This window comes from Vibrio ostreicida (assembly GCF_013074385.2).
GTDB classification, from domain to species: Bacteria; Pseudomonadota; Gammaproteobacteria; order Enterobacterales; family Vibrionaceae; genus Vibrio; species Vibrio ostreicida.
Genome location: NZ_JABEYA020000022.1, coordinates 1 through 46513 on the forward strand (window position 1 = coordinate 1; position 46513 = coordinate 46513).

The 46513-nt window shown below is 44.7% G+C and carries 47 protein-coding genes and 1 riboswitch; of the genes, 16 read left to right on the forward strand and 31 right to left on the reverse strand.

The window, feature by feature from the left end; all coding sequences use genetic code 11:
• The first annotated feature begins 636 nt into the window (after positions 1–636).
• Positions 637–1080, forward strand: a complete 444-nt coding sequence (locus HLM86_RS18770) for an RNA recognition motif domain-containing protein (protein WP_170883719.1) — start codon at positions 637–639, stop codon at positions 1078–1080.
• On the opposite strand, the gene murI is transcribed toward HLM86_RS18770, so the two are convergent.
• Positions 1046–1840: a glutamate racemase gene (gene murI, locus HLM86_RS18775; protein ID WP_170883720.1), complete on the reverse strand. Its 795-nt coding sequence runs from the start codon at positions 1838–1840 to the stop codon at positions 1046–1048. The genes HLM86_RS18770 and murI overlap by 35 nt on opposite strands.
• Positions 1841–2044: 204 nt before the next feature.
• Positions 2045–3886, reverse strand: coding sequence for a TonB-dependent receptor domain-containing protein (locus HLM86_RS18780; RefSeq protein WP_170883721.1), 1842 nt, complete (start codon positions 3884–3886; stop codon positions 2045–2047).
• Between the two features lie 52 nt (positions 3887–3938).
• A riboswitch (cobalamin riboswitch) is annotated at positions 3939–4138 on the reverse strand.
• A 176-nt stretch (positions 4139–4314) separates the two neighbouring features.
• Here HLM86_RS18780 and trmA point away from each other — a divergent pair.
• Positions 4315–5427 carry a tRNA (uridine(54)-C5)-methyltransferase TrmA gene (trmA, locus tag HLM86_RS18785; protein WP_170883722.1) on the forward strand — a complete coding sequence of 371 codons (1113 nt, stop codon included), beginning with the start codon at positions 4315–4317 and terminating at the stop codon, positions 5425–5427.
• 47 nt (positions 5428–5474) lie between these two features.
• Here trmA and HLM86_RS18790 read toward each other — a convergent pair whose 3' ends face one another.
• Both HLM86_RS18790 and fabR read right to left on the reverse strand, forming a co-directional pair.
• Positions 5475–5855, reverse strand: coding sequence for a YijD family membrane protein (locus HLM86_RS18790; RefSeq protein WP_170883723.1), 381 nt, complete (start codon positions 5853–5855; stop codon positions 5475–5477).
• Positions 5855–6496: an HTH-type transcriptional repressor FabR gene (gene fabR / locus HLM86_RS18795; RefSeq protein ID WP_170883744.1), complete on the reverse strand. Its 642-nt coding sequence runs from the start codon at positions 6494–6496 to the stop codon at positions 5855–5857. The genes HLM86_RS18790 and fabR overlap by 1 nt, the downstream gene beginning before the upstream one ends.
• A gap of 260 nt (positions 6497–6756) precedes the next feature.
• Here fabR and sthA point away from each other — a divergent pair, with 260 nt between their 5' ends.
• The gene (gene sthA, locus HLM86_RS18800) at positions 6757–8157 is read left to right on the forward strand and encodes a Si-specific NAD(P)(+) transhydrogenase (protein ID WP_076590642.1); all 1401 of its coding nucleotides are present in this window, start codon (positions 6757–6759) and stop codon (positions 8155–8157) included.
• Positions 8158–8215: 58 nt separating this feature from the next.
• On the opposite strand, the gene HLM86_RS18805 is transcribed toward sthA, so the two are convergent.
• The gene (locus tag HLM86_RS18805; protein ID WP_076590643.1) at positions 8216–9028 is read right to left on the reverse strand and encodes a class I SAM-dependent methyltransferase; all 813 of its coding nucleotides are present in this window, start codon (positions 9026–9028) and stop codon (positions 8216–8218) included.
• 186 nt (positions 9029–9214) lie between these two features.
• Positions 9215–9835 (reverse strand): transcriptional repressor LexA, encoded by a 621-nt coding sequence (gene lexA, locus HLM86_RS18810; RefSeq protein WP_076590644.1) that lies wholly within the window; start codon positions 9833–9835, stop codon positions 9215–9217.
• A 351-nt stretch (positions 9836–10186) separates the two neighbouring features.
• Between lexA and plsB the strand changes: the two genes are divergently transcribed.
• A complete protein-coding gene (gene plsB / locus HLM86_RS18815; protein WP_170883724.1) occupies positions 10187–12622 on the forward strand; it encodes a glycerol-3-phosphate 1-O-acyltransferase PlsB in 2436 nt (811 codons plus the stop codon).
• A 45-nt stretch (positions 12623–12667) separates the two neighbouring features.
• Here plsB and ubiA read toward each other — a convergent pair whose 3' ends face one another.
• Positions 12668–13522, reverse strand: a complete 855-nt coding sequence (gene ubiA / locus HLM86_RS18820) for a 4-hydroxybenzoate octaprenyltransferase (protein WP_076590646.1) — start codon at positions 13520–13522, stop codon at positions 12668–12670.
• Entirely contained in the window at positions 13523–14062 is a 540-nt protein-coding gene (locus HLM86_RS18825) for a chorismate lyase (RefSeq protein ID WP_076590647.1), read from the reverse strand.
• 168 nt (positions 14063–14230) lie between these two features.
• On the opposite strand from HLM86_RS18825, the gene HLM86_RS18830 reads away from it, so the two are divergent.
• On the forward strand, positions 14231–14638 hold the full coding sequence (locus HLM86_RS18830; protein ID WP_076590648.1) for a flagellar basal body-associated protein FliL: 408 nt from the start codon (positions 14231–14233) through the stop codon (positions 14636–14638).
• Between the two features lie 35 nt (positions 14639–14673).
• Here HLM86_RS18830 and HLM86_RS18835 read toward each other — a convergent pair whose 3' ends face one another.
• The 6 genes from HLM86_RS18835 to ftsY all read right to left on the reverse strand — a co-directional run bounded on the left by HLM86_RS18835 (position 14674) and on the right by ftsY (position 19562).
• Positions 14674–14865 carry a rhomboid family intramembrane serine protease gene (locus tag HLM86_RS18835; RefSeq protein WP_390226246.1) on the reverse strand — a complete coding sequence of 64 codons (192 nt, stop codon included), beginning with the start codon at positions 14863–14865 and terminating at the stop codon, positions 14674–14676.
• Positions 14866–14922: 57 nt separating this feature from the next.
• Positions 14923–15249: a thiosulfate sulfurtransferase GlpE gene (glpE, locus tag HLM86_RS18840; RefSeq protein ID WP_076590649.1), complete on the reverse strand. Its 327-nt coding sequence runs from the start codon at positions 15247–15249 to the stop codon at positions 14923–14925.
• 401 nt (positions 15250–15650) lie between these two features.
• The gene (gene rpoH, locus HLM86_RS18845; RefSeq protein WP_170883725.1) at positions 15651–16508 is read right to left on the reverse strand and encodes an RNA polymerase sigma factor RpoH; all 858 of its coding nucleotides are present in this window, start codon (positions 16506–16508) and stop codon (positions 15651–15653) included.
• 168 nt (positions 16509–16676) lie between these two features.
• Positions 16677–17642, reverse strand: a complete 966-nt coding sequence (gene ftsX / locus HLM86_RS18850) for a permease-like cell division protein FtsX (RefSeq protein ID WP_076590651.1) — start codon at positions 17640–17642, stop codon at positions 16677–16679.
• A complete protein-coding gene (gene ftsE, locus HLM86_RS18855) occupies positions 17632–18306 on the reverse strand; it encodes a cell division ATP-binding protein FtsE (protein ID WP_076590652.1) in 675 nt (224 codons plus the stop codon). Before ftsE ends, ftsX begins: the two co-directional genes overlap by 11 nt.
• Before the next feature lie 29 nt (positions 18307–18335).
• A complete protein-coding gene (gene ftsY, locus HLM86_RS18860; protein WP_171831460.1) occupies positions 18336–19562 on the reverse strand; it encodes a signal recognition particle-docking protein FtsY in 1227 nt (408 codons plus the stop codon).
• 210 nt (positions 19563–19772) lie between these two features.
• Here ftsY and rsmD point away from each other — a divergent pair, with 210 nt between their 5' ends.
• Together rsmD and HLM86_RS18870 are read left to right on the forward strand one after the other, a co-directional pair.
• Positions 19773–20387, forward strand: a complete 615-nt coding sequence (rsmD, locus tag HLM86_RS18865) for a 16S rRNA (guanine(966)-N(2))-methyltransferase RsmD (RefSeq protein ID WP_170883727.1) — start codon at positions 19773–19775, stop codon at positions 20385–20387.
• Complete coding sequence (locus HLM86_RS18870; RefSeq protein ID WP_076590655.1) at positions 20384–20650, forward strand: DUF1145 domain-containing protein; 267 nt, start codon at positions 20384–20386, stop codon at positions 20648–20650. The genes rsmD and HLM86_RS18870 overlap by 4 nt, the downstream gene beginning before the upstream one ends.
• A 41-nt stretch (positions 20651–20691) precedes the next feature.
• On the opposite strand, the gene HLM86_RS18875 is transcribed toward HLM86_RS18870, so the two are convergent.
• From HLM86_RS18875 to HLM86_RS18915, 9 genes are all read right to left on the reverse strand, one after another.
• Positions 20692–21276, reverse strand: coding sequence for a YhgN family NAAT transporter (locus tag HLM86_RS18875; protein ID WP_076590656.1), 585 nt, complete (start codon positions 21274–21276; stop codon positions 20692–20694).
• 134 nt (positions 21277–21410) lie between these two features.
• Positions 21411–22034, reverse strand: coding sequence for a lysoplasmalogenase (locus HLM86_RS18880; RefSeq protein WP_076590657.1), 624 nt, complete (start codon positions 22032–22034; stop codon positions 21411–21413).
• A gap of 920 nt (positions 22035–22954) precedes the next feature.
• Entirely contained in the window at positions 22955–23320 is a 366-nt protein-coding gene (locus HLM86_RS18885; protein ID WP_076590658.1) for a DUF4145 domain-containing protein, read from the reverse strand.
• A gap of 261 nt (positions 23321–23581) precedes the next feature.
• Entirely contained in the window at positions 23582–24559 is a 978-nt protein-coding gene (locus tag HLM86_RS18890) for an amidohydrolase family protein (RefSeq protein WP_170883728.1), read from the reverse strand.
• A gap of 117 nt (positions 24560–24676) precedes the next feature.
• Entirely contained in the window at positions 24677–25897 is a 1221-nt protein-coding gene (arsJ, locus tag HLM86_RS18895; protein ID WP_170883729.1) for an organoarsenical effux MFS transporter ArsJ, read from the reverse strand.
• Positions 25898–25934: 37 nt separating this feature from the next.
• A complete protein-coding gene (locus HLM86_RS18900; RefSeq protein ID WP_170883730.1) occupies positions 25935–26435 on the reverse strand; it encodes a phosphatase domain-containing putative toxin in 501 nt (166 codons plus the stop codon).
• A 13-nt stretch (positions 26436–26448) separates the two neighbouring features.
• Positions 26449–27450 carry an ArsJ-associated glyceraldehyde-3-phosphate dehydrogenase gene (locus tag HLM86_RS18905; RefSeq protein WP_170883731.1) on the reverse strand — a complete coding sequence of 334 codons (1002 nt, stop codon included), beginning with the start codon at positions 27448–27450 and terminating at the stop codon, positions 26449–26451.
• Between the two features lie 22 nt (positions 27451–27472).
• A complete protein-coding gene (locus HLM86_RS18910; RefSeq protein ID WP_170883732.1) occupies positions 27473–27814 on the reverse strand; it encodes a metalloregulator ArsR/SmtB family transcription factor in 342 nt (113 codons plus the stop codon).
• A 108-nt stretch (positions 27815–27922) separates the two neighbouring features.
• Positions 27923–29149 (reverse strand): EAL and HDOD domain-containing protein, encoded by a 1227-nt coding sequence (locus HLM86_RS18915; protein WP_170883733.1) that lies wholly within the window; start codon positions 29147–29149, stop codon positions 27923–27925.
• A gap of 316 nt (positions 29150–29465) precedes the next feature.
• Between HLM86_RS18915 and HLM86_RS18920 the strand changes: the two genes are divergently transcribed.
• A complete protein-coding gene (locus HLM86_RS18920) occupies positions 29466–30455 on the forward strand; it encodes an alpha/beta fold hydrolase (protein ID WP_076590665.1) in 990 nt (329 codons plus the stop codon).
• Positions 30456–30567: 112 nt separating this feature from the next.
• Entirely contained in the window at positions 30568–31395 is an 828-nt protein-coding gene (locus HLM86_RS18925) for a Cof-type HAD-IIB family hydrolase (protein ID WP_170883734.1), read from the forward strand.
• Between the two features lie 35 nt (positions 31396–31430).
• Here the strand turns inward: HLM86_RS18925 and HLM86_RS18930 are convergent, their stop codons facing one another.
• Positions 31431–31892 carry an EVE domain-containing protein gene (locus HLM86_RS18930; protein WP_076590667.1) on the reverse strand — a complete coding sequence of 154 codons (462 nt, stop codon included), beginning with the start codon at positions 31890–31892 and terminating at the stop codon, positions 31431–31433.
• 38 nt (positions 31893–31930) lie between these two features.
• Between HLM86_RS18930 and HLM86_RS18935 the strand changes: the two genes are divergently transcribed.
• Together HLM86_RS18935 and HLM86_RS18940 are read left to right on the forward strand one after the other, a co-directional pair.
• Positions 31931–33448 (forward strand): COG3650 family protein, encoded by a 1518-nt coding sequence (locus HLM86_RS18935; protein ID WP_170883735.1) that lies wholly within the window; start codon positions 31931–31933, stop codon positions 33446–33448.
• A 2-nt stretch (positions 33449–33450) separates the two neighbouring features.
• Positions 33451–34053, forward strand: coding sequence for a tRNA-uridine aminocarboxypropyltransferase (locus HLM86_RS18940; RefSeq protein WP_170883736.1), 603 nt, complete (start codon positions 33451–33453; stop codon positions 34051–34053).
• A 26-nt stretch (positions 34054–34079) separates the two neighbouring features.
• Here HLM86_RS18940 and yigB read toward each other — a convergent pair whose 3' ends face one another.
• The 6 genes from yigB to lptM are packed head-to-tail and all read right to left on the reverse strand — an operon-like array spanning position 34080 to position 38672.
• Positions 34080–34802, reverse strand: a complete 723-nt coding sequence (gene yigB, locus HLM86_RS18945; protein ID WP_170883737.1) for a 5-amino-6-(5-phospho-D-ribitylamino)uracil phosphatase YigB — start codon at positions 34800–34802, stop codon at positions 34080–34082.
• Entirely contained in the window at positions 34799–35731 is a 933-nt protein-coding gene (gene xerC, locus HLM86_RS18950; protein WP_076590671.1) for a tyrosine recombinase XerC, read from the reverse strand. The genes yigB and xerC overlap by 4 nt, the downstream gene beginning before the upstream one ends.
• The gene (locus HLM86_RS18955) at positions 35703–36407 is read right to left on the reverse strand and encodes a DUF484 family protein (protein ID WP_076590672.1); all 705 of its coding nucleotides are present in this window, start codon (positions 36405–36407) and stop codon (positions 35703–35705) included. Before HLM86_RS18955 ends, xerC begins: the two co-directional genes overlap by 29 nt.
• A 25-nt stretch (positions 36408–36432) precedes the next feature.
• Positions 36433–37263 (reverse strand): diaminopimelate epimerase, encoded by an 831-nt coding sequence (gene dapF, locus HLM86_RS18960; RefSeq protein WP_170883738.1) that lies wholly within the window; start codon positions 37261–37263, stop codon positions 36433–36435.
• A gap of 10 nt (positions 37264–37273) precedes the next feature.
• Complete coding sequence (lysA, locus tag HLM86_RS18965; protein ID WP_076590674.1) at positions 37274–38527, reverse strand: diaminopimelate decarboxylase; 1254 nt, start codon at positions 38525–38527, stop codon at positions 37274–37276.
• A 19-nt stretch (positions 38528–38546) separates the two neighbouring features.
• Complete coding sequence (gene lptM, locus HLM86_RS20515; protein ID WP_420521822.1) at positions 38547–38672, reverse strand: LPS translocon maturation chaperone LptM; 126 nt, start codon at positions 38670–38672, stop codon at positions 38547–38549.
• A 75-nt stretch (positions 38673–38747) separates the two neighbouring features.
• Here lptM and cyaY point away from each other — a divergent pair, with 75 nt between their 5' ends.
• Positions 38748–39062, forward strand: a complete 315-nt coding sequence (cyaY, locus tag HLM86_RS18975; protein WP_076590675.1) for an iron donor protein CyaY — start codon at positions 38748–38750, stop codon at positions 39060–39062.
• Between the two features lie 46 nt (positions 39063–39108).
• On the opposite strand, the gene HLM86_RS18980 is transcribed toward cyaY, so the two are convergent.
• Positions 39109–41637, reverse strand: a complete 2529-nt coding sequence (locus HLM86_RS18980) for a class I adenylate cyclase (protein WP_076590676.1) — start codon at positions 41635–41637, stop codon at positions 39109–39111.
• A 333-nt stretch (positions 41638–41970) separates the two neighbouring features.
• On the opposite strand from HLM86_RS18980, the gene hemC reads away from it, so the two are divergent.
• From hemC to HLM86_RS19000, 4 genes are read left to right on the forward strand one after another with little or no spacing between them, the layout of a single operon-like run.
• Complete coding sequence (gene hemC / locus HLM86_RS18985) at positions 41971–42909, forward strand: hydroxymethylbilane synthase (protein WP_170883740.1); 939 nt, start codon at positions 41971–41973, stop codon at positions 42907–42909.
• Between the two features lie 4 nt (positions 42910–42913).
• Complete coding sequence (locus tag HLM86_RS18990) at positions 42914–43648, forward strand: uroporphyrinogen-III synthase (RefSeq protein ID WP_170883741.1); 735 nt, start codon at positions 42914–42916, stop codon at positions 43646–43648.
• Between the two features lie 3 nt (positions 43649–43651).
• The gene (locus HLM86_RS18995) at positions 43652–44758 is read left to right on the forward strand and encodes a uroporphyrinogen-III C-methyltransferase (protein ID WP_170883742.1); all 1107 of its coding nucleotides are present in this window, start codon (positions 43652–43654) and stop codon (positions 44756–44758) included.
• Complete coding sequence (locus HLM86_RS19000; RefSeq protein ID WP_170883743.1) at positions 44758–45936, forward strand: heme biosynthesis HemY N-terminal domain-containing protein; 1179 nt, start codon at positions 44758–44760, stop codon at positions 45934–45936. Before HLM86_RS18995 ends, HLM86_RS19000 begins: the two co-directional genes overlap by 1 nt.
• The last annotated feature ends 577 nt before the right edge of the window (positions 45937–46513 follow it).

Sequence of the window (46513 nt, forward strand, 5' to 3'; positions counted from 1 at the left end):
TGAGCCATGATCAAACTCTTCAATTTAAGATTTTGTTCGGCTCAATGAATACTGACTTCAAAACTTATCGTTACTCGAAAGTAACAAGCAATTTTAAAGCTATTACCATTCCAACAGAATGGTAATGAATTGACTGTGCCAAATAACCGAAGTTATTTGTATTGGTCACTCAGTTCATTGATACCTAAAGTGATTCAATAGAATCATTTTTTGGATTATCATCAACGAGTGCCCACACAGATTGATAGGTTTATATTTTTAAAGAGCAATTTCTAACAACTCGGTCAATAATGCTTCGTTGCTAGGGGTGCGTATCTTACGCTTCCCGATTTAAGAGTCAAGAAGTTTATAAAACTTTCTTCTAACTCTCCCCGACATGCGCTGTGACTTTCGTCTTGCTCCGTGTCGGTGAGGCGGCATTATAGGGAGGTCACTACGGATGACAAGTGTTTTTTCTAAAAAAAACACCAAGCGCTCAAAAAGGAAGCAAAAGCCCCAAAATAGAATAAAATTTCAACATTTGAGTCATGTCACACCAATAGGTTGGAAAAACTGCAGACATGCACGTAAGATCCATGTGTCTACTTTGTTAACAGGTGGGCACTTTTTCCTTAATCTATGTAGTTGTATTCTAATATGAGTTCAAATAAATCGATCTTAATGATTATCGCCTTAGCTGTTATTGGTGGAATCATCTTCTCGCAGGTTGCTGTTTCCCCTGCTCTTAGCTTTATCGTTGGTGTTTTTATTTCCACTTTCGTTCTTAAGTTTTCAAACACGACAACAACTGAGTCAGCAACCAACAATGAACCCGCAACAAAGACCCTTTATGTCGGTAACCTTCCTTACAAGGCAAATGAGTCTCATGTAAAAGACCTTTTTGCCGAGCACGGCGACGTTTTTGCTGTCCGTCTGATGAAAGATAAGCGGACTGGTAAAAGACGTGGTTTTGGTTTTGTCGTGATGGCCGCGACGGATGCCGCTGGTGCAATTGAAGGACTTAACGAAAAGGATTACATGCAGCGCACTTTGAAAGTACGCATTGCTAACGATCCAAAATCTCAAGCTGAACTGGACTAAACCCTAGCTTCTTCAGCGCTTTATTCAACGCTCCTTCTTGGAAAGGGGGAGCCGTTGAATAAATTTCTCGACGGCCTTTGCTGATTGTTCCTTCTGTTACTACTAGCAAGTCTTGCACTCTGCGTGCGATCGCCTCCCCTGAGTCAACTAAAAGTACCTCTTGACCCAACACCGATTGAATATCTCGTTTTATTAATGGGAAATGAGTACAGCCTAGCACCGCGACATCAATGTTATTTCTAATAGGTTCAAGTATTTGTGCTAGTTCTTGTCGGTCAACTGGCTGACCACGAAGCTTTTCTTCCGCAATATCGACTAGTCGAGTTGAACCAAGTAACTTGACAGGTTTGCTCTGTGAAAAGTCTTTGATAAGTTCGTGCGTATAAGGGCGAGTCACGGTTGCAGGAGTCGCTATCAACCCTACCGCTTTATTAGCAAGACTTGACGCTGGCTTGATCGCAGGGACAACACCTACGACTGGAATTGATAGCTTTGCTCGTAGAGTCGGTAAAACGATAGTACTTGCAGTATTGCAAGCAATGACAACTAAATCGATAGTATGTTGCTCAACTAAACCTGTGATTAAACGCTCTACTCGCATGATAAGCGTGCTATGTTCTAATTCTCCATATGGATAGGCTTCGTTATCGAATATATAGATATAGTCAGGTTGAGGCAGTTTTGACTGTATTTCTTTATATACAGATAATCCACCGACACCAGAATCAAAGATCAGTATTTTTGCTTGTTGCTGGGACACTTGATTTGCTCGTTACTTATCGACTCAGCAATGATACTCGCTGCAACTATTTTGGCAATATTTGCGCTTTATAACATTGATCAGTGAAAGTCTGCCACTCTAAGTGCGAGTCTCTCGGTGACGAAAACATTGGGGCCTCCCATCAAAGCTTTTGTAAAGATGAATACCGACCAATAAGTCAAAACCGCCCGAAGGCGGTTTTAGTTAGAATTGATAAGACGCATTTACATAGTAGGCTCGTTCTGGAGCTGGGTAGCCTTTGGCTGTTTCATAGTTCTCATCCAGTGCATTGCTAATTTTACCGCTCAGCGTGAAATCACGAGAAATAAAGTAAGAAACCGACAGATCAAGCAAGTCGTAAGCTGGGAGGTAATCGCTTTCAGTTAAATTGACTGCGGGTAAGTCTGGGCGCCGACCTGTGAAAGTGTATACGGCATTAACATTGAAATCACCAAGGTAAAGATCACCAATCCATTTATAGTTCTCTTTCGCTCTGCGAGCGAGCGGAGTTCCTTCAGAATCTTTATGATCTTTATGTTCCAAAACCAAAGTGTGATGCAACGGCCCAGTATTGAACTGAACATCAAGCTCCGCACCTTTGATGCGCGCATCTACATTAAGGGTTTTTCCGCCAAAAACCTCAGAAGGGTCAACGTACCAAAAGTTTAGGTTTTTAATTTCATTATCATACAATGATAAGTTCCATTGAAAGAACATATAGTCACCTGATAGGCCCAACTCAAGGTTTTTAGACTCTTCAGGCTTGAGATCCGGTGACGTCAGCAAGGCAGAATATGTTGGAGCTTTGAACGCCGTACCATAGCTAATTCGAGCACGATGGCTATCATTGATTTGGTAACCTGCGGATGTGGACCACGTCGTATAGTGTTCATATTTATCATGTTGGTCATAACGAGCGTTACCTTGAAGCGTTAGCGCTTGATACTGATATGAAGCACTTGCAAATGCTCCTCTATTGGAACGGCTTTCTCCTGCAAGCGCGTTTGGGCTTCCATAACTTGTCGCATGGTCATCTAGGGACTCGTGTCGCCAGTCGACACCAGCTCCTAACTCAACCTCTTGCGTGACCTGATACATATTTGCCCACTGCACGTTAACCATGTCCGTTGTTGCGTGAGTCGAGGCGTTATCCCTACCTTCATCCTGTGTATAATTTCTGGACTTAACCGACTGGTAGCTACCTTGCAGCAAGGTTTTCCAACTTCCTCGGGCATGGTCTAGCTGAGCGGAGACCGTGCTTTTCTCACTTTCACCAATATTCTTCTTATTGCTGACATCATATTCTGCTTGATTCTCAAACCAACGAGCAGAAAGGTACCCTTGAGTCTCTTGAGAGAAGTCATGTGCGTAGCTAGCAAATATATTCTTTGCTTCTGAGCCGTGCTTGTCTTGACTGTTGACGTTCGTTGGATGAACGTTATACCCGTCGATTGTGTCAAAGCCACCAGCCAATTGTAGGTAACCTTTGTCACCAGTGTCCGCTTTAGCGACAAAGCTCGCTTCCTTATGCCCTAAACTACCAGTACCCAACGAGATTTGCTTACGTTCATCACCTCGTTCAGAGCGAGTAATAATATTGATTACGCCGCCAATCGCATCTGAACCATATTGAACCGCGGCTGGGCCGCGGATAACTTCAATACGCTCTATAAGACCAATGGGGAACTGGGAAATGGGCACTCCAGTACCCACTGAAGAGCTCACACGAACACCGTCGACTAATGCCAAAGTATGGCTACTATTGGTTCCACGTATGAGAATGGAAGTACTTTGACCACGGCCACCATTACTCGTGACTTCCACACCCGGCACTCGCAACAGTGCCTCAGCCACAGATTTTGCTTGGATGGTTTCAATGTCTTCACGAGTGACCACGCTAATGGCAGAAAGCACGGAAGATTCTGATTGCTCAAACCGGTTCGCTGTCACGATCATTGTTTCATCTGTAGAAACTTGTTGAGCATAGGTAAGAGAGACATGAGTAAGCAGCGACGCCACAGATGTCGCTAATATACATCGGTTCATTATTATAATCCTAAATCGCGTAAGTCCTGACCAAACCACAAGAAGATGACCCCCTATAATTTGGCTGCTGGCAGGTATTCGGACTCAAGAGCATAATACGTCACCTACTCACCCGACTTCCCATCTCGCAATTGATCTAGTGTCTACTGGGTTTTCGTTCTCTGTTACCGCTGCGCGTCAGTTCTGGATTTACACCAGATTCCCTTTCAGCCATCTATACTTCTAGATAGCACCAGCTGGCTGAAGATGTTATTAAGCAATACATAATTTGTCCAGCCAAACTTTTTTCTCTATGGGGCAAGGTGTTTATTTATAACGATATCGGCAACATCTTTGCCTTCGAGTATCCACAAAACTGGACATAGCGCAGATATTGAATAAAATCTGCGCTCTTAAAACAAATCTATTGTCACCCAAAGGTATAAATCATGGCGACTCTTGAAGTAAGTCCACAGCACTATCAGGATCAACTTGCGGAAAAGATCCAACGTCTTAACAAGATGTTCAGTTCCTATAATGTCCCAGATCTGGAAGTGTTTGAGTCACCGGAGCAGCACTACCGAATGCGTACAGAATTTCGAGTTTGGCATGAAGGGGATGATCTCTACTATGTGATGTTCAATCAGGAAACGCGTGAAAAGTATCGTGTCGATCAGTTTCCCGCCGCCAGCCGCTTAATTAACGATATTATGCCGCGGCTATTGGAGGCGATTAAAGACAATGAATCATTGCGTCGTAAACTCTTTCAGGTCGATTTTCTGTCCACATTAAGTGGAGAGATTTTGGTTTCACTTCTTTACCATCGCCAACTTGATGAACAGTGGACTGAGCATGCAAAAGCCCTTAAGCAGGACCTGAATGATGCAGGTTTTAACTTAAATCTGATTGGGCGGGCTCGTAAAATGAAGGTGGTTTTAGACCGTGAGTACGTGATCGAAAAGCTGAACGTCAGTGGCCGCTGTTTTACCTACCAACAAGTTGAGAACAGCTTCACTCAGCCCAATGGTAAAGTCGCTGAGAAAATGCTTGAATGGGCCGTAGATTGCACTCAACACAGTCAAGGTGATTTACTTGAACTCTACTGTGGTAATGGTAACTTTTCTCTCGCATTGGCTCAAAACTTTAACCGTGTTCTAGCCACAGAGCTCGCTAAGCCTTCCGTTGAGTCGGCGCAGTACAACATCAAAATCAATGACATTGATAACGTCCAGATCATTCGTTTGTCCGCTGAAGAATTTACTCAGGCAATTGAAGGAAAGCGTGAATTCCGGCGCTTAAAAGACGCGGGCGTCGATTTGAAGAGCTACAACTGCAACACTATTTTTGTCGATCCACCACGGGCAGGAATGGACGCAGATACATGTAAGATGGTGCAGGGGTACGAACGTATTATTTATATCTCATGTAACCCAGACACGCTAAAAGACAACCTCGACACTTTATGTAAAACACATAAAGTCACACGCTTTGCGTTATTCGACCAGTTTCCGTACACACACCATATGGAGGCAGGTATACTGCTTGAACGTCAGGTTCTGTGATCATATCCATTCAAAACGAGCCTTCGTGCTCGTTTTGAATGGTCTCTTTACTCTCCCCTAGCGGAGCGATTGATAAAACCGAGCTTTTTTCCCACCCAGAGCAGTAAAAGCAGTGACACAACGATAGCAAAGAAATTTGACCCTGCATCAGGATACTGCGCTTTAATAAACGCTGAGTGGCCAAATGCTCCAACAAAGAAACATGCCAAACCTAACAATGGAATGTCTTCTGAAACGGGATTACGTAAATATTCTTGATACAAAGCCTGAACGGAGAGCACAAGCGCAATTAATGGAAAGATAGAAAAAGGCACGTCGGCCATGGTCAGCCAAGACAATAAAGCATCACCACACATGCCAGCGATGAGGGCCAACACTAGCGTTTTTTTATCAGAACCACATTTCACTTGGTTTCCTTCATTTGACATTAATCTATCCTACCCTTTATTCGTTTACGTTCGCGCTCTTTACGATACCAAAACGCCCCTTTCGCAATCATGCGCAATTGCATAATCAACCTTTCTGCCAACTCATCTCGCTCGCATCGATTAAGATCAAGGGCTTCCGCACCAGAGCTGAAGACCAATGTCACCGATGCTTCTGCTTGTGTATATGCTTCGTCGCGCGTCATCCCTGCACCGGTCAGATATTCAGTAAGCTCGGCAGAAAAATGCTGAATTTCTCTTGCAACCGCGGTTCGAAACTCAAAAGAAGTCCCTGACCGCTCGCGTAACAAAAGTCTGAAAACATTGGGGCTACTTTCAATAAACTCCATAAATGTTTCAACTGAAGTTCGTATTACACTGCCTTCTTTGACAATCCTCTGTCGGGCTTGGCGCATTAACTGACGAAGTAACAAGCCTCCTTCATCGACCATGGTCAAGCCCAATTCATCCATATCCTTGAAGTGTCGATAGAAGGACGTAGGCGCAATGCCCGCCTCCCGAGCAACTTCCCTCAAACTTAAGTTGGAGAAGCTTCGATCAGCACTAAGCTGGCTAAACGCAGCATCAATCAATGAACGACGCGTCTTTTCTTTCTGCTGTGCTCGAATTCCCATCAATCTTATCTGCTTTTTCTCATTCATTAGAGGTTAATATACAACGATTATCTTAGCGAGATAACCCAAAATCATCATGTTTAACCGAGGGGTGACATTTGAGCAAGTTTAGAGCACTTTTTCAGCCGTAACCAACCGTGTCACCGCGGATAATAAAAGGCTTTGTGCGTGATCCCTTCCACTCTCTCATCCACCACCAGTGCACCAAGACCAGAAATCAGTTAAAATCACGCTAACGCAATGTAAAAAAATATAACAAAGGAAAAGTTATGGCGGAAAGCAACCACTTTGATGTAATCGTTATCGGCAGTGGCCCGGGTGGAGAGGGGGCTGCAATGGGATTAACCAAAGCGGGTCTTAATGTCGCCATAGTGGAGAAAGAAAGCAGTGTGGGAGGAGGCTGTACACATTGGGGAACCATTCCTTCCAAAGCCCTAAGACACGCGGTGAGTCGTATTATCGAGTTCAACAATAACCCTCTGTTTTGCCACAACAATACCAGCTTACACTCTACATTTTCCAATATTCTAGGGCACGCTAAATCTGTCATTGATAAGCAAACCCGGTTGAGACAAGGGTTTTATGATCGTAACCAATGTACTTTAGTTTTTGGCGTCGCACGCTTTACCAGTACCAATAGTATCTCTGTCACACTCGCTGATGGGACAGAAGAAGCGTACAGTGCGGATCGCTTCGTTATTGCCACGGGTTCTCGGCCTTATCAACCGAACGATGTCGATTTTATGCATGATCGAATCTACGACAGTGATTCGATTCTTAGCCTTGAGCACGACCCTCGACACATCATCATTTACGGTGCTGGTGTCATTGGCTGTGAATACGCCTCTATTTTTAGAGGGTTAGGAGTCAAAACCGACTTGATCAACACTCGTGACCGCCTCTTATCCTTTTTGGACAACGAAGTCTCTGATGCGTTGTCATATCATTTTTGGAACAGTGGCGTAGTGATCCGCAACGACGAGACCTACCAAAAAATTGAAGGCACTAGTGACGGAGTCATTATTCACCTAGAGTCGGGAAAAAAAATGCGAGCAGACTGCTTGCTCTACGCCAACGGACGTACGGGAAATACTGATAAGCTCAACTTGCCCGCTGTAGGTTTAAACGCTGACTCACGCGGGCAACTTACTGTGGACAACAACTATCAAACAGATATAGCGCACGTCTACGCCGTGGGTGATGTGATTGGTTACCCAAGCCTAGCCAGCGCAGCCTACGATCAGGGACGCTTTGTTGCTCAAGCAATCCTGAAAGGTCAAGCTGATGGCAATCTGATTGATGACATCCCTACGGGGATTTATACCATCCCTGAGATTAGCTCAGTGGGTAAAACCGAACAAGAGCTGACCGCATCAAAAATTCCATACGAAGTCGGCCGTGCCTCATTCAAACACCTAGCTCGGGCACAGATAGCGGGCAAAGATACTGGTAGCCTGAAAATTCTCTTCCATCGAGAGACCAAAGAGATATTAGGGATTCATTGCTTTGGCGAACGAGCGGCAGAAATCATCCACATTGGCCAAGCCATTATGGAACAAAAAGGGGAGGCTAATACGATTGAGTATTTCGTTAATACGACGTTCAACTACCCAACCATGGCCGAAGCTTACCGAGTAGCCGCATTAAATGGTTTAAATCGTTTATTCTAAAGACTATCAAGCCGTCGTTTCACGTCGGCTTGAGCACCCCTAGTGATGCAAACAACGACTACCAGCGAATCTGAACAACCACAGGGGTTAGTCTGTTCTTAAATCCATTAAACCGAGTCAACCAACGCTGCCATAATTTCCAACGACCGCAGTGTTTATCTAGTGGTGAGAATGTCTTCGCCCATCGTGCCCAAGGTAAATAGTTCATCATGTCTTCGCCTGGTGAAACATAACCATGCTTATAGCGACCAGAACCCATTTTCTGACCCAGTTTCGATGTCGTCAAGTCCCCCGCTAACACAAAACAGGCTCGCGCCGACTCAAAGTGACACCCTAATGCTTGAATGAACTTACCGACTTGCTGTTGACTGCAATCAAGCAAAGCGTGCTCGCACACAATAAGAACTGGCGCTTTTTCAGGTACAGGCAAATGGTTTAACCACGAGGTATCATCCACGCCGCCACACATATGCTGATAACGCTCACTTTTGTGGAATAGCTTTTGACGCCAAAGTAAATTTTCCGTTATATCCAACTCCAGCCAGTGACAACGGCCATTGTCGATACGATAAAAACGTGTATCTAAGCCCGCTCCAACATTAATGACCCAACCATCTGGATTTTGGGAAATAAAGTGGTTCACCTGATCATCACAAATCTGAGTCAAGGTGGCATGCAGTAATTGTTTCTGGTCAATATCCCCAGAAAGGCATTCTGGTGCCAACAGGCAACGCTGGCAAGCACTGGCAGCAATCGGGTCGTAGACCAAGCCATTATCAACAAGACTTTCGCGACTACGAAGCCAAAGTGGCTGTAATAGGTTAGCCGGAATTTGATAGCGATGTGTTGAGGTTTGGTACTTGTCACTCATGATCATCATCCTTTCATACCAGAAAGAAGATGATAATAAATATCAATTACAAAAACAAGTAATTGAGAATTAATCTCAACAAGAGTCACGAAAATTGTGACGAGTAACCCGTCACAATAAAAAACGTCAGTCGATAAGTACTGACGTTGGCAAAATAAGTAGAGAGCCGTCCGAGCTTAATATTGGCTACATCCAATCAGTATTGCGGATAATACCTACCGCCAAACCTTCAATAGCCAGACTCTGGCAAGTCAAATCCACTTTGATTGGTTCAAACTCTTTGTTCTCTGCGTGAAGGACTACTGTGGAACCTTTACGTTCTAAACGTTTGACCGTTACATCATCATCCACACGTGCCACAACCACTTGTCCGTCATGCACGTCCTGAGTTTTGTGTACTGCCAATAAGTCACCATCCATGATCCCGATGTCTTGCATACTCTCGCCATTAACGCGCAATAGAAAGTCTGCTTGGGGTTTAAACATCGCGGGATCGACCTGATAATGCGCCTCAACATGCTCTTGGGCCAAAATGGGCTCACCCGCAGCAACCTGACCGATTAAAGGAAGACCTTCGTCATCGTTCGCTGAATCATCCAGTAGTATCCGGATACCTCGTGAGGCCCCTGGGATAATCTCAATCGCTTGTTTGCGCGCTAACGCTTTCAGGTGCTCCTCTGCCGCATTAGCAGAACGAAAGCCCAGTTCCCGAGCAATTTCAGCTCGCGTCGGAGGCATCCCCTTGACGTCAATTTTACTTTTGATAAGGTCAAATACTTGTTGCTGGCGTGGCGTTAACGGCTTCATAGTTTACCTGTCTTTTTATACAGTCAACTGTGAGTATATCCAGTAACTGTTCAAATGAAAAGCCAATTGCCCACTTTTTGATTGACTTGAATGCGTACGATTTAAATCAGACACGTCTCAGCAATCCTCATAGGAGCTCATCTTGTGAGTACGAGCAAACCTAATCAGCCATCCATTCTTTTGATTTAGCTAGAGTGCCCACTTCACGAACAAATTACAGTAAAAGGTTCGACCAGTTTCTGGTATTCTTGCCTCCTAAAAAATATCAGCCTAAGCACCTCACCACTATCTCAGATTCAGAGATAGGCAAGTGCTGATGCGAACTCTCTGTTTTTTGAGGCTAAGAACTTTATGTCTTCCGGACAACCATTATCAAGTTCACTACTAAAACTGCCTTTGTCAGTCATAGTAAAAGGAACGGCGATTCCTTCAAAACCGATTGAAGATCATAACATTGATCTGGCCAAGCCGATTATCTATGCCCTGCCCTATCGGTCAAATGTCGATCTGGTCACACTGCAAATTCAAGCCCAACGATTAGGGTTACCCGACCCTTTCGAACCTGTTCTTATCAATGGCAAATCTTTCCAGCGCCATGTGTTTACCTCATCGCGCCAGACAGTTTTAAGTAATGATAAGGATATCCCAAAGGAATCCGTTGCACTGTTTTCTCAGTTACTTGAACAGCACAAGTTTGACAAAAAACTGGATGTTCAAATTATTCCAGCCACTGTACTTTGGGGACGAAAGCCTGGCAAAGAGGCTCAACAAACGCCTTATCTACGGCCATTAAATGGACCAGAGAAAGCGTTGGCTGTGTTGACATCCGGCCGAGATTGCCTCATACGCATTAGCCCTGTGGTATCTTTGCGTTTGATGGCCGATTCACATGGTACAGATGCGTCCATCGCTCACAAGCTAGCTCGTGTCGCTCGCATACACTTCTCTCGACAGAAAATGGCAGCATCAGGCCCCAATCTACCTAATCGCCAAGCGTTGTTTAACAGACTTATCGCATCAAAAGCCATTGAGAAAGCGATTGAAGACGATGCCAAAGCAAAGGGAATTTCAGTCGATAAATCTCGGAAAGAAGCACAATCTATCATGGATGAGATCGCCGCTGATTTTTCTTATTCGCTAATCAAACGAGGCGAGCGCCTGCTTAGTTGGCTTTGGAATCGTATTTATCAGGGCCTGAATATTAATAATGCGTCCATGGTCCGAAAGTTAGCTCAAGACGGCCACGAAATCGTCTATGTGCCTTGCCACCGAAGTCATATGGACTACCTTCTTCTCTCTTATGTTCTCTATCACGAGGGTCTTGTTCCTCCGCACATCGCTGCAGGGATAAACCTAAATTTCTTTCCGGCAGGTCCCGTATTTCGCCGAGGCGGCGCATTTTTTCTTCGCCGTAGCTTTAAAGGGAACAAACTCTACTCGACGATTTTTAGAGAGTATTTGGCTGAATTATTTTCGAAGGGCTACTCCGTCGAGTATTTCAGTGAAGGTGGACGATCACGTACTGGTCGACTTCTGAAGGCGAAAACGGGGATGCTTGCCATGACGATTCAGGCGATGCTTCGTGGGCTGAACCGACCTGTTACTTTAGTGCCCGTTTATATTGGCTACGAACATGTCATGGAAGTCAGTACTTATGCCAAGGAGCTAAGAGGAAAGCGTAAAGAAAAAGAAAATGCAGGCCTCGTGATTCGCACCATTCGAAAATTGCGTAATTTTGGTCAGGGATACGTAAACTTTGGGGAACCGATACCACTGAATCAATACCTCAATGAAAACGCCCCAGAGTGGACGAAAGACATTGATCCATTGGGAAATAAAAAACCGCAATGGCTCAACCCTGTGATCAACCAATTAGCGACGAAGATGATGACGCATATTAATGACGCCGCAGCCGCTAACGCCCTCACTCTATGTGCAACGGCATTGCTCGCGTCGCGTCAGCGCGCACTGTCTCGTGACAGTCTGGTCAAACAAATTGACTGTTACCTGTCACTTTTAAACAATGTGCCTTATTCCGCCACCTTCACCGTTCCACAAGAATCCGCCGACGAACTCATCCAACATGCCGAATCTTTGGAGAAGTTTGTTGTTGAATCTGACACGATGGGCGAAATCATTTCACTTGATCGTCATCAATCTATCCTGATGACTTATTATCGCAACAACATCATTCACTTGCTTGCGCTTCCATCATTACTTGCCCAAATGCTCATTCGGCATCAGCAACTCAATATCGAACAAATAAAAGCAAACATTGCGCTCATTTATCCCTTCCTAAAACAAGAGCTGTTTCTCAGTATTGAAGAGACGCAATTGGATCAAATCACAGAGGGCTATATTGAAGAGCTTGCTCTTCAGGGGTTGGTGACTGTCGATGCACAACAAAATGTCGCGATGAAGCAGGCCAATACTCAGGTCTTGATGCTCTTAGGAAGAACCATCAATGAGACTCTGCAACGATACGCGATAACACTCAACTTAATGACGGCAAACCCTGAACTTGGAAAATCGGCCCTAGAGCAAAAAAGTCAGGATATTGCCCAACGATTGGGTCGATTGCACGGCATTAATGCGCCAGAGTTTTTCGATAAAGGTGTCTTTTCAACAATGTTTGACACTCTCAAGCAACAGGCTTATTTAGACACGAGTGGCAACTGTGACCAAACCAAAAGCCAGAACTTGGCGGACCTTTTGTATTCCATGCTTTACCCGGAAGTTCGTCTAACCATTAAAGAAAGTATTTGTCAGGCTGGTGAATCCCGCTAGGCAACATCAATGACTAACAAGGGCACTGTGATGGTGCCCTCTCCTTTACCAAAATGCGGTCAAAAGGCCGATAGTGATCGCCATTCCCACATAGTTATTGTTAAGAAAAGCTCTAAAGCAAAGGTCTCGATCTCGATGACGCATAAGGTACTGCTGAAAGACAAACAATGCGCCTACCACCAATAGACACCAGTAGTAAATAGCTCCGAGAGAGTACCAACTTCCTAACACGATCAACATTCCTATCGTGACACACTGAAGTATGCCAATGATTATTTTATCAAAACGGCCAAAGAAAATCGCCGTCGACTTAATGCCGATTTTGACATCATCATCCCTATCGACCATCGCATACTGAGTATCGTAAACCGTTGTCCAGACAGCATTGATCACAAATAAAAACCACATGTGCCATGGCAATTCGTTCGCCTGTGCCGCCCAAGCCATAGGAATCGACCAGCTAAACGCAAGCGCGAGAAAGAGCTGAGGAAAATGAGTGTAGCGTTTCATAAATGGGTAGATGAATGCCAGCAACAGTCCAGCGAACGAAAGCTTGACGGTTAATGGATTCATCGTCAGAACAAGCACAAACGAAACGACTGACAAACCCAGAAACAGGCAGACTGCCTCAATGGATGTTACCTCGCCAGAAGGTAGTGGCCGCTTGCTGGTGCGCTTGACGTGCCCATCGACTTTACGGTCAGCAAAATCATTGATCACACAGCCCGCCGAACGCATTAAAACGACCCCAAGAACAAAGACGACAAGAACCCAAGGATCAGGGCTTCCCTGAGCTGCAATAATCAAAGACCATAAGGTTGGCCACAACAAAAGCAAGGTGCCAATCGGCTTGTCCATGCGCATGAGTCGCCAGTATTGCTGCACTTTTATTACCATCATTCAGACCTTCTCCCCAAAGAACATAGGAGAGGCAGGTAAAAAAAGTTCTGCCACTAGCATAGGTTTATCATCCATCCACAAACGTGAGCGACGCGCAAGAAAATTACCCTCTGGCGTTTTAGCCCAACCCACCACCAAAGCATCACGGACAACTTTCTCAGCACTAAAAATGGTCACACCTAGCGGTACTTCCCCCTGGCGCGATAAGTCGAACGACTGACCACACATCGACGATTTAGGAATTAATGTTCTTCCTAATACCCAAGCTTGATCATCGCCTTTCAAAACGACTTTTCGCAACAGACATTCTTCCCGCTTAAGAAGTAGGATTTCCTGAGAATTAAGCCTTTCGGCTTTTATGACCTTGTTGTGTAACAAATCGACACTTAGAGTCTGACAGTGTGTTTCTAATAAACGTGACAATGAGCCCTGTTCTAACAACCAGTCTTTTGTATTTTGGGTTGGAAAGCTAAACTTATCAGGTTCTTGCCATTCAACCTGACGAAGAGCAGATAAATAAAGCGAAGTAAATTGATTCATACTAGTATTCAATAAGTAGGCTTACCGCTGTAAGATAAAGCTTCGAGCTGAATTGTTAACCACTCCGTCGAGTACTCAACCCATTTCCTACGCAAGAGTAGGGACAGCTATTGTAACAAGACTCTGGCGATTCGAGTATCGTGATTAGAAGAAAGAAAAGACAGAAATATGATTAAACGTCACTTAGCCCCATTATTTTTCGCTCTAAGCCTATTCGTAGGTACTCCGAGTATAGCTGAAGAAGGCGCCGAGCCTTCTCTTGCCTATTTTACTCTGGAGCCGGATCTGACCACCAATTTTTACACTAAGGGTAAACAACTTGGGTATATACAGGTGCGCTTGGACATTATGGTCGCCAACTCGACCGACCTTGCCATTATTGAACTTCACCAACCTTTGATACGAGATGCTGTCATCGAGCTATTGGGTAAGCAGTCAGAAGACACCATCACATCATTGGCAGGAAGGGAAGACTTGCGAAAGATCCTAGTGGAACAACTCAATTCTATTTTACTTCCTGAAACGGGCCGAACGATTATTGCTGACTTACTGTTTACTAAATATTTATATCAATAATAACGCTAGGTTGAGTCAGAGAATAAAGGGGCTGTCTATGATGTGCGTCTGCAAACATCCAGTAGGCCCATTGCGATACCCGCTAACAACCCAATCAAATGTGCAGCATTACCAATCGGCATAAAAGGTTGAACAAAACCAATCACCAACCAAGCTAACATAAAGGTTATGATCGGCTTCGGTATGCTTAAACCAAGCGTTGGCATTTTTTCACTGACTACCCACACGTAACCTCACAGCGCATAGACGAATCCAGAGAGGCCAGCTTTTGCATACGGTTAACGCTAAGAGAGAGTCGTTTCAACAGGCAACTGAGCACGATGCCAAGCTTCAAAACCACCATCCACACTGTATACTTCTTCAAAACCTTGATTTAAAAGATACTGTGCAGCTCCTTGACTACTAATACCATGGTAACACATCACTAAAACTGGCTGCTCAAATTCGCCTTCATTTATAAACTGAACCATGGTGTCGTTGGTCAGGTGAAAAGCAGACGCAGGGTGAGCGACAGAAAAAGATTGAAAATCACGGATATCCACTAAACGAGCTTTTCCCTGTTGTAAAAGGGCTTGCGCGCCAGTGACATCAATATGTTGAAATTGATCCATTTCGAGTCTCTTTATCATGTTATACATTATTCACCATTGTAACCTATCCAATGGTTAACAAGTACACCGAAGCAGTAAGGTTATCCACTCATGAACAAAATTTCACCTTCTGTGGATAAATTTGTGGATTGCGTTAATAAAGTATCTAATCTTCAATTGATCCACTACATGTAGTGATGATCTTTATTTTTTTGTGTGTAAATGGAAAAGTATCCCCATATACATATCGCTTCAGATGCCTTTGTTTACCCCTATTTCTGACATGTCACCAAGAAAATTACCACAGAGTTATCCACAAAAACCATGGTCTTTTTTCTCTGTTTATGGGAGGTTATGATCTCGCAAACAAAAAAGCCGAGATCAAAAGATCTCGGCTTTACGAATTCTTAAAAAGACCGTTGCTAGAAACTGCCCACTGCGGTTTTGAGTTTCTTCATTGCATTTTTTTCAAGCTGGCGAATACGCTCAGCAGAAACACCATAATTTTCAGCCAGCTCTTGAAGGGTTAACTTGTTGTCATCTAACCAGCGCGAACGAACAATATGTTGACTGCGTGCATCAAGACTCGCTAAAGCCAAGCTTAAACGATTATTGGTATGTGCTTCCCAATTTGCCGCTTCAACATTAACAGCCACATCTGAGGCATTATCTTCTAAGTAAAACACCGGCGCAGAATAGGATGCACTTGAGTCATCATCATCGTTCGGCATCTCGAAGGTTGCATCCTGAGCAGCGAGACGCGATTCCATTTCACGGACTTCAGAGGGTTCTACACCGAGCTCTTTTGCAACCGTTTCCACCTCACCATTGTTAAACCAGCCTAAACGCTTTTTAGACTTACGCAAATTAAAGAACAGTTTACGCTGTGCTTTCGTTGTTGCAATTTTAACAATGCGCCAGTTACGCAAAACATACTCATGGATTTCGGCTTTAATCCAATGCACTGCAAACGATACTAGACGTACCCCGACTTCTGGATTAAAACGTTTGACTGCCTTCATTAAGCCAATGTTGCCTTCCTGAACTAAGTCTGCCATCGGTAGGCCATAACCGGAATAGCCACGCGCTACGTGAACCACAAATCTCAGGTGAGATAAGATCAGCCCTTTAGCTGCATCAATTTCACCTTCGTAGTACAGTCTTTCAGCCAGCCCACGTTCCTCTTCCGCAGTCAGCATCGGGTAACCGTTTACTGTCCGGATGTAGCTATCTAAGCTATCTTGAGTAACTACAGCCATTGAATACGCTTGGTTCGTCATTCAGTTCCTCATCAATCTCTGATCTGGAGTAAGTTTTAACCCAACAATCTTGAACCTAAAATGAACAAGATTCAAGCAGGGAAAAGTTATTATTTATAAACTTTTCATCAACAACACAGCAAAGTATACGGCGACGTCTACTTTTTGCAATAGTTGGACATCATCAAATCATACAGGTTCAATTTCTTTAAGGTGGCGCTGAGCCGATACTTTCGCCGCCAGACAGCCAAGAAAAACACCCAACATCAACAGTAGCAGACTTTCGTCCCAACTCAGGCCAATAAGTCTAAATCGACTGTCATAGAGCTCTGCCAATTGTTCCACTCGGTTGTTCAACAAGACAGTGATAATCGCGGTGAGTACCCAAGCGATAAGGGCTCCTAACAAGCCAAACCACATACCTGAATACAAATAGGGGCGAAGAATATAGCTGTTAGTGGCACCAATAAGTTTCATCGTTTGAATTTCTTCCTTGTTGGCCAAGACATTAAAACGCAGTGTGTTGCCAACAATGAGAAACACAGAACCCAGCATTAAAATAGACAGAGCCGTCACGATTCCACCCACTAGATTCTTAATGGCATCAAGGCGTGTCAGCCAATCTTCATCAAGACGAACATCGGTGACCTCTTCATCTTGTGCTATCTTGGCCGCCAGTTGCTTTATCATCGACTGATCATCACCATTAGGCATGATCAAAAGCACGCCAGGTAAAGCATAATCATCCAATAAGGAGATGGCTTGATCAAAACCAGAATATTGACTCAGTTCATCCAAACCTTGCTGTGGCGAAATATACTCAACACCCGCCACCTCATCCATATTCTCAAACTTATCTTTTAACACCATGATTCTTGCTTCTGGTGTCTGCTCTTGAATATACGCACTCACCTTTGCTGGGCTATTCACATTCGATGACGCCACCGCAAGGTTTTTCCCCAGCAAATAAAGCGCCGCAGGCATAGTGATCGCCATAGAAATAACCGCCAAAGTCAGGATATTCCCCAACGGCCGAGACCACATTGACCAGAACGAATCCTTTGCTTGCTTAAAATGCACCACAAAGTAGCTGTCTCGCTTAACGCGATGTTGTGGTCTCTGGCTTCCTTTGGTTTTCTGCTCGTTAGCGGCCATAATCTTCTACCTCGCTAAGAAATCCATGATTCAATTCGAGATGGCGGTACTGTGGGCGGGTATTGACTAACCCAATGTCATGAGTGGCCAAGAGAATCGTCACGCCCGCACGGTTAAATTCTTCAAACAGTTTGACCGCTCGATTGGATAAATCGGGGTCCAGATTTCCTGTTGGTTCATCAGCAAGCAGTAAGGTCGGACGATTAACCACAGCACGAGCGATGCCCACTCTCTGCTGCTCACCTCCCGACAACTGATTCGGAGAACATTTCGCTTTATCCAATAAACCGGTTTTGTCCAAAGCCGCAGACACTCGTCGCTTAATCTCATTTTCGGAGATGGATTCAATGCGCATTGGCAAAGCAACGTTGTCAAAGACAGAGCGATCCATTAACAGACGGTGGTCTTGAAATACGATGCCTATATTACGCCTCAGAAAGGGGATATCTTTGTTAGGAATACGAGTGATCTCATGCTCGTTAAAGCTGATTTTTCCATCAGTTGGACGTTCAATCGCACAGATTAACTTGAGTAGAGTGCTTTTCCCAGCACCAGAGTGGCCGCCCAAAAAAGCCATTTCTCCTCGGCGAAGATGAAAATCAACCTTTTGCAGAGCTTGTCTGCCGCCACGGTAGGCTTTACTTACCTGCTGAAACTTTATCACTCGTTATTCCTCTTAATCTGAGCTAAAAACTACTCTTCACGACTGAATAATGCGTCAATAAACTCCTGAGTTTTAAATCGACGGAGATCGTCAATCCCTTCGCCAACACCGATATAACGAATAGGAATCTGAAATTGGTCCGCTAAAGAAAATATAACGCCACCCTTAGCTGTGCCGTCCAGCTTAGTTAAGGCAATCCCAGTTAATGGAGCAACATCACTAAATAATTTCGCCTGACTGATCGCATTTTGCCCTGTTCCGGCATCCAACGTCAGCATGATTTCATGGGGAGCAGAATCATCAAGTTTCTTCATGACACGAACAATTTTTCTTAATTCTTCCATCAAGTTCGCTTTATTTTGCAAACGGCCCGCCGTATCCGCAATGACCACATCAACGCCTTTCGCCTTCGCTGATTCAATGGCATCATAGATGACAGAAGCGCTGTCTGCCCCAGTATGTTGAGCAACGACGGGGACCTGATTCCGTTCTCCCCAAACCTGAAGCTGCTCTACGGCTGCAGCACGAAATGTGTCACCTGCCGCCAACATGACTTTTTTGCCTTGCGCCTGAAACTGTTTTGCCAGTTTACCAATGGTTGTTGTTTTACCGACACCATTGACTCCAACCATAAGAATAACAAAGGGGCTTTTTTCACTTTCCACCACAAGTGGTTTTTCAACTTTGGACAAGATGGTCGCCATTTCCTCTTTGAGTAAACCATAGAGAGCTTCACCATCTTTGAGCGCCTGACGAGACGCTTTTTCCGTCAAGTTATCAATTATCTTCAAAGTGGTATCCATACCCACATCTGCGACCAGTAGCTGCTCTTCTAACTCCTCAAACAGGTCGTCATCAATCTGTTTATCTTTAAATAGGCTGAAAAAGCCAGCACCAATATTGGCTTTTGTTCTCGCCAAGCTGCGTTTCAAACGTGAAAAAAAGTTTTCCGTTGGCTTTTCTTGTTCAGTGGCACGCGTTTCTGTTTCTGTTTCTGTTTCTGTTTCTGTTTCTGTTTCTGTTTCTGTTTCTGTTTCTGTTTCTGTTTCTGTTTCTGTTTCTGTTTCTGTTTCTGTTTCTGTTTCTGTTTCTGTTTCTGTTACGGCAGCATGAGGAACCGTGTCTGTCAGATCAATACTCGCTACCGATTCTTTTTTATCTGACTCCTGCGAGCTCTCTTCCACTGCCTGATTGGTCTGCTCTTCATCGCCAAAACCAAGCCAAGAGAGTAGTCCTCGTTTCTTTTTTTCCGTCATCTGGGGCTATCCTAGATTGTCAAATTTTACTCTGTTCCTTTTCTTGCGGCATAGTACCAATTGAGAAAAGAAAAACGAACGACACAGTGAAACGTTCCCAGCGTTATAACGATGGTATACACTTTGTCATTAACAAAAATTGGGCTGTACTCAAAACAATCGTAGTGAGCAACTGGGTATAGTATCACTTTATTAGCGGTCAAAAAATCTATGGTACGGCGTCGCCAGCAAAACTCATCACAAAAACAGCCTTTAGAAGGCTTTGTTCGAATTATTAGCGGTTTATGGAGGGGACGCAAACTTCCCGTTCACCATGCCGAAGGATTGCGTCCAACAACAGATCGGGTCAAAGAGACACTGTTTAACTGGCTGGCGCATGACATACCCCAAGCGAAATGTTTGGATCTGTTTGCTGGTTCAGGAGCGCTAGGGTTTGAAGCCGCATCAAGACAGGCCCAACACGTGACTCTGATTGAACTCAACACCAACGCTTTCAGGCAACTGGAAAAGAATATATCCTCTCTCAATGCTAGTAATATGACAGCCATCAACGAGGATGCACTCAATTTTCTTCAGCAAAAAGGTCATCCGCATCATGTGGTTTTTATCGACCCTCCTTTTCGTAAAGGGCTCCTTGAACAAACTTTGCTGCTGCTGGAGAGCAATGATTGGCTTGCTGATGATGCCATGATTTATATCGAAACAGAGAAAGAGCTCAAGTTAGAGGGGCTCCCCATGAACTGGCACTTACACCGCGAAAAAAATGCGGGTCAAGTAAGCTATCGACTATTTGAACGACAAAACACGAATAAGGAAATACCATGAAAGCCTTACTTATACTCGCGAAAGCAGCCATTGCTTTTGTGTGGTTCATTCTAATTTTTAATTTCTTTGTCCCCTTTCCAGGCAAAGCAGCCATTGCCCTGTATATTATGACGGCCTTTCTGTTCATTATGCATGGCTTGCAGTCCGCTATTTTTATTGGCGCTTTTGGGGATAAAATAAAAATGAGCAGTTGGGAAAAATGGTCAATACTGATTTTCGGAATTTTTGCCTTACTCGACATTCGCCGTAAGCACATGATGTAATGATTAAAGCAGCGCTTTTAACGAGTAGCGCTGCTTGTTTATTAGCCTAAATATCCCTTGACGCCATCCAAGAACATTTGGGTGGAGATCATCACCAGAAGCAACCCCATCAAGCGTTCAATGGCTTTTAAACCCCGCTCGCCAAGAATACGATGGAAGAAACCGTAAAACATCAAAATCAAAAAAGTCGCCCCCCATGCCAACAAAACGGCACCAGCTAACTCAAATAATTGGTTTGTATATTGAGTTGAAAGTAACAACAATGCCGCTATCACCGATGGACCAGCAATCATAGGGATTGCCATTGGCACAATAAAAGGCTCCTCACCTGCAGCGAGTCCCGTGATACTGCCGGCACTTGGGAAGATCATTTTAATCGCGATAATAAATAAAATGATCCCGCCAGAAATACTTAACGTTTCTGGCTGGACATGAAGAAAGCTTAAGATTCCCTTCCCTGCAAACAAAAATAACATCAAAATGATCAGAGCGAAGCAGAGCTCTCTAATCAGAATTTTACGCCTTCTCTTTGGGTCAAGGTGTTTGAGTATCGAAAGGACAATCGGAAGGTTGCCAAGTGGGTCCATGATAAGAAACAACATAGTTGCAGCGGAAAGAATTTCCATGAGTAAGCCTCCAAAGCCAATCATTCTGAGAGCCGTCTAAAAAGACCGGGGATTATAACAACACCATTTGACAAATTGGAGGGAAAACAACCGTATTTCTTACCAAGTAAAACGGGCGTAAATCGCTGTGATTGTCATATAAACAAAGAAGCGGTAATCAATGAATATGCGAGCAAGTAGCTGCCGGAAATAACATAACGGCCACCAAAAATTGAATGTTTGTAGTCATGCACCGCAAGTAAGATAGCAGAGACCAGCAAGATAAATGAGCCAAACGCCCCAAGCAAGCTGGACACAGTCTGGGTAAGCAGCCACACTTCGCCTGCTGCCCAATTCAATTGCAGCAAGACCATCCCCATGATGACAACAGGGAACACCAACCGATCAATCTTCGGGAGCATCAAGAAAAATATCACCACTCCTATAGCCAAAAGCATAGCAGGCAACCACCAGACAATCTCTCCCGATAATTGCACCCAGAACGAGGCGCTAAAGCACAGTTGTGCGCCAATAAAAGCGGCGAAACACAATTTTTTGCCTCGCTTTTGCACGTAGAGTCCATCGGCAAGCATAGAAACCAACAACCCGAGTGTGACCCAACGCACTGATGCACCAATAAAACCAGTGTGATCCCAAATCAACGCCACTAACATCGCCAAGGACAATGTTTTAAACACTGCCGCACGATGGTATTCGCTGTTCTGATTGGCGGAAATACTAATAAAACCTGATAGTGCGACTGAAATCCAGCTCCACATGTACACACCTCTTTTAAACTGAGCCGCCAGTTTAGGCAGGACGAGAGAGATGTCCAGAAATGGACAGTAAAACTTGGATCTTGATTGCGCTTCTCATTATCGATTCAGGCTTTTCGGTAGCGCGATCTTGATCAGGCTACGGCCAGAAAAAAATAAAATCATCCCCTTTCTCTGAGTTCAACAAAGAAATAGACAGACAGCCCCACAAGTAGAAACTTTAGCACAAAACAAGAATAAAATATTAAATTTTATAATTAAAATCAGATACTTAAATTAAAAAAATATTAATAATAAAAAACCATGTGAATTTTTTTATCATAAAGAGACGTTAGACTTGATATCGAATCTTAAACCTCTCACCCATCAACGTTATAAAATGAGGTTAACCTAATGTTTTGCGATCAAACCGACCATTTCCTTGGATTTACCACAAAAAAAACAGAAACCATAAAATCAAAAATAATAAAATAAATATAATCATTTAAAATCAATGATTTAAATTAAAAATATGCACGGGCGATTATTTATTGTCCACCCATAAAAACAAGTAAACCTTTTCCATTTAATCGATTAAATGGGGTTTTTACTGAAAAAAACCTTATGCTTTTTACAATCTCATCAAATAAAACTTGAGCAAAGTACAAAAAAACTGCTATTATTAATGACATATCAATAAACATCTAACATAGAGGGCAGAGTTATGATTACTTCTTCGCAAAAACAAGGACTTGTAATGATCGCAGTTGTTGTGGGCTTAATGACACTGCCGATGATGTATTAAATCGTATTAGAGAACAAAAAAGGGACGCATCGCGTCCCTTTTTTGTTTATTGCTGTTTTTTAGAACGAAATGAGAACGTTAATCACCCACTTATACCCATTTCACCATTTAAGAATGATTGTCTATTTCTAGCATTTGGTTACAGATGCTTAGATAACTCATCCCAATGCGCATAATAAAAAATAAGCGCGGCTAAAGTAATAAGAGTCATCAAAGCAATCGCGGCTCTCCATATGAAACGGCTACTGCGGGGTGTCAGCTCTTTTTCGCATGCATCACACGCAGCCAGAAAGTCATTGCGGTTCTCAAGTTTATAATCCTCTTCGTGAACAATCTTGTTACGAATGGTCGCAATGTAACGCAACTTCCCAATCACATCATGGGGCAGACGTTCCTCACTGCTCGTGATCAGCTGATGCAATCCCTTACCTTCAGCATGATATTGTGTTCGGAGCAGCTTTTCTATTTGACGTGTCCGCGTGACCACTTGTTCTATATCAGACATGGCTTTCTTCCATTACTCGTTAATTCAGGGGGTGAAACAGTCTTCTCCCATTCTTTTTAGACACATAATCGGTTCATTGATGATTCAGTGGCTCCCTCCACTTTAGTCTTCTTTCAAATAGATTTATGTAGAAGAATCAATGGTTAGCTCTATCAGCATACCGATAAACACTAGGACAACGTGTGATGTATCTCTAAGAAACTTACAAAGCCATCCATCGAGCTGCACCTCAAACAAACAGTGGTAAATCTGATCATCAAGCTAACGTTGAACCATTTTCAGCATATTGTTTTTCGCCATGTCTTGAGCAACCTGTGCTGGTAAAGCATCTAATACTTCATCCCAGCGAGAAAGCACTTTATCTATGCTCTTAAATCTTCCGACCACATCAGAGCCCATCATAAAACGATCAGGGTATTGACGGATCAGTGATACCCACGCCTTTTTAGATTCCGGTGTGCTGATGATCACGTCGCGAAGAGTCCAAGACGCCAGAATATAAAGATTGTGATGGTCTTTAAGCAACTCACTCACTTCATCAACCAGAAATGACAAGTTTTGACGTCTCAACAATGTCGAACTGGTACCCGCATGCGCCCAAATAAACTTGGTCTTAGGATTTGCAACCAAGGCATCTTCCAATTCATGTTTATATAGGGTTTTTTTTTCACGCTCAGAGGTAATATTGGTATGCAGGATCACCGGAAGATCGTACTTTGCCGCGACCTGATAAACCTTCATTAAAGCAGGATGATTCGCTCTCGCTTGCTCACCAAGCGTCAACCCTGACAGAGTATCATGACGGGTGAGGATTTCGCCGATCCCCTTCCAGAACCCTGGGTCGCTTTTGATCATCTGCTCCACTTGTTCAGCAGCAAACATATCGGTTGGATTGAACCCTGTAATGAATGGAAATAATCGTTCTTTATAGTCAGAGTCCGCAAGCGCACGAAAAATAATGTCGTCGGTTTTTGAGTAGTAGTAGACAGGAGAATCATCACCCAAAACGTATTTCGGTGCTTCCGGTTCAAATTCGCTCCACTTTTTCATGATAGGTAACCCCATCAAAAAACCATATTCAATTTTGCTTTGGTCCATTCGGTGAATGAGATACTTCACACCATCGGTTCTTTGAAAAAAATCAACGAAGTGTATTTCTGCATCGTTATAGCCTCCTTGATAGGAAAAGGCACATGTCGATACTGACATCATCAGACCTGCGAACCATTTTTTTTTCATATCGCTATTCCTCGCAACCTTGACCGTTCATCTAGCACTAAATCGCTTTCCAATATAGCAATAAAAAAGCTGACCGGAATACACACCTAGTCAGCTTTGAGTCATAAATCAGAAAAATCAAGCCGCGGCAGTCTGATTCAAGGCAGGCAATTTCACCGAAATAAGCGTGGCCAGTACCAAGAAAGCACACGACACCCACAAGCAAGCAGCAAGACCCGCCATCTGAAATATCCAACCAGATAGAACCGTGCCCACCAAGCGCCCCACGGCGTTCGCCATATAGTAGAAGCCAACGTCAAGAGAGACTCCATCTCCCTTGGCATAACTGACGATAAGGTAAGAGTGCAATGATGAGTTGATCGCAAAGACGGCACCGAAAATAAGAAGACCAACAATGATCACCATTTGGGGTGCCCAGCCAACCTGAACACCATAGGCAATACCTGCAGTCAACACCGCTAGCAATCCAGCCCAAAATAAGGCTGACTTACCATCAGGGACTTTTCCTTGCGCTTTCCCAGTAATATTGGGCGCAACACCTTGACCCAATCCGTACGCGATCACCCAAGTTGCGAGAAAGCCCCCAACCCAAAGATGATCCCAGCCAAACACGCTACCTAAATAGATAGGCAATGCAACGACAAACCAGATATCACGCGCGCCAAAAAGGAACATTCTCGCCGCAGACAAGATATTAATCGAGCTTGATTTAGAAAATATTTGCCGAAACTTAGGCTTATCTCTTGCCTTGCCTAAATCACTATCGAGCCCGACTAAACTGCCTATCAGTACCAGTGACAGTACCGCTGCCATTAACAGTACAGAGTATTTAAAACCAATAAGAGACAGCAGTAACCCTCCAATAAAAAAGCCAACGCCTTTCAACGCATTCTTCGACCCCGTTAAAATCGCCACCCATTGGTAAAGCGCGCCTTGCTGTTCATTAGGGACCAACGCCTTTATCGAACTTTTAGCACTCATTTTATTCAAATCTTTCGCGATGCCTGACATCGCCTGCGCCAACATTACCCATGGTATAGTGAGTAAGCTGTTTGGAACCGCTAGCATGGCAAGCGCTATAATCTGTATGGTGAGTCCCAAATTCATGGTTTTATTCAAACCCAAACGAGCCCCCAACCAGCCACCCACAAGATTTGTGACAACGCCAAAAAACTCATAGAAAAGAAACAGTGACGCAATTTCTAATGTACTGTACCCCAGATCATGAAAATACAGCACCACCAGCATTCTCAGAGCGCCGTCGGTAATAGTAAAATTCCAATAGTTAAACGTCACCAGCATATACTGACGAACACTTTTACTCAGATTTGCGATCATAGCGTACCCAGTTTTCTTTTATGTATAGGGAAAATCGTTAACCCAGAAATTGATTGGCAACGGTACGGATATAGTCCACTTGCACTGGCTTTGTAAACGCCCCCGGACGTAACGCCTGTATATCACTGACAATATCACTCAGAAGCCAGCCTTTCTCAAGAAACAGGTGGGCTGCAAGCAACCCCGTCCTCCCAGAGCCACCCAGACAATGCATTGCGACTTTACCTCCATGGTCAATGACATGGTGCAGAGCAGGGCTTGCCTGCTGCCACTTCTCATTAAATGCACGACTTGGAGCACAATCGTCTTCGATTTCTATCTGGAACCACTGCATGCCAAGGTTCTCTGCCGTCTCGCCAAGTAAAGACACCTCTTTACTCGCGAGCTCATCATTACTTAAGGCCGTCACTATTGCTTCAATACCTTGATGTTTAAGCTGAGATAGAGACGTCTCCAGATCAACGCCTTTCGTCCCAGGGCAAGGCGTCAATATGAGCGCGCCTCGGTCAAGGTTGAGCTGCCATGTAGGGTGTCTCATTGTTTGTTACTCCTCACGCTAAACCCACTTTACGCACTAGTTCCACCGTTCGGGTCGCGTAACCCATTTCATTGTCATACCAAGCGTAGATTTTCACCATGCGACGGCCGACGACCATCGTCGACTGTGCATCAACGATAGTAGAGCGCTGATCACCTTTGTAATCGATGGAGACCAATGGGCGTTCCTCAAACCCTAAGATACCGTTGAGCTCGCCTTGAGATGCGTCTTTGAGTAAGGCATTGACCGCTTCCGCAGTGGTATCGCATTTCACATCAAAAATAATATCAGTCAACGAGGCATTGGCGAGTGGAACACGGACAGCGTGCCCATTAATTCGACCGTGCAGATCGGGGAAAATGTCGACAATCGCGGTTGCACTGCCTGTTGTGGTTGGAATAAGACTCATGCCACAAGCTCGAGCTCGACGTAGATCTTTGTGTGGTGCATCAAGAATCGTTTGTGTATTGGTTAAATCGTGAATCGTCGTGAATGAAGACTGTTCAATGCCCAGCTTCTCATGGATGACCTTAACAATGGGCGCAATACAATTGGTGGTACAGGAGGCGGCGGTCACAATACGATGCACTTCTGGGTTAAACGTTTCTTCGTTAACGCCCACAACAATATTGGCCACACCCTCTTCTTTCACTGGTGCGGAGACCACAACTCTCTTGACGCCTTGATCAAGATATTGATTGAGCAGCGCCGTTTTTCTATGTTTCCCTGTCGCTTCGATAACCACATCACACCCTGACCAATCAACCGCTTGGATGTCTTTTTCTTGGCTCGCCTCTATCGAATGCCCATCAATGAGGATCTGGTTACCACTTGAACGCACCTCGTGGTGCCAGCGCCCCTGAACCGAATCAAATTCGAGTAAGTGCGCCAAAGTGGCAGCATCACCAGCGACATCATTGATTTTCACGAACTCTAAATCTTGCCAATCAAACGCAGCTCTCAGCGCTAAACGTCCAATTCGGCCAAATCCATTAATTCCGACTTTAATTGTCATAGCAATCTCTCTTCTCTTTAATTCAATAACAACACACCGGGCGATCCGGCATAGCGTCAAGCCTTTCTATATCTTCAAAGTAAGTGTTTCTTAAACAATTCGAGGCAACAAGGTCATCAATGAGCTTGTTCATCCACTCTGGTAAATCCGAAGCGAGGCGATAAAACACCCATTGCCCCTGACGAACATCTATTAAGATTCCATTTGAGCGTAGCTGAGCAAGATGACGAGAAATTTTCGGTTGGCTCTCTAACAGAGCCTTGGTTAGCTCGCCAACAGAAAGACATTCTTCACGCTCAATCAATAATAGACAGCGAACACGGGTTTCATCGGACAATAACTTAAAAAACTGATGCGGCAACATTTAAACATTCTCATATGCGTATATCCATATATAATGAAGCAAAAAAACGGTAAGATCAACACGCTTAAACACCAATCATAAAAGATTCACAATCCAGAGAAACCTAGGTCAAACGAGTTTGTTGATGTCCTGACTCCAACGTTGAGCCTCGGCAATTCGTGGCATAACATCATCAACAGATAGATTAAGTTTGCGACAAGCTTCCTTCATTCCACTCCAATCCGCTCGTTCATAGCACTCTTCCAGTCCTAATAAAATCCCAAACGGCCCATGACGCTCAAGTAACGCCCGCTTGATCGCTACGTTGAGAGGTAATTGCTCCAGTAAATCTTCTAGCGACAAATCAAGTAAGGCATCCAATGTCGAAAATAATCCAATTAAAAACGCTTGTTCTCGAAACTGATCAAAAGGGTTTTCATTGGCCATCAACTGACAAAACTGAGCACGCTGAAGTGACAAGTTATACAACTCTTTGGGTTTCTTGGCTGAAATAAACGACGCGACCGCTAAAGAGACAAAGATACGCAACTTATCTTCACCCAGATAGACCAGAGCCTGGCGGAAAGAAGAAATAGTCACTTCCAACCTTTCAGACATCGTATTGACAAAGCGCAGTAGCTTGTAAGAAAGCGCAATATCCTTCGCGACAATGGCTTCAACCTTTTCAAAGTCTACATCCTTCTTGCATACCTCCCGCAACAACTCCATGGCAATGACTTGCTCTGGGCTGATGTATTGCTGACGAGTAATAATGGGTTGACTAAAAAAGTACCCCTGAAAGAAAGCAAACCCTGCAGCGCGCGTCGCTAAAAACTCCGCTTCAGTTTCCACTCTTTCTGCAAGAAATTTCCGTTTCGTACCACGAGCATGATGGGATTGAACGAATCGACACGCAGCGTCTAGACCCATCGCCATAATATCAAGTTTGATGATTTGCACGAATGGTAGAAATCGTTCCCAAGCCTGACTGTATACAAAGTCATCCAGCGCGATAATGTAACCCGCTAAACTCAGTTCCTTTATGGCTTCATACAAGTCATCGCTCGGAGGACACGTTTCTAACACCTCAACCACAATTTTCTCTTTTGGTAGCGCCATAGGGAGGCGATGAACGAGGCTTTTATATGGGAAATTAATAAAGCTACGTGATTGAGAGATAGACGGGTTGATTCCCAGAGACAAGAAGTTCTCGACAATTAATCGGTAGGTCGCTCGATTTGAATCAACATGGGCCGGATAGGCATTACGCTCCCCATCTCGGAACAGTAGTTCATACCCAAGAGTTTGTCTTTTCGCGTTAAAGATGGGCTGTCGAGCCACATAGGTATCGCTCATTAGCTGCTACACCTGAATTACTTATACTTTGGAAACGGCTAATAATGCCCCACAACCAACAAACATGAAACCAAATACCTTCTTTAAACTAATAATAATTTTATCATAACCAATAAGACGACTCACTTTAGACGCGATTGAGGTATACCCAAACATGGCAATGGCATCAATCACCACTGTGGTCCCCCAAATAGAGCAAATTGAGAAATGGGCGTTTGCCTAGATCAATACATCGCCTTTACCTCTCGACTAAATGCTTTTATCCCCACATAATTTAAGCATGTCTACTTTCTCACGCACAAACAGGCCCAACATAATGAATGGTTCGAGCTTACGCATCACCCCAATTTATACTAAAGAGTCAAATTTTGAGCAAGTGATGAATAGCCATATTGCCGCTCTGTGGTGTTCTCGTGAAGAAGGCTTTGTCACGTCATTTGATAAAAAAAAACTATTCTGGATTAAGCTCACCTCACCCCAACACACTCGAGCCATCGTTGTCGTCAATGGGCGTATTGAAAGCGCTTGGAAGTATCAAGAACTGTTTTACGATTTGTTTCAGCAAGGCTACGATATTTATTCATTTGACCATCGAGGCCAAGGCCTGTCTGACCGATTAATCGATAACAAAGAGATGGGCTATGTAGGAGACTATCAGGATTACATCCAAGATTTTCATACCTTGGTTGAGCATTTCTCGCTGGATGGCTATGAAAAACGGTATCTACTTGGCCATTCAATGGGAGGCAACATAGCGACTCGCTATGTGCAGACTTATCCGAAACATTGCTTTTCTGCGATAGCGTTAAGTGCCCCTATGTTTGGCGTTAACATGCCCAAGCACCTCAAACCTATCGCTCTCGTACTCAGCCAGATTATGACGGCGTTGGCTGCGCATCCCAAGTTTGCTCCGGGGCAAGCTCCTTACTCCCCAAAACCATTTGACACCAACCTACTGACCCAAAGCGCTGTTCGTTATTATTGGTTTCGGGAGCTTTACGAAAACATGCCCCAGTTAAAGGTAGGCGGAGCGAGTACTCGCTGGCTGTGGCAAGGCCTCATGGCCGCTAAAAAGTGCCATTTAATGACCCGACATATCGGCATTCCCCTTTTGTTGCTGCAAGCGGGTAACGATAAAATCGTCTCCAACCCCGATCAAACCCGATTTATCCGTAAGTTAACAAAGACCAATAACCAGTGCGAAATGAAAGTGATAGAACAATCGCTTCATGAGCTACTGTTTGAAAAAGATCATTATCGCAATCAAGCTCTGGATGCCATTCTTTCCTTCTTTGCTCGGTACTGATAAAAATAGGAAAAAGCTTTCAAACATCTTTACCCTCTTTTTCCTCTTTCCGTTCGATTAGAATGGCCTCTCTATCTCGCTGCTAATTCAACACATAATTTAAGAGGCTGTTATGACAACGATAAGTCAAGAGGCTCCCTTCCAATTGGTTGCTTCCGATCTGGATGGCACTTTACTTACCCCATACCATCAGTTGAGCGAGCTGTCTAAGAAGACCCTCCTTGAGCTTCACAAAAAAGGGTATACCTTCATTTTTGCAACAGGCCGTCATCATATTGATGTGGCTGAAATACGCAGGTTGGTGGACATTCCAGCGTATATGATCACGTCGAATGGCGCGCGGGTGCATGACCACAATGATAACCTGATGTATAGCCACAACCTTCCGCAAACCATAGTCCAACCCGTCATTGACCTCATCAGACAGGACCCAGATATTTACATTCATATCTATCAAAACGATAGCTGGCTATTGGACCGAGATGATGAAAAGTTGGCCACATTCCATACGGAATCAGGTTTCACTTATCAGCGCTTTGAGTCTGAGGCTGCACCGACTGACGGGATCGCAAAAATATTCTTCACCCATCCAAGCGAAGATCACGACCATCTGGTGACATTTGAGAGAAAACTCAAACAAACGTTTGGCGACCAAGTCAACGTTGCTTTTTCAACACCTTGGTGCTTAGAAGTGATGGCGGCCAACGTGTCTAAAGGCGAAGCTCTAAAAGTGGTCGCCGAGTCCCTAAACTTGACTCTCTTCCAATGCATCGCTTTTGGGGACGGAATGAACGATGTGGAGATGCTTTCAATGGCGGGTAAAGGTTTGATCATGAAGACCTCGCATGAAAAGGTGAAACACGCCTTACCTCACAACGAAGTCATCGGCAGCAACGCCGACGATGCAGTGGCCCATTACCTACGGACTCACTTACTCTAGGTCTATTTTTATAATCACTCCAGTAGAGTAAGCGCTCACATCATACTTTCTTTACCCAGTATCGCCTGCCACTCCAGTTCGCTAACTGGCATGATCGACAGGCGATTCCCTCTTTTCACTAGAGGCATATTCTCCAATTCGGGCATCGCCTTCATTGTTGATAGAGGGATGACACGATCCATCTTTCTGACAAATTCGATATCCACCATGCACCATCGAGACTGATCAGAGGAAGACTTCGGGTCAAAGTACGCACTGGCTGGATCACACGCAAAATGGTCTGGATAGGCTTCTTTCACGACTCTTGCGACTCCAGCGACGCCGACAAGTTTACATGAAGAGTGATAAATCAGAACCCAATCGCCTTCCTTGATATCATCACGCATCATATTACGCGCCTGATAATTGCGCACACCTTCCCAGCAAGAAATCTTTTGTGTGCGAAGAGTGTCAATAGAGAAGGTGTCTGGTTCTGTTTTGAATAGCCAGTATGCCATAATACATTCCGAATAATTTACGTTTAGGGAGATATAGCATGAAGGTGACAAGAAACCCAGCGGCATTGGTCAGTTTATTGGCTCTTCAAGCCTGTACCAACTTGGGATCGAGTCCAGATAAACAGGCGGCTCACGTTTCACTTCATCAACCTTCATCGATCAAGCCTCAAACATTTATACTTCGCGGAAACGTTGTTATTGGTCAAGAGGCCCGCTCCATTACACCATGTGGGAGTCAGCAACAGTATTGGTTAGATTTACCGGAAGATCGCTTCAAACAAAGCCTCAAACTGGTTCGATCGCCATATTCCCCGTTGTATGGGGAATTGGTCGGGCACCTTGACGCTCCTCCTCAGGATGGCTTAGCGTCAGATTACGCGGCCCGCTTTGTCGTCGACAAAATCAATGTGTTGACTGCCGAAGCATCAAATCAATGTTCTAAACCAATCGAAACCACACGCGCATTTGGTACAGAACCCTTCTGGTCTGTGCGGTTCACGCCCAATTCTCTTAAGTTCAGTGTACTGGGACAAGACGAACAGCGCTTTGAAATACTGTCTCGTAAGATAGAGATTCAACGCCGCCGTTACACATTGAGCCATGGTGATTTAGAACTGAACCATCGCAGTTGCAGTGATGGTATGAGTGACAGCTTATATGGTTGGCGCGCAACGTTAACAGTCAACGGCAAGGTATATAAGGGCTGTGCAACGCTTTCAAATCAGGATACCACGTTGCACTGGGCGTCAACCTATCACGCAAAGGCGCGACAAAACGTGCCATTTAGTGTCGCTTTAACAATGAGGCCAGATCATACTGCACGAACAACTTACCGTTACCAAAACGGAGAGGCAGATACCGTAGAGAGAGGGTTCTGGCAGCAACTCAATCAAGATCAAGTTCAAATCGTCGGGACCCATTTACAAAACCAGCCGCTCAACTCTGAGCGAATTTATACGAGAGAAAACCAAGCACTCACCGCTCATGAAGAAAGAGTGGGCAGCGTGGTTTACGATATTTCAGAAGGTGGCCTGTCCTTATTCAAACAAGAGCAAGCAGCAACCGAATCACCCAGTATTCGCAACGATAACAAGATCCCGTCAAGTGCCGAATTCAACCCCAAAGTTGATAGCGCACTGCGCGATTACTTCAAACAAGCAGGTATTGAGCCCACGGGTATTCGATATCGTTGGCTGACTTACGAACTCAATGATCAAGATGGCAAAGCACTGCTCGTACAACTGGATTGGTGTGGTTCAGGGGGGTGTACGCTCTTGGTCTTTGCAAACCAAGATCAACACTGGCAATTTCACAGCAAGATCACCCTAGTTCAAACGCCCTTGAATGTGGGTAAATCATCACATGAAAGCTGGAAAGACTTAATCATGTTTGTCAGTGGAGGGGGCGCGATACCCAGTCAACACCGTCTTCAATTTAACGGTAAGCACTATCCATCAAACCCAAGTACAGCACCAAGAGCAGACTACGATGATATTAGCCCTGTCCAACTATTCTCAGATGGCCTAACACCCCATCAAGGAGGCATCACGCTCTGAAGATGTCAATACTGAACAATTGCCCAACCTGTCATTTAAAGCATAACTGCGTATGCGAGTACTTACCTGACGTAAGCATCTCGGCGCACCTTGCGCTACTAATGCATAACAATGAGATTCACAGGAAAACAAACACAGGACAATGGTTGCTGAAGTCCATCAAACAAACCAGTCAGCATATTTGGGAACGTAAAGCCCCCTGTGTTGAACTAGAACGTTTGATCAACGACGAAAAGTATCAAGCGTGCCTACTGTTTCCCAGCGAGGACAGTCAGCCTATCGAGCCATTTATTCAAAAGGGTAAAACGGCGAACAAAATTCCCCTTTTTGTGATTTTGGATGGTACTTGGCAGGAAGCCAAAAAGATGCGCAATAAAAGCCCTTGGTTGAAGAGCCTACCTCTAATTCACCTAAATCCAACCCAGCTTTCAGATTATAAATTACGGCGTAATCAGTATGTTAACCACCTCTGCACACTGGAAGTTGGGGCTGATATCATCCGGAGTTTAGGCCAGCCAACACAGGCCGACAACCTAACACACTTCCTGACCCGGTACATGGCGGCATTTCAGGCAGATAGAAGTGGTCACCCGTTGAATTATTAAACCTTGAGGGCAACCACGTTCTCTTTCTAGCACCGGACCAATGCCAGTAGCTCTTCCACATCTTGGATCTCTATATCTGGAAGAGTTTTGGCCTGCCGATGATGAGTTAAAATCACACCCTGATCGTTGAACCAACACGCTTGAAAACCACTCATCTTCGCCCCAGACACATCACTAAGCAAGTGGTCACCTACATGAAGAATATTGCTTGGACTGAGTTCAAGAAACTCGGCGGCTTTACTGAACATGTGATGGTGAGGTTTAGCATCACCATCTGACCCCGCACGAAGCACCGAAGAAAAGTATTTATCTAGACCAATACGTTCAACGTCAACATTGCCATTGGTAATCGCCACCAATGGTAAACGTTTTGAAAGCATTCCTAATATCCGATGCGTCTTAGGAGGAACGACAAAGTCACTGCGTAAACGCAGCGCTTCTTGCAATGTATTATTCGCCGCTTGTTCCGCTTCAGTGTCTTGATAGCCCAATCTAATCAAACCTTGTTCCACTTGCCTAAAACGCAAATGAGTCAAGTCGTGGGCGAGTTGTCGCTCCGTTTGGATCAGTTCTTTCTTCAATTGCTGCCACCAGCTCAATGGTTTGCTGGCGGAAACAGGGTGCTGCGTATGTAACCATGCTGTCACTTCCCTTTCGACCCGCTGGATCACCGGACGGTTGTCGTACAAGGTATCGTCCAAATCGAAGCTCATTGCTCTGATAGGAGACAGGCTGCGATAAACGTTCATGATTTACGATCCTTCTTTTTAGCCCTAGGGTGGGCTTGGTCGTAAACTTCGGCTAAATGTTGAAAGTCCAAATGCGTATATATCTGGGTCGTTGAGATATTTTCATGGCCCAGCAGTTCTTGAACGGCTCTAAGATTGTTGCTCGATTCAAGCATGTGCGTAGCAAAAGAGTGTCGCAGCTTATGAGGACTGATATGACTGGCGACTGACTGTTTCTTTCCCCATTCAGCCATACGCTTTTGCACATTTCGATTCGAGATTCGCCCTCCGAGTTTGGAGACAAATAAAGCATTTTCACCCGCACTCGCCAACGTACCCCTGACTTTCAGCCACTTAGCAACCCATTCATCGGCCATTCCAGAAAAAAGTACTTTTCGTTCCTTATCCCCTTTACCAATAACGCGAATTTCCCCTGAGGATAAATTGACATCTTTTACGTTCACACTGACCATCTCGGTTAGACGCAGCCCTGAACCATACATGAGTTCCATCATCGCGCGATCGCGTATGGCCAACGGGTCATCTTCATTGACCTCTAACAATTGACCGACCTCATCAACATCAAGATTCTTAGGAAGAGGACGCTTCTTTCTGGGTGCGGACACACCTTTGGCTGGATTGGCACTGAGTTGATCACGCAAAATGAGAAAATCGAAAAAGCTGCGTAACGATGATAAGCGGGTCGCAATACTACTGGCTTTCATCCCATCTCGCATGCCTTTACTGGCGAGTTGACGTACCCAGCCCGCATCAACCTGAGACCAATCTTTCACGCCCATCTCAAGCAAATGCAGAGCCATGGTTTCGAGCTGGTGTTTGTAATTGCGTTGAGTATATAAACTCAGCTCTTTCTCGCTTCTCAGGTACTCATAAAAGCAAGCGAGCGGGACGCTTAAGCGGTCAGGCAGTCGTATTACTGATTCGTTCATGTTCTTGACATTGCCATGGAAGAATTTCAACAAGCTGAGCAAACACCAACACGAGATGACGCAAAAATAGCGTATCCATGTCCGGCTGAAAATGCCCACCATCTGCACTGGAAAACGCTAACATGCCTAGCAGCGCTTTCTTTTTAATTGGCAGAACAACATATGACCCCATTTCAGGTGCTCGGTTTTTTGCGCCGAACAGCCTCTGCCTATCAGATTTTCGCATTCGTCCAAGATAAGCTTGTTTACCATTGAGATGAGTGGTAGCAAAACGTTGATAATCGGCACGATTCAGTGAGTAATAGCTTGAATCACATTCAAATAAACGTACGTACGCCAACAGCCCAAGAGACTTGGCAGTTTCTTCTACCGCTTGTATCGCTGAAAGTAATGAGTCGCAGTTAAGGAGGCGTTCCTGTAACCCCATAAATTCTTGGAAGGTTTTGTCATTCCTTTGAGCCATCGACATCAAAGTAGTGATTTCTTCTTCCAGTTCCTCAATACGTTGGCGCTGTCGAGTCAACTGCACCTGAACAAGGGAGACCGCCCCCTGCTCCTGATGAGACAAGGAAAGGCTATCGATCAAGTGACGTCGAGTATCGAAAAAACTCGGGTTGTCACGTAAATACTCGGCAACCACCTCAGCGGTCAGCGCGTCAGGTTCAATTTGAGACACGTTTGTTCCTTTAGTTATCTATCCTTTAACAGCTTAGCTGACCGTCAAAAACATGGGTGGCTGGGCCAGTCATATAGAGAGGTTGCTCTGGACCTTTCCATGATATTTTCAGCGCTCCCCCTGGAAGATTCACTTCAACGTTTTCATCGAGTAGACCTTGAACGATTCCAATCGCGACGGCTGCACAAGCACCACTGCCACAGGCCTGAGTCTCACCTGCACCACGCTCATAAACCCTTAAATTGATTTCAGAACGGCTGACAACTTGCATAAACCCGGCGTTCACTCTTTCAGGAAAACGTTCATGTGATTCCAACATAGGCCCCAGACTCTCTACGTCAGCAGTCGTGGTGTCATCAACCACTGTCACCACATGAGGGTTTCCCATGCTGACGGCACCACAAAACAAGGTCTGTTCTTCCGTGCGCAGAATATACGTCTTCTCTGTCTGTTTGGCCTTGAATGGGATTTTGTTCGGTTCGAACTCAGGCACACCCATATTGACGGTCACTTGATCATCGTCCTCAAGGTTTAATACCATCTTGCCGTTTTTTGTACTGACATTAATTGTATATTTATTCGTCAACCCTTTCAGGCGAACAAACCGAGCAAAGCAACGTGCCCCGTTGCCACATTGTTCGACCTCACTACCATCGGCATTAAAAATGCGGTAGTGGAAATCTGTTTCTGGATCATACGGAGCTTCTACGATTAAGAGCTGATCAAAGCCAACCCCCGTGTGACGATCGGCCAGCCGGCGGATCAAGACAGGAGAGAAAAAAATGTTTTGGGTAATGCAGTCAACAACCATGAAGTCGTTACCCAAACCATGCATCTTAGAAAAATGGAAATGCATAAGACACCAATTACTCCGGAAGAATACTCTCAAGCGCCCAAAGGCTCGATAAGGTTTCACGCTGGCGAACCAGATGCACTTTGTCACCATCCACCATGACTTCGGCTGCACGAGATCGAGTGTTGTAATTGGAAGACATCACAAAACCATAGGCCCCAGCCGATCGTACTGCCAGTAAATCATTTTCTCGCAAATCTAGGCAGCGATCCTTACCAAGAAAGTCTCCAGTTTCACATATCGGCCCCACCAAATCGTAAGTGACTGGTTCGCCATTACGTGGAATCACAGGAACAATATCTTGCCATGCCTGATAAAGGGCCGGACGCATTAAATCATTCATGGCGGCATCGATGATGGCAAAGTTTTTATATTCGGTATGTTTGAGAAACTCAACTTTCGTTAGTAAAATACCCGCATTAGCAGCAATGGCTCTTCCCGGTTCAAAAATAAGCTCTAGATCTCTGTGCTTATCTAGTCGGCCCAAAAGCGCTTTCGCATATTCAGAAGGCTCAGGCGGCAGTTCATCGCGATACACCACACCAAGGCCACCACCAACATCAAGGTGCTCAATATTAATACCTTGTGATTTGAGCTCGTCAATCAGCGCCAATAAGCGATCTGTCGCATCAATAAATGGTTCAAGATCGGTCAGTTGAGAACCGATATGGCAGTCTATGCCTTTGATTTCAAGATGCGGCAAACTTTTAGCAAATTGATAAACCTCTGGCGCCCGGTCAAAGGCGATACCGAACTTGTTGTCGCGCAGCCCTGTTGAAATATAAGGGTGTGTATTGGCATCAACATCTGGGTTAATACGCAAAGAGATTGGTGCTTTAACACCCACTTCAAGTGCCACCTGATTGAGCCTTTCCAGTTCAGGTTCAGATTCCACGTTAAAACACTTAATCCCCAATTCAAGAGCACGTTTCATTTCTGATGACGTTTTGCCCACACCCGAAAACACGACTTTGGCCGGTTCTCCTCCTGCCGCAATGACACGTTCCAGTTCTCCGCCTGAGACAATGTCAAACCCAGAGCCCAAGCGAGCCAACGCATTCAAAACACCTAGGTTGGAGTTTGCCTTAACGGCGTAGCAAACAAGGTGTGGTTGATCACCCACGGATTTGTCAAACGCGTTCCAGTGGCGTTCAAACGTCGCACGCGAGTAGACATACAATGGCGTTCCAAATTGGTCTGCCAACTCTGTCAGCCGAACTTCTTCAGCCCAAAGCTGGCCATCAGCCTGATAGTTAAAGTAATCCAAAGTGCTTCCCCTTAATTATTTATTGTTGTTGTGAAGGTTGCTCATTTTTAGACGCATCTTCAGGCATATAAAGAGGCCCTGTCTGACCACAGCCAGCCAAACCAAGAACGGATAGAATAAACAGAGTGAATAGTGATCTTTTCATGCGTTGTGTCGTGATTAATCTTTCAATGCCCCCTATAATCGCACCACACTCAGGAAAAGCAATAGGATAGACGAGATGAACGAGACTGAATTTCATCAGCAGGTAGATGTTCAAATGCAAATGGTTGAAGAAATGATTGATGATTCAGGTGCGGACATTGATTACGAAACTTCAGGTAACGTTATGACTCTTGAGTTCGAAGACCGAAGCCAAATCATCATCAATAAACAAGAGCCCATGAAAGAAATCTGGCTGGCATCAAAATCGGGAGGCTTCCATTTTTCGCTTATCAATGAAAAATGGACGTGCTCGAAAACAGGGCTTGAGCTTATTAGCATGATCAAACAAGAATGCGAAAAGCACTCAGATGAAGAGATTGATTGGAGCTAGAACCTAAAAAAGAGCATAACAGATGCTCTTTTTTTATACCTATTGATTAGACATTTTCAGCGCGAGGTGGTTTGGAATAAGGCGCGCCATCATTGCGGTAAGGCACAATATATGGCTGGCCATCGTCAGGCTGCACTACCTGATAATATTGCGGTAAGTTAAAATTCGTAAACTGAGTCGTGACCTGATTTTCATCTTTTACCGAGGTATAAAAGCTATTAACGTTGGCAATCATCTCATCTTTGGTGCCACTGAACTGCTGATAAACTTCAACACGGTTGGATTCATCGAGCACATAAATGTTAAAACCCTGTTCCGTATCTTCAAAGAAAAACTGGATCAACCCTTCACTCGCAAAGCTCTCAACAATCGAAGGCAACTGGTAATCCTGCTCCTTGTCGAGCATCAAGAGCGGCGAGCCCTTGACCTTACTTGTCGAAATACTGCGATAGAAGTCTACCGAGTTTTCAAGCATCTGTACTGACACGCCTCGGCGTTCAAAAAACAAGCCATACGTTTGCTGGCCGATACGTAACGCTTTAAAACGACGGCGCTTCTCTTCTTCGATAGGTTTCAAACGCAGATCTATACACTCCGCAAGTAGTTGATAGACCATGTTTCGCATTACGCCGCGTAAGTTCTTGCTATAGCAAAACACATCAACCGATTCCGGAGGCAAAGCATCTTGATGCATCTTACCCAACACCGTTTTCAGCGCATCCAGCATCGCGGTATCGCCTTTAAAATGGAGTGTACGAACTTCATGCCACGAATTTCGATAGACAAGATCAACACTGCCCACGAGACACCCTTGCTTGGAACCAAAACTGAAAATGTCCGTTGTTTTAAGATCGACTTTCAAAGCCCGACCATGGAGGTTTTCCGTTGGATCATTTTCAAAGTTGATAAACATCGCCAACTGGCTAATCTCGCATGGGCTTGCAAGCGCCTGCATGGTAGGTCGGCGTTTACGCAATGAAAAGGTGTTACGGAGATCGCTGACCATCTGATAAAATTTATCGATGTCCAAGTGTGCATCACGCACAACAGAGTGCAATCGGGTTGACTCGGTGATCAAACCATTAAAAAACGACCAAGCAACCAGTTTACTCAAGTATTCATTATGCTCCAGAAACCTCTGACCAATAAGGCATTCAGGTTTCAATGGCTGATTATATAAGTACCAACCTGGCTTATTCTTTCTGCCTGATCTGACTTCAATGAAACTCAAGTCAGCCTCATGTAAATCAGGCGAAATTTGGGGATTGAGTAGGGTCACTTTACCCGGTAAAGTTTCAAAAACCGCGTAAAGTTTGCGGGCCAAAATGCTAATGTCCTGAGGACTAATGGCTGATGTAATATCGTGTCGACGAGCAAACTGAATTAGATTTCGGTAACTGAGCATCAAGGCATCAAGTAGAGCGTTATGGACGACTTTGACCTGCTCAACTTTCCAATTGCGGCGATCATCCAATTCAATTAACACAGACGCATCCCACCCCCACTGCTTTACCATCTCGTTGAGCGCTTCACGCCGCCATTCAACAGAGCCGATATCCGGGTGCCGGGACAATTTCTCATGAGTTTTGAGATAGAAGCATCGACGCACCAGATCTAAACGAGTTTTATCGCCGATACGTTCCAGATAAAGCGTCACCTTCTCCAGCATAAGATAATAAGCATCCATACTGTACAAATCGGGCTGATGGGTAAAAAAACGACGTTTGGTATCAAGACTCAGAAGCTGAGTGTGAGGGTATTCCCAAGAGTAGGCTTCAAGCAGGATCGCTTTCAAAACGGACTTATAGGGCGAATCTATACTTTTGTACAATTGCCACAAATTGGAACCAAAGTACTCTTCTGCGGGGATGCGACTTAATTGCCCGAAATCAATCCACTCAGCACAATCAATACACCCTTTATTGCAAAGATCAGCAACGTATTCATCATAACACTCTTCCATTTCAGGCGGGACAATCTGCCACAGTAGTCGCCGGCCCCCTAGTCGCACAGCCGACCGATAAAATTCGTCCAGCAGCAATAAATGCTGGGAAGACCCACAATTATCTCCCGTCATTTCCTCAGACTGGTTAGTGCGGAAACGCCCCTCATCCATCAAAAAAAAGTTCGCTTCTACACCTTGAGTCTGAGCCCATTCCGTAATCAGCAAGCATTTGTTAGATAATGTTTCACGCTCTTCACAGCTCATTGCCGAAGAAACACACACCCAAATGTCCAAATCACTCGATGTGCTTTGTCCAATCGACGAAGTGCTTCCCATCGTGTAAAGCGCGAGAATCGCAGGTTCTGAAGTTGTCCTCAGTGCTTGGCCAATCATTAGTTCAGTATCTTCAACAAATTGCTGTTGCACTGAATTGAACTGAAAGTCATCTACACCAAAAGGCACTTGAGTATCGAAGTAACCAGGAATAACAGGGTGATTGAAGTGGAATAGAATAGGAATGAGATGGAAAACACGCTGGCTTTGCATATCCATAAGTGCCAGAGCACGTTCAAGACGCTGCTGGTTTAGATTATCAAGCCTCTGGATCAGTGTTTGTGTATAAGCCTGCAAGGGGGAGTCCTTGGTTCAATTCCTAACCGCGCCTTGATGAAAAATCACCCAAAAGCGCCTGTAAAACGTGATCAATTTAACACTTTTATTTGGATTGGTAAAGAAACGTGCTGACCTTGGCACAGTTTTCTTCATCAACCTCTCTGCATCATAGTGTGGTTTTTCTCCGCCTTCTAATATAATAGCCTAATTTTAAAGTGAGATTTAAATCACATTATCTTTAATAGCCCCTCCGAGCCGAAGAACAAACTGCGTTCGAGATGATCTAGAGGTGAGATTTTCACACATAGAATGGTAGGATGATCTCATCTGAACCATTAAATAAAAATCACCATGACACAATCTTCTCCAATTCGAATCGCAACACGAAAAAGCCCTCTCGCCCTTTGGCAAGCGCACTATGTTAAAGACGCTTTACAGGCTGCCCATCCAGGATTGAGCGTGGAACTCGTCACTATGGTCACCAAAGGCGATATCATTCTTGATACTCCTTTAGCCAAAGTCGGTGGAAAAGGATTGTTTGTTAAGGAGCTAGAAGTTGCCATGTTGGAGGGGCGAGCCGATTTAGCCGTGCATTCGATGAAAGATGTCCCCGTTGACTTCCCCGATGGTCTCGGGCTGGTCACCATTTGCCAACGAGAAGATCCTCGAGATGCTTTCGTATCAAATACCTACAAAAACATTGAGCAGCTTCCAAAAGGGGCAATCGTTGGTACTTGTAGTCTAAGACGACAATGCCAGTTAAAAGAATACCGACCTGACCTAGAGATCAAAGAGCTTCGTGGAAACGTTGGGACGCGCCTTGGTAAATTGGATGCAGGAGAATATGATGCCATCATACTCGCCGCAGCAGGATTAAAACGTTTACATTTAGATGAGCGAATCAGTAGTTTTATTGAACCAGAACAATCACTCCCAGCCGTTGGGCAAGGCGCAGTCGGAATTGAATGTCGCTTGGACGATGAACGACTCATCCGGTTACTTGAACCACTGAGCCATCAAGAAACCACTCAGCGTGTCCTTTGCGAGAGAGCAATGAACCTTACCTTGGAAGGCGGTTGCCAAGTGCCAATAGGCAGCTATGCCGTTTTGGAAGGTCAAAACATTTGGTTGAGAGCCTTAGTAGGCGAACCCGATGGTTCCAAAATTGTTCGGGGTGAAATCAAAGGCCCTAGCGCAGACGCAGAGAAGCTAGGGGTTCTTCTGGCCAATCAGTTACTGGCTGATGGAGCACGAGAGATCCTAACCCGACTTTACGCAGCTCAAGAGTAATCTTATGACAGTGTTGGTTACACGCCCAGATTCGCAAGGCGACTCGCTTTGTCAACAACTCAACCAACTCGGCATTCGGGCATTTCATCACCCATTGATTGACATTAAACCGGGGAAATCACTCCCCGGCTTAGCCAACAAAATTCACCACTACGACTTCATTATTGCCGTCAGTCAACATGCGGTCACTATTTCACAACAAGAACTGGCAACAAACTGGCCTAAATCAGCAACTTACCTTGCGATCGGTCAAAAAACCGCACATATTTTAGGCAAGCTCAGCCAACAAAAAGTACACTACCCTGACGTGAGCGACAGTGAGCATCTGCTCGACCTAAACATACTCAAGCATGTTAAAAACAAAAAAGTCGTGATCCTGCGTGGTAATGGTGGACGCGAACTGATCAGTGACACGTTGAACGCGAGAGGAGCTCAAGTCAGCTACCTTGAGGTTTATCAAAGGACGAACGTTGCATTTGATTCAGACCGACTGGTCCCTTACTGGAAAGATAACAATATTCAGAAGTTAGTCATCACCAGTTCAGATCAGCTGCGTTATTTTGTTTCCCAATTGACGACCGAGCAAAGCGATTGGGTCTTTAGGCTGCACCTGTATGTACCAAGCCAACGCATTGCTCAACACGCACATAGCTTAGGATTCGTCCATATCACCAATACCAATAGCGCTGCCAACAAGGATTTACTGGCGATTCTCCAGTCAAAGGAAACAGGACAATAAGTAATGATACGTAAAAACAGAAATAACCAGGTTGAACCCAAAACAGAGACGCCAGCCTCAACAGGCTCAGCGGATGAGAAACAAGCTAAGCGTGGCGTAAAACTTGGTGCTATCGCCATCATTATGTCATTACTGTTTGGCGGAGGCTTGATCGCACAGAATCTTTGGCAGAGCGCTAAGTATCAAGAAGAAATTGAAGTACTGACCACTGAGTTACAACGAACCAGAACAACCGTTCAAGAATCATTATCAGCGGCACAAGAAACAACGCTCAATAAAGTCGCTGAAACCAATGACAAAAATCAAAACGAATTGTCACTACAGAAAAAAAGTATCGAACTCCTTCAAAGAGAGCTCTCCAAACGTGGCGACCATCGGCCTAATAACTGGGTACTTGCAGAAGCAGACTATTTAGTCAAACTTGCGGGGCACAAGCTTTACCTTGAAAATGACGCGGCCACTGCCAGACAACTGCTGGAAAGTGCAGACCAACGTATTGCTACTTTAAACGACCCGACACTGATTCCTTTGCGTCAATCTATGGCAAAAGACATCACGGCCTTAATGTCGATTCGTAATATAGACACTGCCGGACTTGTCCTACGAATCATTGCTCTCCAGCAACAAGTCGATGCACTGCCAATAATCAATGCGACACTTGCAGTAGAGCCTGAAGATAAATCCGTCCAGATTTCAGAGAATATTCAAGATTGGAAAAGTAACATGATGGCATCATTGCGTCGCTTTTCAGAAAACGTTATCACTGTTCGAACCCGAGATACCAATACGCTCCCCCTCATCACCGTCGAACAACAATTTTTTCTAAGGGAAAACATCAAAGCTAAACTGGACACTGCGATTAAAGCTGTTTTTCTCCAGCAGCAAGAGGTGTACTCATCGACCTTAACCACCTCTCAGCAATGGTCAGCCAGTTTCTTTAAACAGGATGCCAACACTGTCGTTGAATTTGACCGCGCTTTAACCCAACTGATGAAACAAAAAGTGCAAATAGAATACCCTGAAACATTAGAAACACCCCAAATATTATCCGATGTCATCAGCAGACGCTTCAACCGTGACACTACGATCCTACCAACGGAGGAACAGTAATGTTTAGATTGCTCTTTCTTTTTTTCGTTTTAGGGACAGGTCTGTTTACTGGCACCCAATTAGCCGGTCAGCAAGGATACGTGTTAATTTCGGTTAGTAATAAGACTCTTGAGATGAGTGTAACAACATTGGTTCTCGCGATAATTACGATGCTGGCAGGCTTGTTTTTTCTCGAATATTTGCTGAAAAAGTTACTTTACGCAAGCTCAGCAACACGGAACTTCTTAAGTAATCGCAGTCTGCGCCTTTCTCGCCTTTGGGCAAACGAAGGCATTATCAAGTTATTGGAAGGGGACTTTAAAGGTGCTGAGAAAGATGTTATGCGTGCGGTAGAACACCATGATATGCCATTGTTGTGCTTCTTAGTCGCCTCTGAGGCTGCACAGGGGCTTGGAAATATAGCCAAACGGGATGACTATTTACAGATTGCCTCAGAAATAGATAATTCTGAGCTCGCCGTAGGGCTGACCAAAGCCAAACAACAAGTACGACAAGCCAATTACACCTCAGCGTTCGAGATCTTATCTGCAATCAAATCGGACTGCCCTAAGAATCACGCCATGCTTGATTTACTCCAACAGGTTTACCTCGAACTTGAACGATGGCAGCCGTTACTGGAGATCCTACCAAGTCTTCTGAAAAACAAAATGATCACCAAAGAACAACAAATCCAGCTGACGAAAAGGGCGCAGTGCGGACGTTTAAAAGAGATCTCGACTCAAAAAGGCAGTGAGGAACTGATGGTTCACTGGAATAGTCTTCCACGAAAACTTAAAAATGACCCTCTTATTGTAGAGTGTCTCGTCACACAACTCATCGCTCTGGGTGACGATGCGCACGCATTCTCAATCCTCAAAGATAGCCTGAAAAAGCACTCGCTATCAGAGTTATATAAACTCCTCCCTAGCATCAAGTTACCCGACACGAATCCCGCCATCCACTTACTCGAAAATGCGCTAAGTAAAAACGAGAATAATGCTGATGCACATAGCGCTATCGGCCACTTCTATCTACAAAAGAAAAATTGGTCAACCGCTCAAAAACATTTCGAAAAAGCGTTATCTCTGCGTTCGGATATCTCCGATTATTCATCGCTCGCCGATACGTTAGAAAGACAAAACATGATTAAAGCCGCCAATGAAGTGTCTAAAAAAGTACTGACCTTAGTCCAAGCTTGATGTTTTCGTTCCCCTTCCATTAGCCAGCTCAACGCTGGCTTTTACATCTGAGACCAATCTAAGTAAAAATACGATCTCATTGAGGCTATCACGTCTACAAGAGAATGCCATGGATTGCCTCAATCACATCGATTTAAAAGCTCGCTAGTCAGCAAAAATCTCGCGTTTACTCGCTCTGGTAGACGGCTATCAGGTAGCGATATTCACGCCTACATCATCAAAGAGTTCGGCAAACATTATCACCCGTCAGAGTTGAACCCTATAGAACAAGTATGACGTTGACTACGACCACGCTACCTAGCCAACCAAAGTTTGACGAACGGCACCGACCTTGTTGAGACGAGAGGTCGCGCATGGCATCGCTTTTTTAGACAGTACCGATAGGGTGGCCACTATGTGCCAAAGAGAGTGGATTGACCTAACCCGTTAATTTTTCAGATGGGTCTAAAACGCGGGGACAAAAACAAAAAAACCCAACGCGACCGCGTTGGGTTTGGAATGCATGGCGGAGTGGACGGGACTCGAACCCGCGACCCCCGGCGTGACAGGCCGGTATTCTAACCAACTGAACTACCAC

What these genes read in the sequence shown, in the direction of transcription:
- HLM86_RS18770 (WP_170883719.1), top strand. Translation starts at nt 637, where the DNA reads ATGAGTTCAAATAAATCGATCTTAATGATTATCGCCTTAGCTGTTATT.
- HLM86_RS18780 (WP_170883721.1), bottom strand. Translation starts at nt 3,886, where the DNA reads ATGAACCGATGTATATTAGCGACATCTGTGGCGTCGCTGCTTACTCAT.
- trmA (WP_170883722.1), top strand. Translation starts at nt 4,315, where the DNA reads ATGGCGACTCTTGAAGTAAGTCCACAGCACTATCAGGATCAACTTGCG.
- HLM86_RS18790 (WP_170883723.1), bottom strand. Translation starts at nt 5,855, where the DNA reads ATGTCAAATGAAGGAAACCAAGTGAAATGTGGTTCTGATAAAAAAACG.
- sthA (WP_076590642.1), top strand. Translation starts at nt 6,757, where the DNA reads ATGGCGGAAAGCAACCACTTTGATGTAATCGTTATCGGCAGTGGCCCG.
- HLM86_RS18805 (WP_076590643.1), bottom strand. Translation starts at nt 9,028, where the DNA reads ATGAGTGACAAGTACCAAACCTCAACACATCGCTATCAAATTCCGGCT.
- lexA (WP_076590644.1), bottom strand. Translation starts at nt 9,835, where the DNA reads ATGAAGCCGTTAACGCCACGCCAGCAACAAGTATTTGACCTTATCAAA.
- plsB (WP_170883724.1), top strand. Translation starts at nt 10,187, where the DNA reads ATGTCTTCCGGACAACCATTATCAAGTTCACTACTAAAACTGCCTTTG.
- ubiA (WP_076590646.1), bottom strand. Translation starts at nt 13,522, where the DNA reads ATGATGGTAATAAAAGTGCAGCAATACTGGCGACTCATGCGCATGGAC.
- HLM86_RS18825 (WP_076590647.1), bottom strand. Translation starts at nt 14,062, where the DNA reads ATGAATCAATTTACTTCGCTTTATTTATCTGCTCTTCGTCAGGTTGAA.
- HLM86_RS18830 (WP_076590648.1), top strand. Translation starts at nt 14,231, where the DNA reads ATGATTAAACGTCACTTAGCCCCATTATTTTTCGCTCTAAGCCTATTC.
- glpE (WP_076590649.1), bottom strand. Translation starts at nt 15,249, where the DNA reads ATGGATCAATTTCAACATATTGATGTCACTGGCGCGCAAGCCCTTTTA.
- rpoH (WP_170883725.1), bottom strand. Translation starts at nt 16,508, where the DNA reads ATGACGAACCAAGCGTATTCAATGGCTGTAGTTACTCAAGATAGCTTA.
- ftsX (WP_076590651.1), bottom strand. Translation starts at nt 17,642, where the DNA reads ATGGCCGCTAACGAGCAGAAAACCAAAGGAAGCCAGAGACCACAACAT.
- ftsY (WP_171831460.1), bottom strand. Translation starts at nt 19,562, where the DNA reads ATGACGGAAAAAAAGAAACGAGGACTACTCTCTTGGCTTGGTTTTGGC.
- rsmD (WP_170883727.1), top strand. Translation starts at nt 19,773, where the DNA reads ATGGTACGGCGTCGCCAGCAAAACTCATCACAAAAACAGCCTTTAGAA.
- HLM86_RS18870 (WP_076590655.1), top strand. Translation starts at nt 20,384, where the DNA reads ATGAAAGCCTTACTTATACTCGCGAAAGCAGCCATTGCTTTTGTGTGG.
- HLM86_RS18875 (WP_076590656.1), bottom strand. Translation starts at nt 21,276, where the DNA reads ATGGAAATTCTTTCCGCTGCAACTATGTTGTTTCTTATCATGGACCCA.
- HLM86_RS18880 (WP_076590657.1), bottom strand. Translation starts at nt 22,034, where the DNA reads ATGTGGAGCTGGATTTCAGTCGCACTATCAGGTTTTATTAGTATTTCC.
- HLM86_RS18885 (WP_076590658.1), bottom strand. Translation starts at nt 23,320, where the DNA reads ATGTCTGATATAGAACAAGTGGTCACGCGGACACGTCAAATAGAAAAG.
- HLM86_RS18890 (WP_170883728.1), bottom strand. Translation starts at nt 24,559, where the DNA reads ATGAAAAAAAAATGGTTCGCAGGTCTGATGATGTCAGTATCGACATGT.
- arsJ (WP_170883729.1), bottom strand. Translation starts at nt 25,897, where the DNA reads ATGATCGCAAATCTGAGTAAAAGTGTTCGTCAGTATATGCTGGTGACG.
- HLM86_RS18900 (WP_170883730.1), bottom strand. Translation starts at nt 26,435, where the DNA reads ATGAGACACCCTACATGGCAGCTCAACCTTGACCGAGGCGCGCTCATA.
- HLM86_RS18905 (WP_170883731.1), bottom strand. Translation starts at nt 27,450, where the DNA reads ATGACAATTAAAGTCGGAATTAATGGATTTGGCCGAATTGGACGTTTA.
- HLM86_RS18910 (WP_170883732.1), bottom strand. Translation starts at nt 27,814, where the DNA reads ATGTTGCCGCATCAGTTTTTTAAGTTATTGTCCGATGAAACCCGTGTT.
- HLM86_RS18915 (WP_170883733.1), bottom strand. Translation starts at nt 29,149, where the DNA reads ATGAGCGATACCTATGTGGCTCGACAGCCCATCTTTAACGCGAAAAGA.
- HLM86_RS18920 (WP_076590665.1), top strand. Translation starts at nt 29,466, where the DNA reads ATGAATGGTTCGAGCTTACGCATCACCCCAATTTATACTAAAGAGTCA.
- HLM86_RS18925 (WP_170883734.1), top strand. Translation starts at nt 30,568, where the DNA reads ATGACAACGATAAGTCAAGAGGCTCCCTTCCAATTGGTTGCTTCCGAT.
- HLM86_RS18930 (WP_076590667.1), bottom strand. Translation starts at nt 31,892, where the DNA reads ATGGCATACTGGCTATTCAAAACAGAACCAGACACCTTCTCTATTGAC.
- HLM86_RS18935 (WP_170883735.1), top strand. Translation starts at nt 31,931, where the DNA reads ATGAAGGTGACAAGAAACCCAGCGGCATTGGTCAGTTTATTGGCTCTT.
- HLM86_RS18940 (WP_170883736.1), top strand. Translation starts at nt 33,451, where the DNA reads ATGTCAATACTGAACAATTGCCCAACCTGTCATTTAAAGCATAACTGC.
- yigB (WP_170883737.1), bottom strand. Translation starts at nt 34,802, where the DNA reads ATGAACGTTTATCGCAGCCTGTCTCCTATCAGAGCAATGAGCTTCGAT.
- xerC (WP_076590671.1), bottom strand. Translation starts at nt 35,731, where the DNA reads ATGAACGAATCAGTAATACGACTGCCTGACCGCTTAAGCGTCCCGCTC.
- dapF (WP_170883738.1), bottom strand. Translation starts at nt 37,263, where the DNA reads ATGCATTTCCATTTTTCTAAGATGCATGGTTTGGGTAACGACTTCATG.
- lptM (WP_420521822.1), bottom strand. Translation starts at nt 38,672, where the DNA reads ATGAAAAGATCACTATTCACTCTGTTTATTCTATCCGTTCTTGGTTTG.
- cyaY (WP_076590675.1), top strand. Translation starts at nt 38,748, where the DNA reads ATGAACGAGACTGAATTTCATCAGCAGGTAGATGTTCAAATGCAAATG.
- hemC (WP_170883740.1), top strand. Translation starts at nt 41,971, where the DNA reads ATGACACAATCTTCTCCAATTCGAATCGCAACACGAAAAAGCCCTCTC.
- HLM86_RS18990 (WP_170883741.1), top strand. Translation starts at nt 42,914, where the DNA reads ATGACAGTGTTGGTTACACGCCCAGATTCGCAAGGCGACTCGCTTTGT.
- HLM86_RS18995 (WP_170883742.1), top strand. Translation starts at nt 43,652, where the DNA reads ATGATACGTAAAAACAGAAATAACCAGGTTGAACCCAAAACAGAGACG.
- HLM86_RS19000 (WP_170883743.1), top strand. Translation starts at nt 44,758, where the DNA reads ATGTTTAGATTGCTCTTTCTTTTTTTCGTTTTAGGGACAGGTCTGTTT.